This window comes from Collimonas sp. (assembly GCF_035566375.1).
Classification (GTDB): Bacteria; Pseudomonadota; Gammaproteobacteria; order Burkholderiales; family Burkholderiaceae_D; genus Collimonas.
The window spans coordinates 1-57,671 of the sequence record NZ_DATMRK010000054.1; the positions used below are offsets into that span (position 1 = coordinate 1).

Genomic DNA, 57,671 nt, shown 5'->3' on the forward strand with positions numbered 1-57,671 from the left:
CTGCTGATCCAGCGTAATGCCTAATGTTTGTGCACCCTGCTGCAGGCTCGCTTCCAGCGACGCGGTCTGCGTTGAACTCATGCTGCCACTCCTTGATTATCCCGGCAATTACCTGGGCGGTCGTTGTTTTTCATGCAATGCAGCTTTTTATCAGGCCGCCTGGTCGTCGGCATTCAGGCGCTTCATGCCACCCTTTTTCAGGTGCACCAGCAGCAGCGACAATGCAGCCGGCGTGACGCCGGAAATGCGCGAAGCCTGGCCGAAGGTTTCCGGCCGGTGCTGGTTCAGCTTCTGGCGTACCTCGATCGACAGGGCTTGCACTTCCATGTAGTCCAGATCGGCCGGCAGCTTCAGGTTTTCATTATGCTCATGGCGCTCTACTTCCTTCGCCTGACGATCGATATATCCCGCATATTTGACCTGGATCTCGACTTGCTCCTTGACCGTGTCGTCCTGCACACCAGGACCACCCAAGTCCTGATCATCTAGCCCCTTGAGGGTCATCAATTGATCATAAGAAACATTTGGCCGGCGCAACAGATCGGCCAGGGAATATTCGCGTTCGATGGCTTTGCCAAGCAAACGCTCAGCCTCGGCTTCGGCCACGATGCGAGGATTAACCCAGGTCGAGCGCAGGCGCTCCATTTCGATCGCTACCGCTTCGCGCTTTTTCTCGAACTGCGCCCATTGGGCGTCGCCGACACAGCCTAGCTGGCGGCCGATCTCGGTCAGGCGCAAATCGGCATTGTCTTCGCGCAGGCTGAGGCGATATTCGGCACGGCTGGTAAACATGCGGTAAGGCTCTTGCACGCCTTGGGTAATCAGGTCGTCGACCAGTACGCCAAGGTAAGCTTCGTCACGGCGCGGAGTCCAGGCGTCGCGCTCCTGCGTTTGCAGGGCGGCGTTCAAGCCGGCCAGCATGCCTTGCGCAGCGGCCTCTTCGTAACCGGTGGTGCCATTTATCTGGCCGGCAAAGTACAAGCCCTGGATCAACTTGGTTTCGAGCGAAGCCTTCAAACCACGCGGGTCGAAGTAATCGTATTCGATGGCATAACCAGGGCGCAGGATGTGGGCGTTCTCCAGACCGCGCATCGAATGTACCAGGGCCAGCTGCACATCGAACGGCAAGCTTGTCGAAATACCATTGGGGTAAAACTCGTTGGTGGTCAGGCCTTCCGGCTCCAGGAATATCTGGTGCGAATCCTTACCTGCAAAGCGATGAATCTTGTCTTCGATCGATGGGCAGTAACGCGGCCCCACCCCTTCGATGACGCCGGTATACATCGGGCTGCGATCGAGCCCGGCACGGATGATGTCATGCGTTTGCAGATTGGTATGGGTAATCCAGCATGGCAGTTGCGCCGGATGCATCGCAGTATTGCCCATCACCGAAAATACCGGCACCGGATCGAGATCGCCCGGCTGCTCCTGCATCACCGAAAAATCGATGGTACGGCCGTCGATACGCGGTGGCGTGCCAGTCTTCAGGCGTCCTTGCGGCAGCTTCAGTTCTTTCAGGCGCGCCGACAGAGAGATCGCCGGTGGATCGCCGGCGCGGCCAGCGGAATAATTATTCAGGCCGACGTGGATCTTACCGTCCAGGAAGGTACCGGCCGTCAGCACCACTGCCCTGCTGCGGAACTGAATGCCAACTTGCGTCACCGCGCCAACCACCCGATCGCCCTCTACCAGCAGATCGTCCACGGCTTGCTGGAACAACCAAAGGTTTTCCTGGTTTTCCAGACGGGAGCGAATCGCTTGCTTGTACAAGATGCGGTCGGCTTGCGCGCGCGTTGCACGGACTGCCGGACCTTTTGATGAATTCAGGATACGAAACTGGATACCGGCTTCGTCGGTGGCAATTGCCATCGCGCCACCCATTGCATCGACCTCTTTTACCAGGTGGCCCTTGCCTATCCCACCAATTGAAGGATTACACGACATCTGGCCCAAGGTCTCGATATTGTGCGTCAACAATAAAGTCTTTTGGCCCATGCGGGCAGATGCCAGTGCAGCTTCGGTGCCGGCATGACCGCCGCCGACGACGATTACGTCAAAATGTGTAGGAAAAAGCATAGTGCGCCTCTTAGAGACGATGAAAAACGGTGGGCTGAGGCGTGATTATAAAGCATGCAGCTACCGCTTACACCCTTAGTGTTGTGCTTCGCAAATGATGAAACCACATAAGCACTGCTTCTTTGCGCCATGCGTCGTTGCAAATCCTCGCGATAGTCCCGCTATCACTCCGGTTTGCGCCTAGCCTGGCACAAAGAATCAGCACTTCTGCGGCTCCCCCATTCACGAAACACAACACTAGCTCACGGTATCGCGATTGTTCCACGTGAAACATTGCAAAATCGAATTTCCAAAACCTTGAAAACAACAGCGGCGATTGTTTCACGTGAAACAATCGCCGCTGTTAAGTCACTGCTGATTAAGTTTGAGTATCTATTTAAGGAAGGCGTCGTAACCAGTTTTCAAGATCAGTACGGATACCACCAGTAAAAACAGTTTTCGCACAAAACCACTGCCATGCTTGAGCGCCAAGCGGGTGCCGACCAACGAACCGGCCACATTACAGATAGCCATTATCAATCCCAGCTGCCAGATGATATGCCCGCTATATCCAAACCAAAGCAAGGCAGCCAGATTGGTCGCGACATTGATGACCTTGGATACAGCAGACGCCGCCAGGAAATCGAAGCCAAAAAATCTTACAAACAGGAAAATCAGGAAGCTACCTGTACCTGGGCCAAAAACACCGTCATAAAACCCAATGCCACCACCGATCAATATCGCGAATAGCTTCTCTTTCGAGCCGGTATGCAGAGGAGCATGGATACTGCCGAAATCCTTCTTCTTCACCGTATATATGGCGACTGCCAGCAAAATGAATGGCAGCGATTTGCGAATCGCATCGGTTGGAATGTGGGTTACGGTATATGCACCCAGGAAGGCAAACAGAAATGCCGCTCCTGCAGCGGGCAGCGCTGCACTCCATGCCAGCTTGACTCGCTTGGCAAAATTAACCGCAGCGGCGCTGGTGCCGAATATCCCTGCCAGTTTGTTAGTACCGAAGATGGTCGCTGGCGCGCTATTCGGCAACATCGCAAACAAGGCGGGAATCTGGATCAAGCCCCCTCCTCCGACTACCGCGTCAATCAAACCGGCAAGGAAACTGGCAATGGCCAAAATAGGAAAATCGGGGAATAACTCGGGCATGATATCGGGATTGAGGACAAACGAAGGTTGAAAGTAACCGGGGCTGGATATAGCCGGAAAGCATTGAAAACACGCAATTTTACGTGCCTAAGCCTGGGGCAGCATATTGAGTGGCTATGTTATTTAGTCATAGCCATCCAAGTAATTCCATTAGCTGAATAGAACGAATGCACTGCTTATTATTTAGGCAGATCAAATCAAAACCCGGCATCCAAACAAAAAGCCCGTACCAGCCAAGCTGGGTACGGGCTTTTATCCATCCGGCAGGACTACGTCAGCCAGTGCCGGAAGAGCGCTTAAGCAAAGCTGAGATCTCACCGACAATCCCGCGCCGGAACGCCAGCACGCAAACGATGAAGATAAAGCCCGTGACGATAGTTACCGATTCTCCCAAACCGTTAAACCAGTCGATATGAGTAACCGCTGCCAGCCAGTTGCCGATATCTCCCAACTTGTTTTCCAGCATGATGATGATCGCCGCACCGACAATCGGCCCGACAATGGTGCCCAAACCACCCACCAAGGTCATCAGCACCACCAGCCCGGACATGGTCCAGTGGACATCGGTCAGCGTTTCAAAACCCAGCACCAGCGTCTTGGTAGAGCCCGCCAGGCCCGACAACGCCGCCGACAGAACGAAGGCCAGCAGCTTGTAACGACTGACGTCATAGCCCAGTGAAATGGCGCGCGGCTCATTTTCCTTGATCGCTTTCAACACCTGGCCGAAAGGAGAATTCACGGTACGCACGATCAGTGCAAAGCCAGCCACCGCAATCGCCAGCACCACGTAGTACAAAGTCAGGTCGTTGCCGAGATCGATGAAGCCAAGCAAATGCCCGCGCGGTACGCCTTGCAAACCATCCTCGCCACCCGTGAAGTGCATCTGCAAGCAAACGAAATACAGCATCTGCGCCAGGGCCAAAGTGATCATGGTGAAATAAATCCCCTGCCGCCTGATTGCCAGACTGCCCATCACCAAGCCAATCAGCGCCCCTGCAGCAGTTCCCGCAATCAGCCCCAGTTCCGTTGGCAAGCCCAAGGTCTGCAAGGCATACCCAGCCACGTAACCCGCTCCGCCAAAAAACGCAGCATGTCCAAACGACAACAAACCGGTAAATCCGATCAGCAGATTGAAGGCGCAAGCAAACAGCGCGAAGCAGATGATCTTCATCAAGAACACCGGATAGATGCCGAACGGCGCCGCCAGCGCGGCGACTAACAGCAAGCCGTAACCAATTTTTTTATTCATGGTTTTATTCATAGACATATCGCTGCTCCGCTCATTTCTCTTTACCGAACAGGCCAGCTGGCCGGATCATCAGCACAATCGCCATCACGATAAACACCACCGTAGCCGACGCCTCCGGATAAAACACGCGGGTCAATCCTTCAATCACACCCAACGCCAGGCCGGTTACGATAGAACCCATGATGGAGCCCATGCCGCCGATCACCACAACCGCGAATACGACGATAATCAGGTTCGAACCCATCAGTGGCGAGACCTGGATCACCGGCGCCGCCAGCACCCCGGCAAAGGCCGCCAAAGCGACGCCGAAGCCGTAGGTCAGAGTCACCATCAGCGGCACATTGACGCCGAAGGCTTCGACCAGCTTTGGATTCTCGGTACCGGCGCGCAGATAAGCGCCCAGCTTGGTCTTTTCAATCACGAACCAGGTCGCAAAACACACCGCCAGCGACGCCAGCACCACCCAGGCCCGATAGTTCGGCAGCACCATGAAACCGAGATCGGTGGCGCCGCTCAACAGATCGGGAACGGAAAACGGCTGGCCGGAGACGCCGTAGAAAGAGCGGAAGATACCCTCCACCATCAAGGTGATGCCGAAGGTCAGCAGCAAGCCGTAGAGATGATCCAGCTTGTACAGCCAGCGCAGCATGGTCCTCTCGATGATGATGCCGAACAGGCCCACCAGCAATGGCGCCAGGATCAGCATCACCCAGTAATTCAGATTGAAATAAGTCAGCCCGATCCAGGCCAGGAAGGCACCCATCATGTACAGCGCGCCGTGGGCAAAATTGATCACGTTGAGCAGGCCGAAGATCACCGCCAGGCCGAGCGACAGCATGGCGTAAAACGAACCGTTGACCAGCCCCAGCAACAACTGGCTCATCAAGGCTTGGAAGGGAATGCCGAATATTTCCATGGCAATATCATCAAAAAATCACTCATGCGAGTGAACAACTATCAAACAGCGCAATGGCGCGCACATCCGCTACAGGATGTACACGCGCATGAGACGCCGGGCATATCTTCAGACCGCGTACTCAACGACGACTCAAGTACCGTTCGGTACGCTCAGAAATTCGGCAAATCAACGCACCGTTATTTCCACAATGCGCACTTGCTCTCGGCTTTGGTGGTGAAAGCTTGTTCGCCAGGGATGGTCTGGATCTTGTTCAGATAGTCCCAAGGATATTTCGATTCGGCCGGCGTCTTGACCTGGTACAGCGTCATGTCATGGACCACCCGGCCGTCTGCACGCAGATAACCGTTCTTGGCGTACATGTCGTTGAACTTGGCCTTGCGCAGCTGCGCCATCACCTTGTCGCCGTCATCTGTGCCGGCGGCCTTGACGGCAGTCAGGTATTGCAGCGCCGAAGAGTAATCTGCGGCTTGCAAACTGGATGGTTCTTTCTTCATTTTCTCGAAATAACGCTTCGCCCATTTGCGCGATTCGTCGTTCTGATCCCAATACCAGCTATCGGTCAGGTACATGCCTTGTGTTTGTTTCAGCGTCAGCGAATGAACATCGTTGATGAACACCAGCAGGCCGGCCAGCTTAGCGTTCTTGGTGACACCGAATTCGTTGGCAGCCTTGACCGAATTGATCAGGTCGCCACCGGCATTCGCCAGACCGATGATTTGCGCTTTGGACGATTGCGCCTGCAGCATGAAGGAAGAAAAATCGGAGGCGTTCAGCGGATGCTTGACCGCGCCCAATACGGTGCCGCCGGAAGCTTTCACCACCGCAGTCGTATCTTTTTCCAGCGAAGCGCCGAAGGCATAATCGGCAGTCAGGAAGTACCAGCTTTTGCCGCCCTGCTTGACCACCGCGGAACCGGTGCCATGCGCCAAAGCGTAGGTATCGTAAGCATAGTGCACGGTGTAAGGCGTGCATTCTTCATTGGTCAGGCGGGTGCTGCCGGCGCCGATTTCGATGAACGGCTTCTTCTTTTCAGCTGCTATCTTTGCCATCGCCAGCGCGGTGCCGGAGTTGGTGCCGCCGATCAGCACGTCCAGTCCTTGCTGGTCAAACCATTCCCGCGCCTTGCTCGATGCGATGTCAGCCTTGTTCTGATGGTCGGCCACCACCAGCTCGATTTTCTTGCCGTTGATGCTGCCGCCCATATCGGCAATCGCCATTTTGATTGCCTCAGCGCCGCCGGGGCCGTCGATATCAGAGTAGACGCTCGACATATCGGTGATGAATCCGATCTTGATGACGTCTCCGGAAATCTGCGCCGAAACCGGCGCAGCAAAACCGAAAGCGATAGTGCTGCTCACCGCCACTGCCAAAGTCTTTAACTTGATATTCATTGTCTTCTCCATTTATTAAACGACCCGTTATCTTGGAATTGCGGAACTGCCGAACTGTATTACGTATGCCCCTAGACCCGCCTGCCTCTTACCTATACGCCCAACAACGCATTCAACACCGGCATCTTCTGCTCCAGCTGCGACGACGCAAACGACTCGACAATCTGTCCGTGTTCCATCACGTAAAAACGATCTGCCAAGGGCGCAGCAAAACGGAAATTCTGTTCCACCATAACGATGGTGTAACCCTTGGCTTTCAAGGTAGTTATCATGCGCGCCAGCGTCTGCACGATCACCGGCGCCAAGCCTTCGGATATCTCATCGAGCAGCAGCAGCCGCGCGCCGGTGCGCAAGATGCGCGCAACCGCCAGCATCTGCTGTTCACCGCCGGACAAACGTGTACCCTGGCTGTTCCTGCGTTCTTTCAGGTTGGGGAACATGTCGTAGATTTCTTCGACTGACATGCCTTTTTCGGTAGTCGACAACGACGGCGGCAACAGCAGATTTTCTTCGGTCGACAAGGAAGAAAAAATACCGCGCTCTTCCGGGCAGTAACCAACGCCGTGATGCGCAATCTTGTGGGTCGGCAGAGCAATCGTCTCAACGCCGCCGATCTTGATCGACCCCTTGCGGGCGCCGGTCAAGCCCATGATGGCGCGCATGGTAGTGGTACGGCCAGCGCCGTTGCGGCCCAGCAGCGTCACCACTTCGCCCTTGTGCACGCTCAGATTGACGTTATGCAGAATATGCGATTCGCCATACCAGGCTTGCAGATTTTCGATATTCAGCGCCGCCGTGCCGCTATCGGCGGCGCCAGCACTTGTGGATGGGGATTGGACTGCAGACATCAATGCGCTCCTGCCAGTACCTCGGTAGTGGTGCCCATATAGGCTTCCATTACCAAAGGATTCTTCGAGACTTCTTCGTAGCGGCCTTCAGCCAGCATCGCACCGCGTTGCAGCACGCTGATCTTATCGCAAATGCCTGACACCACATTCATATTGTGTTCCACCATCAGAATGGTGCGGCCGGCTGACACCTTCTTGATCAGCGCCGTAACCCGATCGACATCTTCGTGTCCCATGCCCTGGGTAGGTTCATCGAGCAGCATCAGTTCCGGCTCCATGCCCAAGGTGGTGGCAATTTCCAAGGCGCGCTTGCGGCCGTAGGGCAAATCGACGGTCAGGGTATCGGCAAATTCGGTGAGATCGACTTCCGCCAGCAACTCCATCGCACGCTGGTTCAATTGCGCCAGCGACTTGCCGCTTTTCCAGAAATGGTAGGAAGTCCCCAATTTGCGCTGCAATCCTATGCGCACGTTCTCCATCACGCTCAAGTGCGGAAAGACGGCGGAAATCTGGAAGGAACGGATGATGCCCTGACGTGCAATCTGCGCCGGCGCTTCAGTGGTGATGTCACGGCCGTTGAACAGAATCTGGCCGGAAGTCGGCACCAGGAATTTAGTCAGTAGATTGAAGCAAGTCGTCTTGCCTGCCCCGTTGGGACCGATCAATGCGTGGATATGGCCACGCTCGACTTGCAGATTAACGCCATTGACGGCCGTAAACCCCCTGAACTCCTTGGTCAGGTTTTTTGTCTCCAAGATGATGTCGGTCATCTGGTCTCCTATTGATGTTGCTTTATCGGAACATCCCGGCTCATAGATGATATTGCAATCACCTTATCAGCCTTATATTTTTTTATGGATACTACTCGTTGCCGCTCCGATGGAGCAATACGTAGAAATACTATACAAAATCTTTGGGGAAACTTTGTGGAAAATTTACCATGTCCCACAAGATATATTGAACAATACTTAAGTTCACGCTTCCGATTCTGCTGATTTCTTCTTACTGTCCGCTTACTTTCTGCCTTCCTTGATGAATTTTGCAGCCATTTCCGCAATCATCAAGGTCGGCGAATTAGTATTGCCGGAGGTGATGGTCGGCATCACGGACGCGTCAACCACACGCAGCCCCGCAACACCTTTCACCCTGAGCTGGCTATCCACCACCGCCATCGGATCGTCGTCACGGCCCATCTTGCAAGTCCCTACCGGATGAAAAATCGTGGTGCCGATCTCGCCGGCGGCCTTGATCAATTCCTCCTCGGTCCGGTAGTGCAAACCAGGCTTGAATTCTGCGGGAGAATATTTTTGCAGCGCCGGTGCAGCGACGATCTTGCGGGTCAATAGCAGCGAAGCCGCCGCGACTTTGCGGTCTTCCTCGGTATCCAAATAATTCAAAGTGATTTTTGGCGCCCCCTCAGCGACGCCGGAGGCAATCCGCACATGGCCGCGCGAGCTTGGCCGCAGATTGCAGACGCTGGCGGTAAACGCTGGAAAAGCATGCAAAGGATCGCCGAATTTTTCCAGCGATAAGGGTTGCACATGGTATTCCAGATTGGCCGTGGCTTGGCTGGCGTCGGACTTGGCAAACGCCCCCAGCTGCGAAGGCGCCATCGACATCGGGCCACTTTGCCTCAGCAGATATTCCATGCCGATCCTGGCCTTGCCCAACCAGCTGTTGCTCATGGTGTTCAGGGTTTTGACGCCGCTGACCTTAAACGCCATCCTGATTTGCAAATGGTCTTGCAGATTCTCGCCGACGCCTGGCGTATCTTGCATCACCTGGATCTGATGCTGCTGCAACAGTGACGCCGGACCGATGCCGGACAATTGCAGAATCTGCGGCGAGCCGACAGCGCCGGCACTTAATAAGGTTTCTCGGCTAGCCTCGGCATTCCACTGTTTGCCGCCGCCAAAAAATTCAACGCCTTTACACACCAGGCCCTGCTCGCTGCGCTCCAGCACCAGGCGTTCTACCTGGCAACCGGTCATGATCGTCAGGTTGCCGCGACCGCTGGCCGAACGCAAGAATGCCTTGGCCGCATTCCAGCGAATGCCGCGTTTCTGGTTGACGTCAAAATAGCCGGAACCTTCATTGTCGCCACGATTAAAATCGTCAACCTTGGGGATTCCGACCTCGGCTGCAGCATCTCTGAATGCATCCAGAATTTTCCAGGACAACCGCTGCTTTTCAACCCGCCATTCACCGCCGGCGCCGTGAAATTCATTGGCGCCGTTATAGTGATCCTCGCTTTTTTTGAACAGCGGCAGCACCTGTTCCCAGCGCCATGCCGGATCGCCGGTCAATTGTGCCCACTGATCATAATCACGGGCCTGGCCGCGCATGTAAATCATGCCGTTGATCGATGAACTTCCGCCCAGCACCTTGCCGCGCGGATAAATCAAACTGCGCCCATTCAAACCGACGTCAGGCTCGGTCCGATACATCCAGTCGGTGCGAGGATTGTTGATGCAATACAGATAGCCGACAGGGATGTGGATCCAGATGTAATCGTCTTTTGCACCCGCTTCAATCAGTAATACTTTCACCGAACTATCCTGTGTCAGACGATTCGCCAACACGCAGCCGGCGGTTCCTGCGCCGATGATGATGTAGTCGTATTTACCTGCTGATTCCATGCGTCTCTTTCTGTTTTATTGGTCTTGTGAAGATCTGTTTTACAAGTTGGCTTACGAATATATTTTCGAGATATCGTTCTGTGCTGCTCAACAACACAAGCATCACAGAACGAGATCTCTATAGAACTTAAATATTATTTATACTATTTTTATAAATAATTATTTACACCATTTATTTCGCGACCGGCATGGTGAACTCCGCACCTTTTGAAATCGTCTGCGACCACCGTTGCATGATCGATTTATAACGCGTATAAAACCGCAATCCCTCTTCTCCATAAGCATGCGTATCGCCAAACAAAGAGCGCTTCCAGCCGCCAAAAGAATGCCATGCCATCGGTACCGGAATCGGCACATTGATACCAACCATGCCGACCTCGACCCGGCGTGAAAACTCGCGCGCCGTATTGCCGTCGGAGGTAAACAGCGATACGCCATTACCGAATTCATGGCCATTGATCAGATTTACGGCAGCAGCAAAATCGGGTACCCGGACGATGCAGAGAACCGGTCCGAATATCTCTTCCTTATAAATTTTCATCTCTGGCGTAACCTGATCAAACAGCGACCCGCCAAGGAAAAATCCTTGCTCAAGACCGGCAACTTTCAAGCCACGGCCATCGACCAGCAACCTGGCTCCGGCAGCAACTCCGCCTTCGATATAAGTTTCAATCTTATCCTTGTGCGCAGCACTGACGACCGGCCCCATTTCGGCATCGGCCTCCATGCCGTTTTTAATCTTCAGCGCCTTCACGCGCGGAATCAAAACTGCTATCAATTTGTCGGCAACATTACCAACCGCGACGGCCACCGATATCGCCATGCAGCGCTCTCCGGCTGAACCGTAAGCCGCGCCCATCAAGGCATCGACCGCCTGCTCAAGATCCGCATCCGGCATCACCACCAGATGATTTTTCGCACCGCCCAGCGCTTGCACCCTGAGTGGGTAAGCCCCTTTGCGCTTGGCGCCTTCCTGGTAAATATATTCTGCGATGGGGGTCGATCCGACGAACGAAACCGCTTTCACATCCGGATGCTGCAATAGTGTATCGACCGCCAGCTTATCGCCCTGCACCACATTAAATACGCCGTCCGGCAAACCTGCTTTGTGCAATAAATCCGCCATCATCAATGACGGCGAGGGATCGCGTTCAGAAGGCTTGAGGATAAAAGTATTGCCGGTCGCGATCGCCATCGGCGCCATCCACAACGGCACCATCACCGGAAAATTGAAAGGTGTGATGCCGGCGGTAACACCCAGCGGCTGACGCAGATTCCAGTTATCGATGCCGCCACCGATATTGTCGGTAAATTGCGTCTTCAACAGATGTGGAATGCCGCAAGCAAACTCGACGATTTCCAGGCCGCGTGTCACTTCTCCCTTGGCGTCCGAAAAGACCTTGCCATGCTCACGCGTAATTGCCACTGCCAGCGCATCGTGATGCTGCTCCATCAATTCCTTGAACCTGAACATTACCCGCGCCCGCTTCAGCGGCGCAGTGTCTGCCCATGCCGGCGCTGCTGCCGACGCCGCCGCGACAGCGGCGTTAACTTCATCAACACTCGCCAAGACAACCCTGGCAGAAACCGCACCGGTCGCCGGATTGAACACATCTTGCAGCCGGCCGCTGCTGGATTCGACCACTTTGCCGTTGATGTAATGTTGAATGAGCGGAGTTGAGCTTGATGCCGTAGTCATAAGGATTCCTTTTGTTGAAACCGAGTTGGGTTAGCGTTTTGCCAGAATATCGCTAGCTTTACCAACAATCCAATGAGTTATGATCAATATCAATATAAGCAATCCTAATAATCAAATCATTCTGGTTAAAAATTAAGCACATGGATATTACCCAACTTCGCGCCTTCGTCACGGTCGCCAGAGAAGGAAATCTGACCCGCGCCGCAGAATTACTGCATGTCACGCAACCGGCTGTCAGCCTGCAAATCAAATCCTTGCAGAGCAGTTTGAATCTGCAATTATTCACACGCATCCCCAGCGGAATGGCGTTGACCGACGATGGCGTCAAATTGCTGCCATTTGCTGAACGTACAATCGCCGCCGTCGCAGACTTACGCCAGCAAGCAGAAAGCCTGCATTCAAAAAGCGCAGAAATCGTGAGTGGAAAACTCGCAATCGGCACCATTCTCGATCCTGAATTCATTCGGCTAGGCGCCTTTCTCCAGCGTCTGGTAGAAAGTTATCCCCAACTTTCTACACAGTTGCAGCACAGCATGTCTGGTAATGTACTGCGGCAGATCAAATCAGGGCATCTCGATGTCGGTTACTACCTCGGTACGCCAGACAAAAATTTCCATCGGCTCACACTGACACAATTTACTTACTGTGTGCTTGCGCCGTCAGGCTGGAAAAGTCGGGTTTCTGGAAAGGACTGGCCAGCTTTGGCAAAACTGCCATGGATCTGGACCCCTCCCGAATCCGCCCACCATCGTTTACTCAGCAAAACTTTTGCTCAATACAAAGTTACGCCAAACAAAGTTGCTTTGGTTGATCAAGAACCATCGATGCTGGATCTGGTGAAATCCGGAGTCGGCCTGTCTTTGGTGCGTGAGTCAATTGCACTACGTGAAGCGCATGCTCACGGTTTGGTAATTTCCGATACGGTCAATTTATCCACCGAACTTTCGTTTATCACCCTGGATAAACGTAAAGACGAACCAGTTATCGCTGCAATTTTTGCAATATTGAAAACAATTTGGAGTAATTAGTGCTTTAAAAGCATTTTTTAGGGAGAAATCCCCGCTTTTTTGGAAAACTGGCTTCTTCAGCTTTGTATTTAAAGATTTATATATATAAATAGTAGTAGTAGTTAACCACCTGTTTTTCTGTGGATAACTCTAAATTTGACTATTCATTCAAGCACTTATAACTTGGATAAATGCTGAGTAAACCTTGTATCTGAAAAGAACATTTCTTGGATAAAAATTGAGGTGTGGTTTTTCAACTTATTTATTCACAATGGATTCCACTAGTTATCCACGGACTTATCCACAACCCCTTTTCCGCATTTCCTTCTTTTCTACTTTTTACGTAGATGTCTTTTTTCAACTTCCCTAAAAAGAGCTTTAAAAAAAACGCGATTTTTTTTGAAAAATTGTTTTTTTACTTCTTTTTCTTAATTATTTTTTCAAAGCAACTTCAAAAGAAAAAGCTTTTCGGTTTTGTATTTAAAGATTTATATATATAAATAGTAGTAGTAGTTAACGACCTGCTTTTCTGTGGATAACTAGAAATTTGACCATTCATTCAAGCACTTGCGGCTTGGATAAAGCTTGAGTAATCGGTGTATCGCGGAAGAATAATTCTTGGATAAAAACACGGCTGTGGAAAACCATCTTAGATATCCACAATGAAAAAACAGGATATCCACAGCTTTATCCACAAAATCGAAAATTCTGTCTGTTTACGGAGGTTTTTGAAGCTCCCAGGACGTTTTTTTGAAAATTTTTTCTTCTGCTTAAATAACGGGCAGTAGCAATGCAAAGAAAAATCTGGACAGGCGAAATCCAAAGCTTTAATGTACGCAAAGCGTATATAAAAGGGATGCAAAAGGATGCAAATGAGCGATCAACAGACTTTTCTACGCGACGCCATGCGTCGTTTGAACCTGACCAGAGATAATTTTTCCAGCCGCATCGGTGTTCGAAAGCGCGCCTTGGACACTTGGTTGCTACCGGAAACATCGGGCGAATTTCGTGTCATGCCAGACATCGTCAGCAAATTTGTCAGCGAGATTCTGGATGGAGAACTGGGCCAGACTGCCTTAACGCAGAGCGTATATATAAATAAGACGACTGGCCCGCTTCGTGAGCAGATTTCCTATAACGGCAAGCCTCAACTGTTATCGGTCGACCAGTTTTCACGCGATTCGCTGGAACAGCTGTTCCGTGTGACAGACATCATGCAGCCCATAGCGAGGCGCCAGAAGGTCTCGCGCATCCTTGAGGGTGCGGTACTAGCCAATTTGTTCTTTGAAGCCAGCACGCGCACGCGTATCAGCTTTGGCGCGGCTTTTTGCCGGCTGGGTGGGTCTGTTTGCGATACCACCGGCTTTACCTTCTCCTCGATGACCAAAGGCGAGTCGATTTATGACACCAGCCGCGTCATCAGCGGTTATGTCGACGCACTGGTGGTCAGGCATCCGGAACAAGGGGCGGTCGATGAATTTGCCCGCGCCACGAATATTCCAGTGATTAACGGCGGCGACGGCCCGGGCGAACACCCGAGCCAGGCGATTCTCGACCTGTACACCATACAGCGCGAGTTTTCACGTTTGGGGAAGCTGATCGACGGCGCCCATATCGTCATGGTGGGCGACCTCAGGTACGGCCGCACCGTGCATTCGCTGATCAAGTTGCTGGCTTTGTATCGCGGCCTCAGGTTTACCCTGATCGCGCCGCCCACCTTGGAGATGCCCGCCCATATCCTGGAACGCATCGCCCGCGGCGGCCACGTGGTGGAGCAATCGACTTCGCTGGCGCAGGGATTGAAAGGAGCCGACATCGTGTACGCCACGCGGATCCAGAAAGAACGTTTTGCCGATGAAGCAATAGAAGGTTACACCCCGGATTTCCAGATCAACCAGGCGCTGATCGACGCCACCTGCGGCGCCGACACCGTCGTCATGCACCCGCTGCCGCGCGACGGCCGGCCCGGGGCTAACGATCTGAGCACGGATCTCAACCACGATCCGCGCCTGGCGATTTTCCGCCAGACCGATAACGGTATACCGGTAAGAATGGCGATCTTTGCCACTTTGCTGGGCGTGGAGAACCAGGTGCAGCATTCGATGCGCGATGTCAGCTGGCGCTCGCCACACCATGTCGGCCCGGATGATGCGGCGTTTGACGGCTTGGATTGAAATTTGCCGTCCGGACTACGGCGCACGCAGCCGCCACACTAAGCCGCCTGAAAGCGGCTTAGTGTGGCGGCTTAGTGCGCTTTCTTTTGCCGCAAGGTCCTGCCGGGCGGCGGCGCCACCGGTTTTTGTCTGGCATCTGCCAGCAAACCGGCGCAATCGCTTTGCTGCGCCGGACTGATGTTAATCAACGGCAGCACAGCCGCCACCGGCGCCAGCACGCCGAGCGCAATCGCGCCGCCAGCCTTTAACGCCAGCACACCCTTGTCGACCCCGACGTCGGGATTCTTGAAGCTGCCGGTGACGTACAGCGGCGATCTCAGCGAGAAAATCCGCAAGCCCTTGGTCCTAGGCCTAATAGTGAGCGCCAGCGCTTCCTGAGCCAGGTTGACTTGCCCTTGAACATTGATGATCGCATCGTCGGTATCCATCACGAAGCTGCGGGTATCCATGACGCCGTTGGTCACGGCAAAATCGCTGGCCAGGCAATTCAGCTTGACCTGTTTGTCGCCGAACAGCTTGGAAATCAACACATTGCCAAGATTCAAGCCGGCCGCCTCCAGCACGAATTTGCTGATGGAGCCCTGGTTGATCAGCATCTTAAGTTCACCGTTCGAGCTACCCAGCAAGCTGGCGACCGAATTGCCGACCGCGGATAACGAAGCATCGCCGTTCACCTCGCCCAGGCTGGCCTGGGCCGATTCCAGCGTCGGAAACAACTGCTTGATTTTCAGATGGCGCGCCGAAATTTTCATTTCAGCCTTGATCAGCTTGTTGCTGCCGTCGAGCTTGAGGTTGGAAATCAGATTGCCACCCGCCACCCCGAAGTTCAGCGGCGTCAATGACAGCACGCTGTCCTTCAGGTGCAGATCCGCGACCAGATCCTGGATAGGCAGATCTTTGTCACGGATGATTTTGCGGCCGGTGAATTTGACGTCGGCATCGATGCTGCCCCAGCGCGCAGTATCGAACTGCTCGATCGGCAATACCTTATTGCCGGGCTGGGCCACACCGTCGCCACGATTAGCCTTGCTAGCGTTCGAGTCGGCGCCGATCAATGGCGCCAGATCCTGCAGCTTGAGCTGGTTGGACAGCAGCGTGCCTTTCAACAACGGCCGCGGCTTCTGCGCTATATATTCCAGCGTGCCGGACAAATCGCTGGAACCGACACGGCCGCTGAATTTATCGTAAGTCCAGTCGCCGCCGGCACGGTTGATCTTGCCGATCAGCCGTCCTTCAGTAGCAAACGGCGGCGTCGCCGGCAGCACGATGCCGGTCAGTGGGTACAGGTTCGACATGCTGGCGCCGGACAATTTCAGGCGCAGGTCGAGCGCCGCCAGGTCGCTCGGCTTGGTCAGGGTTCCCTGTATCGCAATCGCGGTTTTGCCGATATGGACATTGGCTTGCAGAGGGTATGGCGTGCTCGAATTCTGCAGCGATAGCACCGCGCCGGCTTTGCCTTCGCCGCTGACGGCGGCCCGGTTAAACGCGCCGCTGACTTTCCAGCCGATGCCGTAACCTTCCACAGTCATGGCCGGCAAGCTATCGATATCTGCCTTGATATCGATCTTGTTGACAGGATCCAACAATCTCACCGTGCCTTTCGCCAGCACCAGTTTTTTCAGCTCCAGCTGCCAGGCGGATGGCCCACTGGATTTGAAAGTCCAGTTGTTGTCGCCATCCGGCTTGCGTTCCAAAGCAATGTTCGGCGCTTCCAGTTCCAGCGAGGGCAATACGATGTGCTTGGCCAACAGCGGCAGAGGACTAAGTGAAAACGTTAGCTGGCCGATTTCCGCCATGTGGGGCCCGGTTTTAGCCCACTCGGGATTGTCGAGCACGATATCCTTGGCGCTAAGACGCGGCCAAGGCACCCAACGGCGCCAGCTATCCTGGTCAGTTTGCGACTTCTGCCAGGTCAAGGTCAGATCGCCGCGAATCGCAAAGGGGCGTCCGGCCGCTTCGCTGACACGCTGATTGAGCCACGGTTTAGCGCGGTTCCAGTCAAATGTCAGCAGTAATGCCGTACACAAGGCAATCAAGCCAATCAGCGCCGCAACCGACCATAACAACAGCCGCGCCGGACGAAATGTAGATGTAGTCATAGTTTTTTTTGTGAGGGGGCCGCGCTTACGGCGAACTGTTCTGTTCCGGAAATAATATAGCTGGTAAGAAATAGTATGTCATCGATACCGGATGATGAGACGTTAATTGAAGACTACCTTGGCAAATCCGGCCCAGTCGTTCGTATTGTGTGAGACATGCAAGAGTTTGTAACCCATTGTTACGCAGACAATTCGCCCGTGCTAGCTTGTAGCTATAGTCATTCCACGTTGTCTGGAGCAAAAAATGCTAAACATAAAAACCCCGCTGACCCTGACGCTTAGCGCCTGCGTAGCACTGCTGCCGCTGGCTGGATGCGATAAAAAATTTGACGCCACGCAAGCAGTAGCCGCCCCCCAGGCGCCGCAAGCACAAGCAACTCCGGCTTATGTACCGCCAACGGCAGATCAACTGTATCAACTGGTCGGCCCGATCGCCCTGTTTCCCGACAAACTGGTGGCACAAGTACTGGCCGCATCCAGCTATCCTGACCAGGTGAGCGCCGCCGACAACTGGCTGGCGCAAAACAAGAATCTGAAAGGCAGCCAGTTGCAGGACGCAGCCAATCAGCAACCATGGGACGTCAGCGTCAAAGGCTTGACGCAGTTTCCTAGCGTGCTGGATCAGATGGCGCACAATATCCCCTGGACCGCAGCGCTGGGCGACGCCTATGTCAATGATCCTACCGACGTAATGAATGCGATCCAGGTGATGCGTCAGCGCGCCGCCAGCAGCGGTAATCTGAAAAATAACCGGCAGCTGCGCGTCGCCGTAAGGCCGCGGGTGCAGCAGGAGCCGCCTGCCTACTATGCGCCGCCGCCCGACGAACCGCTGGTCTACGCTGGGCCGGAAATGATTCCGCCGCCGCCGGAAACCATCGTGATCGAACCGGCCGAACCGGACGTGGTGTATGTACCGGCCTACGATCCCGGCGTGGTCTATGGCCAGCCGCTGCCGGTTTATCCCGGCTATTCCTACGAACCACCCCCTGTTTATTACCCACCTAGCGACATAGTGACCGCCGGCGTGATCACATTCGGCCTGGGTGTAGTGGTCGGCGAGGTATACAGTCATCATCACGACTGGGGCTGGAATTCCTGGGGTGTGCATTGGGGCGGCGATCGCGATGGCGACCGGCGTGGTGATGGCGATCGTGACCGTGATCACGGTTGGCACCGGCCTGCAGTTGTGTATAACAACAACACCTATGTGTCGAACTCCACGACGATCGTCAATCGCGTAACCAACAACACCAACAACGGCACGGTGATTAATAACAATAACAGCAACAATAACAACACCCGCAATAATTTTGGCGGTCCTGGCAGCAATCCCGCTCCGGCCAACGTTGGGGGCCCTGCCCAACCGGGCAGCCCCCCGGCCAATTTCAATGCACTCCGGCCGAATGTCGCTGCGCAGGCAAATCTTGCGCAGCAGCCCGCGAACCAGAATCCAACGCCGCCTGCCGGCAATCCGCGGCCGAACCATGCGCAGCCGGATTTCAACAATATGACCCGACCCAATTTCGGCAAGATCCCGCCGCAGGCAAACGGCGGCGTTGCGCCGAACCTCAATCAATTGGCGCGTCCGGGATTTATCCGGCCGGCTCCCAACCAGCCGCAAGCCGGCGAACCGGGACATCCCACTGTCGGCCAGCCAGGGCAGAATGCAAGGCCGATGCCGAATCAGTTACAGCAAAACGCACAGAATCGGCACCCCGCTCCGCCTAGGAATCTGGAAGCGGAAAAGCCTGCGAACCTGAATCAGCATCCTTTCTTCGGTGGCAATGCGCAAAGGCCCAACATAAACCATCCTGCTGCTCCGGAGATGGCAAGACCGCAGCCTGTACCGCAGCCGCAAAATGTTCAGAACCGGGCGCAAGAACAGTTCCAGAACAGGGCTAACGGCGGTCAGCAACCGCATCAGGAAATGAACCGGCCGGCGGTTAATCCTGCTCCTCAGGTTTTCAACCACCAGGAGCCACGGCCGCAGCCTCAGCCACAACCGCAAATGCAACCGCGACCACAGCCTCAACCACAGCCACAACCGCAAATGCAACCACGGCCACAGCCTCAACCTCAGCCACAACCGCAAATGCAGCCGCGACCACAGCCTCAACCTCAGCCTCAACCGCAAGTGCAGCCACGACCACAGCCTCAACCTCAGGTCCAGCAGCCGCGGCCGCCTCAGGAAAATCACGAGCAGGCACACGATAATCGCGGCAATATCCATCCCCCAAAGAAGGAAGAGGACCACAAATGAGTGGTTGAAAGAAAGTAGTCGAGGCGACCGGCGCGGCTGACAAAGAATCGTCGCCCAGCAAAAAGGCTGGCTGAACCCAAGTTCAGCCAGCCTTTTTATTTCCAGCAAACAGCTGCCTGTTTAAGCCTGCAAGGTCATCAGGCTGGCGTTGCCGCCGGCGGCGGTAGTATTGACGCAAACAGCGCGTTCGGCCAGCAGGCGCCACAACGGAATCGAAGCGTATTCCGAAGTTTCCAGCAAGGGCACCAGCGCTCCGCCTTGCTCTCCGAGCGCGGTCAGTGCAAGACGCAAGCGCGCAGTGCCTGCGTTGTCGACCAGAGCCAGTTGCAGACGCATGGCGTGGTCGTCGCTAGCTAGCTGGTCGACCACCCGGATCGCGGCCCGCACTTCACGTGGCAAACCTTCCGGAATCATTGCCGCCGACTCCGCTTCGACTACCGGTAGATTGCCGGTGGCAAAAACCGCCGCCAATTGATTCAGCATGGCGGCGACGCTATCGGCGCTGCAAAGAATTGCCCCGCGCGGTGCGAACGACAGGCTATTGCGCTCTCCGGTAGGACCCGGCAGCACCAGCGACGTACCAAGCCAGCTGGCGTGCATGTATTCCTCGCCCAGCGCAGCTATCTGTTGATGACCGTGGGTCCGAGCCCAGCTCAACAAGGCTTGCAGCACCGGCGTAGCTATCCTGGCGTCGGCATTCGGCGCGTGAATCGTGTGCGCGCCTAGCGAAATCGCCGGATTGCGTTGCAAACGTTTCAGATACAAAGGTCCGCCGGCTTTCGGTCCGGTGCCGGATTTTCCTTCGCCGCCGAACGGTTGCACGCCAACCACCGCACCGACGATATTACGATTGACGTAGATATTGCCGACATGCGCGTGAGCGACGATGAAATCGATGGTTTCGTCGATGCGCGAATGGATGCCCAGAGTCAGGCCATAACCGCTGCCGTTGATAGCATCGATCAATTGCGGCAGATCATTGCGCGCATAACGCAGCACATGCAATACCGGGCCGAACACTTCGCGCTTCAACTCCGACATGGAGCCGATTTCGATCAGCGTAGGCGCCACGAAAGTACCGTTGCTTTGTTCCGCCGGCAGCGGCAACTGGTAGACGTCTTTTGCCGTGCTGCGCATCTTTTCGATATGCGCCAGCAACTGCCCCTGCGCCTCGGCGTCAATCACCGGCCCGATATCGGTAGTGAGACGATCCGGATTGCCGATCCGCAGCTCCTGCATGGCGCCTTTCAGCATATGCAGGGTGCGATCGGCGATGTCATTTTGCAGACACAATACGCGCAGCGCGGAACAACGTTGGCCGGCGCTGTCGAAGGCGGAATTCAGCACGTCCTGCACCACCTGCTCCGGCAATGCGCTGGAGTCGACGATCAAGGCGTTCTGGCCGCCGGTTTCGGCGATCAGCGGCAAGTCGACCGACTCTGTCAGCGAGCGTTTGGCCAGGGTGCGATTGATGATTTGCGCGACCTCGGTCGAGCCGGTAAAAATCACGCCCTTGACGCGCGCATCGGCGGTCAGCGTGGCGCCGACGGTGTCGCCCTGGCCCGGCAGGAACTGCAGGGCTGCATGCGGCACGCCGGCCTCATGCATCAGTTGCACTGCACGGAATGCGATCAGCGGCGTCTGTTCGGCCGGTTTGGCCAATACCACATTGCCGGCTGCCAGCGCAGCGCTGACTTCGCCGACGAAAATCGCCAGCGGGAAATTCCACGGACTGATACATACCACCGGCCCCAGCGCCAGCGCATTTTGCGTATGCCGGACTTGTGCCGAGTAATAGCGCAAGAAGTCGACCGCCTCGCGCACTTCGGCGATGGCGTTGGGCAGCGATTTTCCTGCCTCGCGGATTGCCAGGGCAATCAATTCCAGTTGATGGAATTCGAATAATTCTGCGGTGCGATCCAATCTGTCGGCGCGTTCCGCCGGTGGCAAGGTTTGCCAATCCATGGCGTAGGCGCTGGCGGCATGCAAGGCTTTATCCACATCCGCAACACTGGCTTCGATCACGCTGCCGACCACGTCGCGCTGGTCAGCCGGGTTCAATACCGGGCGCGCCGCCTGGGGATACTCCTGCGATTCACCTAGCAATGGCGCAGCATGCCATTGCTGCTTGCCGAAAATACTGAAAGCGCTATCGATCTGACGCAATACTTCTTCGTTGCTCAGGTCCAGGCCGGCCGAATTCTTGCGCTCCGCGCCGAACATGGCAGGTGGCAAGGCAATCTGCGGATGCGGCTCGCCACCCAGTTGCTGTGCGGCTTGCAGCGGATCGGCAATCAAGGAATCGATAGTAACGCTCTCATCCACGATCTGATTCACGAAAGAAGAATTGGCGCCGTTTTCGAGCAGGCGCCGCACCAGGTAAGCCAGCAAGGTTTGATGCGAGCCGACCGGCGCATAAATCCGGCAGGGTTTGTCCAGATTTTCTTTGCCGACCACCTGGTCGTACAGGGTTTCGCCCATGCCGTGCAGGCATTGGAATTCGTAATCGGTGATGTTTTTTTCTTGCGCCCAGCTGTAGATGGTCGCCAAGGTATGGGCGTTGTGCGTGGCGAATTGCGGATAGATAACGTCGGTCGCCGCCAGCAATTTTTGCGCACAAGTCAGATACGAGACGTCGGTGTAAACCTTGCGGGTATATACCGGAAAGCCGGGCAAGCCATCGACTTGCGCGCGCTTGATTTCGGAATCCCAATAGGCGCCTTTCACCAGCCGCACCATGAACTTGCGGCCGCTGCGATGCGCCAGATCGACCAGATAATCGATCACGAAAGGACAGCGTTTCTGATAGCCCTGCACCACGAAACCGATGCCGTCGAAACCGGCCAGATCGGCGTCGAACGCCAGTGCTTCCATCAGATCCAGCGACAATTCCAGGCGATCGGCTTCTTCGGCGTCGATGTTGAGGCCGATGTCGTATTGCTTGGCCAGCAGCAGCAACTGCTTCAGGCGCGGCAGTAACTGTTCCATGGTGCGTTGCCGTTGCGCGCGCGAATAACGCGGATGCAGCGCCGACAATTTGACCGAGATCCCCGGACCCTGTTTGATGCCGCGCCCGGCCGACGCCTTGCCGATGGCGTGGATCGCATCTTCATAGGAGCGGTAATAGGACGCCGCATCTTCTTCCGTCAATGCCGCTTCGCCCAACATATCGTAGGAATAACGGTAGCCGCGCTTTTCATTGTCGCGGCTGTTGCTGAGCGCTTCGGCGATGGTTTGGCCGGTCACGAATTGATTGCCCAGCATGCGCATGGCAACGTCGACGCCCTTGCGGATCAGCGGCTCGCCGCCGCGGCCGATCAGCTTGGTCAGCGCCGAGCCCAGCCCGCGTTCGCTGCTGGTGCTGACCAGCTTGCCGGTAATCAGCAAACCCCAGGTAGCGGCGTTGACGAACAGCGACGGCGATTCGCCCAGATGGCTGCGCCAGTCGCCCTTGCTGATCTTGTCTGCGATCAGGCGATCGGCAGTCTGGTGATCCGGAATCCGCAGTAGCGCTTCCGCCAGACACATCAGCGCCACGCCCTCTTCCGACGACAACGAGAATTCATGCATCAAGGCGTCGACGCCGGAGGCGCGCGTGCGTTTTTCACGTACCGCTTGCACCAGTTTGCGCGCCAACGCCTGGCTGGCCACATGCGAGCCGGCGCTGGTTTGCACCTGCGCCAGCAGCCATTGCACGGCCAGGGTTTCGTCGCGCCGGTAGGCAGCGGTGATGGCGGCGCGCAATGGCGTCGGGTCGGTCATGACTTCCTGATGGAAGACGGCAAATGGCGTGCTGAACATGGTGGCGGAAGGTGTGTTGCTGGATGGCTGGGATGACGGCGGTAGCGGCGGCATGGCGATTGTCTCGGTCTCGGTAAGGATATTTATAGTGTCAATTTGCTGCTGGTGGCTGCTCTACAAGCCCGCAAGCCGTACGCTAACCGCCGCCGGGCGGCAATGCTGATTCTGCCTGCAGTGGATATTGCAGGATTTACAACATCGCCGCCTGGCAGCGGTTTGCTTGCCGGCATTGTTGTACATGGTTCTTTGAATTTCGGTAGAAATCTAAGATGTTCGATTGTAGGCGGCATCGGCATGGATTAATTCTGGTAATAATGGCTGCTATCAAAATTTTGTTATTGGTGAGAAAATTTAACCGAATAAAATTTTTCAGAAAACAGCCCATGCTTGACAAGATTAGTAAGAAAATCCTGGCCGAATTGCAGAATGATGGTCGTATCAGCAATGTCGACCTCTCGGCCCGCGTCAACTTGTCGCCCGCCGCCTGCCTGGAGCGCGTGCGCAAATTGCAAGAGGCCGGCTATATCCTGCATTACACCGCGCAGCTCAATCCGCAGTTGCTGGATGTGGCGCTGCTGGTGTTTATTGAGGTGGTGCTGGACCGCACCACGCCGGAAGTGTTCGAGGCATTCAGCCAAAGCGTGCAAATCATTCCGGAAGTGTTGGAGTGCCACATGGTGGCGGGCGGCTTCGATTATCTGGTGAAGGCGCGGGTCAAGGACATGAACGCCTACCGTGAATTTCTCGGTAAATCGCTGCTGCAGCTAAAGGGCGTGCGCGAGACGCATACCTACGCTGTGATGGAAGAGGTCAAGCACACTACCAAATTGCCGATTCGTTGAGTCGCTGAATCGCTCAACTTCGCGTCCGTTTCGATAATCTGAACGGTATTTGAAAAAACTGCTCCCGGCGCAAGCGGGAGCAGTTTTGCATTAAGCGTTCAGGTTAGCCGACAAAGTTAGTAGCTGCCAGGAAGGCGCTGGGGTTTGCCCGCATTGAATGTGAAACGACTACGGCCGGGGAAAACGTGCCACTATAGTTGTGTTTTTAATATCAACACAATTAATCTGGAGGCTAGACATCATGCAATTACCGGGCATCCCACGTAAATTACTGCTTGGCTTGATCTGCGGCTTGGGCGCTCCCGCAGCGATCGCCGCTTCGACGCCGGCCGCCACCTTGTCAGGCGCAGCAGCGGCAAGAACCGAAATCGCCCAACAGGCTAAGGCGCTGGAACCGCTCTTGCTGGAAACGCGGCGCGATATCCACATGCATCCGGAACTGGGCAATGCCGAGAAACGCACCAGCGAACTGGTCGCGGCGCAATTACGTGCCATGGGGCTGGAAGTCCGAACTGGCGTAGCGCGTACCGGCGTGGTGGCGGTATTGAAGGGCGCATTGCCCGGCCCTACTGTTGCCTTGCGCGCAGATATGGACGCCTTGCCGGTGAAGGAAACGGCTGATCTGCCGTTCGCTTCGCGCAGCAAAGGCCTTTATCTGGGCAAGGAAGTCGATCTGATGCATGCCTGCGGTCACGATACCCACACCGCGATTTTACTAACGACCGCCAAAATCCTGAGCACTATGCGGGCGCGCTTGCCGGGCACCGTGGTGTTTTATTTCCAGCCGGCGGAAGAAGGCCCTAGCGATTTCGTGGCGGACGGTAAAAACACCTGGGGCGCAAAAATGATGGTGCAGGAAGGTGTGATGAAGGAACCCAAGCCGGATGCGATTTTCGGCCTGCATGTGATTGCTGGGATACCCGCCGGCCGGATCACCTATCGCGCCGGCCCGGCCATGGCCAGTTCGGACGATCTGCGCATCAAGATTCTTGGCAGGCAGACGCATGCCGGAATTCCCTGGGCTGGCGTCGACCCGATTACCGTCAGCGCCGCGGCAATCGTGGGCTTGCAAACGGTGGTCAGCCGCCGTACCGATATTTCATCGTTTCCATCGGTGGTCAGCATCGGCACGATTAACGGCGGCGTCCGCTACAACATCATTCCTGAGTCCGTCGACATGACCGGGACCATCCGTTCCTTTGATTACGGGATCCGCCAAAAGCTGCATGCCGACGTCCGGCAGACGGTGGAAAAAATTGCCGAGAGCGGCGGCGCCAAGGCAGAAGTGACGATCATCGAAAAATACGATCCGACCATCAACAATGCCGCCTTGACGGCAAAGATGGAGCCGACCCTGCGCTGGGCGGCGCAGGACGATGTGGCGCAGGGCTCGTTATCCAGCGGCTCTGAAGATTTCTCTTTCTTTGCCAAAGAAGTGCCGGGTCTGTTTGTGTTCCTTGGGGTTACGCCGCGCGATCAGGACATGACGAAGGCGGCGCCAAATCATAATCCGGGATTTTTCGTCGATGAGTCGGCGCTGGTGGTCGGCGTACGGGCCATGGCGTCGCTGACAACCGATTACCTGCACGCCGCTGCTGCAACGCCGCGCTAATCGGCGTTACAGCGTGCGTCCAGCTCGGGTGCTCTCGGGTGCTCTCAGGTGCTATTACGTATCGCCAGCTTGAAACCGAGATCGACGCTGGTTTTTTCCACCGCCTCGTGCCTGAGCATTTTGATCAGTAACTGGGCAGCGGTAAAACCGATGTCGTAACGCGGCGTCACTATCGTGGTGATGCCGGGATTGGCGTAGGCCGACCACGGCAAATCGTTGAAACCGGCAATCGCCATCTGGCCGGGGACCGACAGGCCGCGCCGCTGACATTCGAACAAGACGCCCAGCGCCAGATCGTCATTGCAGCAAAATACCGCATCGCAAGCAGGCGTTTGCTCCAGAATCTGGCCCAGCATCCTGGTGCCCAGCTCCACCGTCGACGGCGCCGGCGTCAGCACTTCGATGTCGGCGACCAAACCGGCTTCGGCCAGCGCCTTGCGGAAGCCATGCCGGCGTTTCATCATGCGCGGATCGAGCTGGGCGCCGAGAAAGCCCGGTTGGCGGTAGCCGCGTTCGATCAGATGGCGGGCGATGCTGTAGCCCGCCTCTTCGTGCGAAAAGCCGACCGCTACATCGCTACCGTCGGGATTCAGGTCGAACATGCGCACTGCCGGCACATTGTGCGCGGCCAGCTGGTCGCACAGCGTCTCTTGCTGTTCTATGCCGCTCAGCAAAAAGCCGTCCGGCGCATGCGCCAGATAAGTGCTGATCAGCTGGCTTTCCTTGTCCGCCGAATAACTGCTTTCGCCGATCAGGAATTTGTAGCCATGCTGGTTCAGGCTGTCGCGAATACCCGTTAGCGTATCCACGAATACCGAATTGCTGAGAGACGGCACGATGACGCCGATCACCTGCGATTTGGCCGACGCCAGCGTGCTGGCGGCCTGGTTTGGCACGTAGCCGAGTTGTTTGATCGCCGCCGCAATCCGTTCGCGCGCTTCCAGTTGCACCAGCGCTGGCGTTTTCAATGCGCGCGACACCGTCATCGGACTGACGCGGGCCAGCCGGGCGACGTCGACGATGGTGACTCTGCCGCTGGCGCGGCTATGGCGTTGTTGTTTGAATTCCGGGCTGTTCATGGTAGCGAAGGCATTCTGATGGTCTCTTTGTACTTTATATTTAGCCGGCGTTTAGCCAGTGACTGCCGACTTTATTCATTATTCCGCCAAACCTCAAACATTTGTGCCCGGTAATGAAATCTTGCTCATTTGGCTAACGCCGCCAATGTTACATGCAAGCCATGGCGCATTGATATGGTTTCCATCGAGTAATGATACTACCGGCTCGTGATACCCCATCCTGTTTTACCTGGAGCGCTGATGTTAGCGCTAACATCTGGTGTATTATTGCTGCCACTGTGCCGCCGCCGACAAGTACTACAATGAAGCGGCTAAGGCCGACAATCGACTAAAAGGCGGCAAAAAGCCAGCCAAATGATCGGCTAAATTTGGGCTAACGGTCCAGTCGCCCATTCCATCTTTATCAAGAGGTAGTTCATGCATCACCAGCCAGAATACATGCTTGGCGTAGATATCGGCACCACCAGCACCAAGGCGGTGCTGTTTACCACCCAAGGACAGGTGGTGGCGCAGCACGCGGTGGAATATCCATTGTTGTGCACCACGCCCGGTATGGCTGAGCAAGATCCGCTGCAAATCTACGCGGCGGTTCTGAGCGCGATCCAGATTGCTGTCAGCAACAGCCAGGTCGCCGCCGAACAGATCGCTCTGGTGTCCTTCAGCGCCGCCATGCATAGCGTGATTGCGGTCGACCAGGATGGTGTGTTGCTGAGCAACAGCATCACCTGGGCCGACAACCGCGCCGGCGAGTGGGCCAAGCGGATTCGCGACGAACTGGATGGCCATGCCATCTATCTGCGCACCGGGACGCCGATCCATCCGATGTCGCCGCTCTGTAAAATCATGTGGTTGCGTCACGATCAGCCGCAGCTGTTCGCGCGCACCGCACGTTTTATCGGCATCAAGGAATATGTGCTGTATCGCCTGTTCGGCGAGTGGCTGGTCGATCACTCGATCGCCTCCGCCACCGGCCTGTTCAATTTGCAGCAGCTGGATTGGGACCAGGGCGCGCTGGCCTTGCTCGGCATCAGCCCGCAGCAGTTATCGCGATTGGTGCCGACCACCCATCATCTGACCGGCCTGGCGCCAACCATGGCGCAGCAACTGGGCTTGCTGCCGAGTACGCCGTTTGTCATCGGCGCCAACGATGGCGTGCTTTCCAATCTCGGCGTCAACGCCATCGGCCCGGGCCAGGTTGCAGTCACCATCGGCACTTCGGGGGCGATGCGGACCGTAATCGACCAGCCGCTGACCGATCCTTCCGGCCGCACATTTTGTTATGCGCTGACCGCCAAGCACTGGGTAGTCGGCGGCCCCACCAACAATGGCGGCAGCATTTTCCGCTGGGTGCGCGATGAACTGGCCACTGCGGAGTCCGCCGCCGCCCAGGCCGCCGGGCTTGATCCGTATGAAGCGTTGACCAAGATTGCCGAGGGCGTGACGGCCGGCGCCGAAGGATTGTTGTTCCATCCTTATCTGGCTGGCGAACGGGCGCCGCTATGGAATGCCGACGCCCGCGGTTCTTATTTCGGCCTGGCGATGCATCATGGCAAACCGCACATGATTCGCGCTGCGCTGGAAGGCGTGATTTTCAGCTTGTACAGTATTTTGCCGGCAGTCGAAGATTTGATCGGACCGACCAGCCGCATGATGGCGACCGGCGGCTTCGCCCGTTCGCCACTGTGGCGGCAAATGATGGCGGATATTTTCGAGCGCGAAGTGGTGGTGCCGGAAAGTGTCGAATCGTCCTGTCTTGGCGCTTGCGTGCTGGGTTTGTACGCACTCGGGAAAGTCGCATCGTTGGAGGTAATCGGCGATATGGTCGGTGCTACTCACCGGCATCTGCCGATTACCGAGAATGTTGCACTGTACCGGCGTTTGTGGCCGATCTATGCGGCTATTCCCAAGCAATTGGCGCAGCAGTATCGCGCGCTGTCCGAATTCCAGCGGCAGACCGGCGGCTGAGTTTTTATTCGTACAGGTTTCGGCGAACGATTCAGGGCTTGCTCTTTGACGCCAGATGACGGGCCGCATCGAAGTCGGGTTCTTCGCAGTGACGCCCAAAGTCGTCGGCCCATGGCACATACGCTCCTTGTTTCAGGTAACGCGCATACATTGCGTGTATGCGCTTCAGACGTTCGCCGCCGGATTCTCCCGGACCTTCCATCATCCAGCCGGTTGCTTCGCACAGCACCGAGGCAAAAGCCGGCGAATGCGGCGGCAGCAGGTCGGCGGCTGCCGCAGCGTGTTCGGCGGCCAGGTAGCGGTAGTGGAAACGCAAGTCCGGTTTGGCGACACTGGCGGCGAATCGTTTGCGCTCGGCCGCAGTGACAAAGGGCTGCTTCAGATCGTCAGGGCTGTGACCGCTATTCGGCGAATAGCCGCCGTCGACATCGGCAAAATCCGGGCCTTGCTGGTAGCCGAATAGTTCCATGCCGGAAGAGCGCATGATGAGCGCCGCCTGATACCGTGCTTCGGCCTTATCGATCTTGGTGCGAGCGGAAGATGTTTTGCGCAAGGCCTGGACATACTCGATCGCTTTGGCGCGCAGATCGGCAGGCTGGGATTTGCCGCTCTGGCTATCGACAACCGAAAAACGCGCATCGCCGCTCACTGGAAAATATGGCTGCGCATCGGCATAACGACCTGCGCGCATCAGGCGGCGTGCAAGCAGCCAGCGCAAGGTATCGGCATAGGGGCGCGCGTAACTGGCTTCCTTTTTCCCCGGCGGCGACGATGCCTGCGCGTGGGCATCGACAAAAGTCTTCAGCTCATTCACCGTCAGCACGCGCTCGGCGACATACGACGCGTCGCTTGCGTAATTGATGATGTTGCCGTAGTCGTAACCGTCGCTGTAACTGTTCCAATCATCCGCCGTATTATTCGCGGCCTCGTATAGATAGCGCATCGCCTCGACAAATTCGCCACGCGCCAGCGCCAGCGTACCTTGCTCGCCGCGCATTCTTTGCACACTGCCGGCGTCCACCGTCAGCGTGGCGTCACCGACCTTGGGGAATCCTCTTGCCGCCGCTGCATAGGCGGCCGTTGCCGCCGCGATATCCCCTGCGCGCAGGGCCAGCTTGGCCCGTATCCAATAGGCGTAGGGAGCGGAAGACTTGTTGGCTAAGGTCGAGGCGAGATCGAAGCGACCCATCTTGTAAGCGAGCGCCGCCAGCGATTCAGTTCCCGCCACCCGGTCTATGCCGCGCAACTCGATTGCTTGAACCAGCGCTAACAGCGATGGATCCGGTTTGGGCGCCGTATTTTTCGCTGCTTCGTGATTTGGCAGTTCGCCACTCATGCGCGCCACAGCATATGTCACCAGCAAACGCTGCGCGACAGGATCGTCGATCAATGCCTGGGTGCGCGCATTCTCTTGCAATGCCCAATAGGCAATGAAGCGCAGCGATAACACGGCGCTTTCGGAACCCTGCGCTGCGTCTTCCGCATACAGCGTAATGGCTTGTTTCAAATCATTCGGGGCAATCGCGTCCGCGCATGGCGTGGCGTTATAAAAACTACGCCAATCGCATGCGCTGCGTTGTTCTTGCGGGGGCGTGCCGTTCTTGAGGTTGGCAGCCGCCAGCAGCTTGCCATATACGGCGGCGTTGGGTTTCAACAATGCCAATGCCTGGGCGCCATAATCATCGTGGTTGCCATCCTTCGATGCGCTTGGTTTGACCAGGTGCGCAGCCTCGAAAGCGAAAGTGTTTAACGGCGGCGCTTTCAGGTTCGCCGCTCGCTGGTCGAGTAACTGCGGTGAAAATTCCGGGCCGCAAGCCCAGACGGTTGCCCCGATCAAACTCGCCGTCACGCCGATCGCCATCAATTTGTGTTTGTACATGGTTATTTACGGTAAAGGTTTTTGCAGCAGTCTTTTTATTTGGGGAGTCGGAAACTGCCGCTAGCGCCAACTCAAGGATCGATTTGCGGTGGCGTCGTCTCGTTATTGCAACGCGCCCAGCCAACTGCGCGCTGCTGATGCGCACGCAGCCAGCCGTCCTGGGTGCGCGTCAAGCGGTAGCGTCCGCTCTCTTCCGTCAAGGCGTAGCCGTTGATGCCGTCGGCTATGGTGCAGGCGGCCGGCAATACGATGCGGCGCGGCAAACTGACGTCGATCTCGCCATCGTTGCGTAGCATGACGTCCGATGCGCCCGCTGTGCCGCTCGGCAGCAGATGCACCGAAGATTGTGCCGACAGCGGTGCTCCGCGCATCACTTGATACCAGGTCGATAGACTCCAGGCGCGCTCGTCATTCGTTGTCGGCAGGCGAAACCACGCAATACCAACCAATCCCCTGGGACGATCCTTACGCAATGAAGCCAAGAGCTGTGCGACTTCTGCAGGCGCCGCAGCCAGCTCCTTCGCTTCCGAGGCCTCGCTCAGCATGGGCGACTCGCTTTGCACGGCGAACAACTCGCCTTTGCTGTCCCAGCTGACGCGTGAGCCATAGGTGGGAAGGGCTACCCGAAACGGTTTCCGAATGCGTGCCGCAAAACGATCGATCCACTTGCGCGCGAGCGGCGCCTCGAACAAACCGGCGTGCGGCGCTTGAACTGCATGGACTTGCAGCACCGCTTCATCGATCGGGGTCAACACGGATGTCAGATCGACGGACGAAATCCAGGCCGGCAAGGCAGTAATAGATAAGCGCGTCGTGCCGAGCGCTTGTTTCAGCCGGGTGAGAAAGTGTGCGTAGGCAGGTAAGCGCGCGGTCCCGCAATCGTGATCGATCTCGATACCCGCCAAGGTCGGCTGGATTTCTCCATGACGCTGCCAATCCGCGCGCAGTGCAAGGATTTTTCTTATCAGCATTTCCTCATCCCACTGCACCAACTGGCCGTCGATACGCACCACCAGCACGACCGGCCGGCCGCTGGCAGCGAGAACGGCGCGATCCGGCGCGAACAGTTGCAATTCGCCATGGGCATCGGTTTGAGCAGCCAACACGCGCCAGCCACGTATTTTGGCGGCGGATTGACCGATCGCGGCATCGAGCGCGGGCGTCCACCGGCGCTGCCAGATATACGCATCGTGTTCAAGCGGCGATGGTGCCGGTTGGCAGCCGGCCAAGGCCAGCAATGACCCCAGCAATAACGCCAGCGATCCAGCGCCGGATCTTAAAAATGTCGCGATTTTCATCGATTCTGTTGAGGGATGTGCGGTCGCTGCAACGGATAACGTTGCACAGATCCAGCCTGCCCTTGATATGCAAAGGCAGTTGCCTGCTTCAGTCTTCCTCTTCCGGATCGATCAGGCTGAATTTCTCGTGGGCGGTTTCACTTAAATGCCCACGCAGCCATTTATGTGCCGGATTGCGCGCATCGCGTTCGTGCCACAGCATGTCGACATGGACTGCCGGTGTCGGGAACGGCAGTTCGCGCGCTATCAGCACTTCGGTCATGCCGGTGGCGCCGATCAAATGGCGCGGCAAGACCGTCAGCAAATCGGAACTGGCGACCACTCGGCCGGCGGTGAAGAACTGGTTAACCGTCAACAGGATGCGCCGCTCACGCCCCATCGCCGCCAGGGTTTCATCGATCAAGCCATGCGCGCGGCCGGAAAAACTCACCAGCAAATGATGCGATGCGCAGTAATTGTCCAGAGTCAGTACCTGATTCGCCAGCGGATGATTCTTGTGCATCACGCAAACGTATTCACCGGTGTACAGCCGCTCGTGGTGAATTGGCGAGGCGCTGGTGGTCTGGCCGCCAGCCAGTTGAGCGGCGACGCCGGGGAAAAAACCGACCGCCAGATCAACATCGCCACGCAGCAGCATCTGGCGCGGATCGCGGGTGGTCAGCGGCACCATGCGCAGATTCAGTTGCGGCGCCTCGCGCTCGATGGTGCGCACCAGCGCCGGCAACCATAGCGCTGCGGTAGCGTCCGCCATCGCCATCTGGAAAGTGGTGTGGGCGCGCGAGACATCGAAAGTCTCCGGCGTGATCGCGGTTTCCAGATCGGTCAGCGCACGTCTTACCACCGGCCACAATTCTTCTGCGTGCTGGGTCGGCTTGACCCCGTGTGCAGTGCGAATCAGCAGCTCATCGTTGAGGGTGTCGCGCAGGCGTTTCAAGGCATTCGACACCGCCGGCTGGGTCATCGCCAGCCGGCTGGCCGCGCGTGTCAGGTTCTGTTCGGTCATGACGGCGTCGAACACACGCAGCAGATTCAAATCAAGCGTTAAAAAGCTCATGGTGGAATTTATCGTTAATTTCTATCGTTAATTATTTTTAGCCGGATAGGGTTACTGGGCTACTGCAAATCTGGCCTGTAAGCAATATTCACAGATTTTATAACTGTTATATGAAAGCGCAATGACAGATTTCAAGTACTGTGAAAATATTGCAGCACAGCATAAAACGCATATCAAGCTGGGTTATGTCTGATATATACGAATATTGCCGAGTTGAAATGAAGGCAACGCAACACAAGACAGCCCACGCCTGCCACGCTTAATCTTACACATATTGTCTTATCGGCACACGGAACGCATTCTTTAGCCGCAACCGAACATTATTCGTCGAACACATAACTGATATCCAAAATCAGAATTGGATAGCCCTTCAAGTAGTGAATATACTGCAATGCAACATCACCATCATTGAAGAGTAGTCGCATGTCTGTATTCGCTTTTGCCTTGCCAGCTGAAATCGCATTGTTCGACGCATCGGCGCTGCTTGCTGCCGCTGCCACCGCACTGCGGCCATTGCTGGGCCTGGGAGCGCTGGCGACTCTGATGGTGTATTTCAAACCGCTATGGATGGGGATCTTGCGCGCAGCATTGATGTTGATCAAGCCGCGCAAATCGCTGGAACAGCGGATTGCCCGCAGTAAGTTCAGAGGGCAGCAATTGATACGCCGCATGGCTAACGACCATGCCGTCAGCCAACCGAACCTGGCTGCCGAGTTGCGATTGCTGGCCGTTCGCGATTAACCATAAGGAGTTGCTATGCACCAATATATCTATTATGACGAAGACGGATTCCCGACTTTCGCAGTGCTGCAATGGCTGCGTGCGGCGGCGACGCGCGTGTTGGCCTGGATGGGTTTGAACGGTCTGTAACAGGCTGCAAACTGCATTCGTTATCGAATTTCTGACGTCTCCTCTTTCCTGCGATGGAAGGATTCACCCTGTTGCCTAACCGGCAGCAGGGATTTTTTTGCCAGTGAATTTTGCTTGTGAAATCGCATAAAAAAACGCCCGCGACATGTATATCGCGGGCGTTTTTGTTTGTCGTGTAAGCAGCCTTACTCAGCCAGGTTTTTTTCCAGCGCCAGCTTCACTTCGGCCAGCTCTTTCGGCAAATGGTATTTCAGCTTGTCGAACAATTCTGTATGCAGCGCCGTTTCCGCCTGCCACGCAGCTTTATCGATCGCGGTGATGCGCTCGAATTGCTCTTCGCTGAAATTCAAACCATCCCAGCTCAGGTCGGCATAGCGCGGCGTCACGCCAAACAGATGCTCAACTCCGCCGCTCTTGCCATCCAACCGCTCCAGCATCCATTTCAGCACGCGCATATTGTCGCCGAAACCAGGCCAGACAAATTTGCCGTCGGCGCCGGTACGGAACCAGTTGACGCAGAAAATCTTCGGCAGCTCAACCGAGTTTTGCTTGCCCTGCGCCGCCAGCTTCTCGCCCAGCGTCAGCCAGTGCTGGAAATAGTCGCTCATGTTGTAGCCGATGAATGGCAGCATGGCGAACGGGTCGCGGCGTACGATGCCTTGCTGGCCGACAGCCGCAGCAGTGGTTTCCGAACCCATTGTAGCTGCCATGTACACGCCTTCAACCCAGTTGCGGGCTTCAGTCACCAGCGGTACGGTGGTGGAGCGGCGGCCGCCGAAAATGAAGGCCGAGATCGGCACCCCGGCCGGATCGTCCCAGGCCGCATCGATTACCGGATTCTGTGTTGCCGCCACGGTGAAGCGTGCATTCGGATGGGCTGCCTTGGCGCCGGTTTCCTTGGCGATGGCCGGGGTCCAGTCCTTGCCCTGCCAGTCGATCAGATGGTCTGGCGCGGTGCTGCTCATGCCTTCCCACCAGACGTCGCCGTCGTCGGTCAGGGCGACGTTGGTGAAGATGGTGTTTTCACGCAGCGACGCCATGCAGTTGTGGTTGGTCTTGTCATTGGTGCCGGGGGCCACGCCGAAATAACCGGCTTCCGGATTGATGGCGTACAGGCGGCCGTCGGCGCCCGGTTTGATCCAGGCGATATCGTCGCCGATGGTAGTGACTTTCCAGCCTTCAAAACCCACTGGCGGAATCAGCATGGCGAAATTGGTTTTGCCGCAGGCCGAAGGGAAAGCCGCCGCTACATAATGTTTTTTACCGGCGGGCGATTCGACGCCAAGAATCAGCATGTGTTCTGCCAGCCAGCCTTGATCGCGGCCCATGGTCGAGGCGATGCGCAAGGCGAAGCATTTTTTGCCGAGCAATGCATTGCCGCCGTAGCCCGAACCGTAAGACCAGATTTCGCGGGTTTCCGGATAGTGGACGATGTACTTGGTCGGATTGCATGGCCACGCCACATCCTTTTGACCGGCAGCCAGCGGCGCGCCGACACTGTGGACGCAAGGCACGAACTCGCCATCGCTGCCGAGCACGTCATACACGGCTTTGCCCATGCGCGTCATGATCCGCATGTTGACCGCGACGTAAGGTGAATCCGAGAGTTCGACGCCAATGTGCGCAATCGGCGAACCCAGCGGGCCCATCGAAAATGGCACGACATACATGGTGCGGCCCTGCATGCAACCGTCGAACAAGCCGTGCAGCGTATTGCGCATTTCGGCCGGATCGGTCCAGTTGTTGGTCGGGCCGGCGTCTTCTTCCTTGGCCGAGCAAATGAAAGTACGGTCTTCGACGCGCGCCACGTCCGACGGATCGGAGCATGCCAGGTAGCTGTTAGGACGTTTTTCCTGGTTCAGCTTTTTCATGGTGCCGGCGGCCACCATTTCGCTGCACAGGCGATCATATTCGGCCTGCGAACCGTCGCACCAATAGATCCGCTCAGGTTTGGTCAGGGCCGCCACTTCGGCCACCCAGTTGATCAGCTTTTGCTGTTTGACATATGCCGGAGCATTGATTGTGGCGATGCCGCCCATACGGGGTTGATTCATGAAAAACTACCTCCAATACCAATAAAGAAATCTTTTTCTTGCCAGTTGCTTATGTCGTGCTGGCTTGCCATGTCGGCTGGCTGAATTCTGGTGCGCTTTTCTGGTGCGCTTTGCTAGTGCCCCTGCTGCGGGCTATCCGTCGCATGACCGCGGGCAGCAAAAAATGAAATAATGGGCCGGACTTCATTACAAAATCGATCAGCAAACATCGCGTGGGTTTTACTGCAGGTCTTACTGTGAAGCACGCCCGCACACCATTGACGATGTTGTCTGTTTTGTCCGGTAAATAGTATTTTTCCTGGAAAAAGTGGGCCGATTGTACACCCGATTTGTAGTGAAAATGCCCAACTATTGTAGTAAGGTATTTCCCGTTTTCCGGATGCTGTTGCTTTATTACGTGGCAGCCGTTTTCCCCTATTTTTTTGACATATATAAAGCCAGAGACTCCTATGAAAATTGCCGTACTGGATGATTATCAAGACAGCGTCCGCCATCTCGACAGCTTCAAATTGTTGGATGGCCACGAGGTCAAAGTGTTCAACAATTCTGCGCGCGGTATTGGTCAACTGGCAATTCGCCTGGCCAATTTTGAAGCTCTGGTACTGATACGCGAACGCAGCAGTTTTTCCAAAGCCCTGCTGCAGAAATTGCCCAAGCTGAAATTGATTTCCCAGACCGGAAAAGTCAGCGGCCATATCGACGTCGATGCCGCCACCGCTTGTGGCGTCACCATCGTCGAAGGCGTTGGCGATCCAACAGCACCGGCCGAACTGACCTGGGCTTTGATCATGGCCGCCAGCCGCCGTATTCCGCGTTACGTCAGCAATCTGCAAGAGGGACAATGGCAATCGGTATCGGCGATCCCGCAAAACAATGTACTGGGCACTGTGCTCAAAGGCCGCACCCTGGCGATCTGGGGTTATGGAAAAATCGGCCGCATGATTGCCGCATATGGCAAGGCGTTCGGCATGCGCGTGATGATCTGGGGCCGTGAAGCCAGCCGCGCCGCCGCGCTAAAAGACGGTTATCTGGCGGCAGACACCAAACAACAGTTCTTTGCTGAAGCGGACGTCCTGTCGCTGCATCTGCGTCTGAATGAGGCCACGCGCGGCATCGTCGAGGCGGCCGATCTGGCCTTGATGAAGTCCAGCGCCATCTTCGTCAACACCAGCCGCGCTGAACTGGTTGCGAAAGGCGCTCTGCTGCCGGCCTTGCAACAAGGCCGGCCTGGCTATGCTGCACTGGATGTCTATGAAACCGAGCCTCTGTCACCCGATTCGCCGCTGCTGCGGATGGAGAATGTACTGGCCTCTCCGCATCTGGGGTACGTTGAAAAAGATAGTTACGAGCTGTACTTCCGCGCCGCATTTCAGAATGTGCTGGAGTTTGCCAACGGCACGCCGACGAATGTCTTGAATCCGGAAGCGTTGTTGCAGAAGTAGTTTGCCAGGCGCGGTTGCCGGCAATGAAATGAGTTCTAGTCTTGGTCGGCGCCGCTGGGCAAAATCAATTTGTTCAGCCTGGCTGCGGGCGCGGCCAACGTGGTATCGCGCCACATGCCGTTCCAGCCAGGCGGCCACGGCAAAGGCGGCCCGCTATACTCGGGTACGTTCTTGCGTACCGGGATTACCGGCAAGCTGTCCGGCATGACGCCCTCGCCCCAGCCCAGGCTGAAAGCGTAATCAGGCAGCAAGGCGTCGCATACCTTGGCAAACCATGCGCTATGGTCATCATCGCGCCCCAAGGCCTGCGCTAGGCCGTGCGGATCGAACTGTGCCAGCGCGCTAGCCAATTCCGGTATCGAGGCCCCCGGCTGATCGCCCCAGCCCAGGATCGGGTTGAAATTGTAATCGGCGCCGGAACCGTACCAGCCTTCGCGCCAAGCCCTCTCCATCCAGCTGCGGTGGCCGCAGAACAGGTGCCAACGCCAGTGCAGGCCGGACGGTTTGGGCCAGCTGTACAGATACAGGCGTTGATAACCGGCGCGGTGCATGTCGCGCACCAGCGCCATCAGGCGCGCATGCGGCATGCGGTCCGGCGGTGCATGACGAAACAGGATCGGCACGCCGTCCGCATGCTGCACTTCGTCCGAAGACAGATTCAAATCCAGCGTCCGCTTCTCGCTGCCGAAGCGCGCAGCTATCCAGCCGGTCAGCAGGTTGACCGACGTGATCACGCCGTAGCCGCGATAGCGGTGAAAAATAACGGTGCCGGGAGCGATGGGTTTCATGAGCCGGAAATCTTACAAAAAGTGTGCGCGTTGAAATCAAATGTTACCAGTGTAGCCGCTGCGCCGGGTTTTGATAGGGTTATGAATCGGCTTGTGAAATCGGCTTGTGAAATCAGCTTGTGAAATCAGCTTGTGAATCAGTAAGTGAGTCGGCGCAGCAGCCATCTGCCTGGCTTAGTATAATCAGCCAACCCTCAAGGCAGAAAGGACTAGCCACATGAAGCAACGTCCACCAGTTGTAGACGAGCGATCAAGCGACCAATCCATCCCCGCAGCCACCGGCAACGGCGTATTTTCAGCCAGCAGGCGCAAGCTCATGCTACTGGCCGGCGTCAGTTTCGCGGTGATGAGCACACCACGCTGGTTGCAGCAAGCCTCAGCCCAGACTATCAGCTCCACCCCTGTCATTCCCCCACCTAGCGCCGGCAACCAGCAGCAAACCAATTTCATGGCTTTGTCGGCCTTGCTGACCGCTGCTCCAAAACTCAATCCGCGCATAGGCGCGAGACTGTATAGCGCACTCAGCGCACAAGCGATCGAGTTTGAAAAGCAAGCCGCAGCGCTGTGGCAATACAGCCTCGATCATCAGATCAAGGACGTCGACAACCTGGCAGCCGCGGTCGGCAACGATAGCGCGCTATCGCTGGTTCTGCACGGGATCATCAGCGCATGGTATCTGGGCGTGGTCGGCGACGGCGGCGTCACTGACGGCGCCAAGGTGATCGCATTCGAGCAGGCACTGATGTTCGATCAGGTGCGCGATGCAGTTGTGGTGCCGACCTATTGTCGCGCCGCCCCCGGTTATTGGGTTACCCAACCGGCAGTCTTGAAAGCGAGGATTTGACTATGGCTGGTAACTCAGTTGGAACATTAGCTGCGGATGTGGTCATTGTCGGCTCCGGCGTCGCCGGCGCTTTGGTGGCGCATCAACTGGCTTTGTCCGGCGCTTCGGTGCTGGTGCTGGAAGCGGGGCCGCGGCTGGAACGCTGGCGCATCGTTGAAAATTATCGGAACACGCCGAGCAAAGACGATTTCATGGCGCCCTATCCGTCCACCAAATATGCGCCGCATCCCGAATACACGCCGGAAAATAATTATCTGATCCTCAAGGGCACGCATAAATACAATTCGCAATACATCCGCGCGGTAGGCGGTACTACCTGGCACTGGGCCGCTGCCGCCTGGCGCTTCCTGCCTAACGATTTCAAGATGAAAACGCTGTATGGCGTCGGCCGCGACTGGCCCATCAGTTACGACGAGCTGGAGCCCTATTACTATCGGGCTGAAGTCGAGCTGGGCGTGTCCGGCCCCAACGACGGCACCGATCTCGGTTCGCCGCGCAAGCAACCCTATCCGATGGATCACCTGCCGCTATCCTGGAACGACCAGCGCTTCAGCGCCGTGGTGAATGGCGCCGGCCACATAGTGGTGTCGGAACCGGTGGCGCGCAACAGCCGTGCCTACGATCAGCGTCCCAATTGCTGCGGCAACAATAACTGCATGCCGATCTGTCCGATCGCCGCCATGTATAGCGGCATCATCCACGTCGAGAAAGCCGAAAAGGCCGGCGCCAGGGTATTGGCTGACGCCGTGGTTTACCGGATCGAGGTGGATGCCAAGGAGCGCATCAGCGCCGTGCATTACAAAGATCCGGAAGGCGTCACGCATCGGGTCACCGGCAAGTATTTTGTGCTGGCGGCGAACGGCATCGAGATCCCGAAACTGATGTTGATATCTACCGACGACCGCCACAAAAACGGTATCGGCAACAGCTCAGACCAGGTCGGCCGCAACCTGATGGACCATCCAGGCACCGGCGTCACCTTCCTCGCTAATGAAGACTTGTGGCCGGGGCGCGGTCCGATAGAAATGACTTCTATAGTCGACATGCGCGACGGCGCTTTCCGCGCTGAATACGCCGCCAAAAAGCTGCATCTGAATAATATGGCGCAAACCAATCATGCCGCGCAGACGGCTTTGAAAGACGGTCTGGTCGGTGTCAAATTGAATCAGGAAATCCGGCGCCGTGCAGCACGCACCGTGAATATCAACAGCTTCCACGATATTCTGCCGGATCCGGAAAACCGCATACGGCCGAGCAGCGAAAAGCGCGATGCGCTTGGCATTCCGCAGCCGGAGATCACTTATTCGATCAACGATTACGTCAAGAAAAGCGCAGTGCTGACACATCAGGCCTATGCCAGCATCGCCGCCATGTTCGGCGGCACGGAAATCAAATTCGACGACGATTTCGCGCCGAACAACCACATCATGGGCGCCACCATCATGGGTGGCGATCCCCGCGATTCGGTGGTCGACGCCCATTGCCGATCGCACGATCACGAAAACCTGTTCATCGCCAGCGGCTCGGTCATGCCGGTGGCCGGCACCGTGAATTGCACCTTGACGATTGCAGCGCTGTCCCTACGCATCGCCGATACTTTGAGGACAGTGCTATGACGGCCCGCTTCCGACTCACTTGCCAACTCACTGGCCACCTTTCGCGCTGGGCCGGCGGCTTGGCACTGGCTACCGGTCTGGCGCATGGCGCCGCAGTTGCAGCCCCTGCTGTCGATGCCGTGGTTGCTGCTCCCGCCCCCGCCGTAGCCCCCAATGCCGACCAGATCACGCGTGGCGCCTACCTTGCCAAAGCGGCGGACTGCATCGCCTGCCATACAGTCGACCAAGCCAAGCCATTTGCAGGCGGTTATCCACTGGCGACACCGTTCGGCACCATCTACGGCCCCAACATCACGCCGGACAAAGAGACCGGCATCGGCAACTGGAGCGACGAAGATTTCATTCGCGCCCTGCATAACGGTATCGGCAAAAACGGCGAGCACTTGTACCCGGCCTTCCCTTACGCCTCATTCACCAAGCTGTCGCGCGACGATGTGCTGGCGATCAAGGCTTATCTGTTCAGCCTGCCGCCGATCCAGCAAAAGACGCCGGAAAACCAGCTGCCCTTCCCGCTCAATCAGCGCTGGATATTAGCCGGCTGGAATCTGTTCAACTTCAAGCCCGGCGAATGGCAGGCCGATCCGGCCAAGAGCGCCGAATGGAATCGCGGCATGTATCTGGTGGAAGGCCTGGCCCACTGCCAGGAATGCCATACGCCGCGTAACCTGACCATGGGCGTCAACAGCAAGCGCGCTTTCGGCGGCGCGCAACTGGGCGGCTGGACCGCATTCAACATCACGCCCGATCCGGTCAGCGGCGTCGGCGGCTGGAAGGATGGGGAGCTGACTCAGTATCTGAAAACCGGCCTGGTGCCGGGCAAGGCTTCCGCGGCGGGCGGCATGGCGGAAGCCATCGAGCATAGCCTGCAATATCTGAGCGACGCCGACTTGAAAGCGATTGTCACTTATGTGCGCAGCGTGCCGGCCATCAACGATATGGCCGACAAGAAGCCGCGTTACGCCTGGGGCCAAGCCGCAGACGACGACGCCGAATTGCGCGGCGTGGCGGCAGTGTCGGTCAGCAGCAACGCCGCCAGCGGCGCTGAATTATTCAGCGGCAATTGCGCCAGCTGCCACTCGGCCAGCGGCAGCGGCGTCATCGGCGGTTATTACCCCTCGCTGTTCAGCAACAGCGTGGCGGGCGCGCGCGATCCCGGCAATCTGCTGATGGTGATCCTCGACGGCGTGCAGCGCCGCGGCAAGGATGACCAAGCCTTCATGCCCGGCTTCGCGGATCATTTGAACGATGCCCAGATTGCAACGCTGGCGAACTACATCCTGAAGCAATATGGCGATGCCGACGTGCCGGCCGTCACCGCTGAAGCGGTCAAGACCCAGCGTCAGGGGGGACCAGTCTCGCCCCTGATAACTTTATTGCCCCTGGGACTGGCGGCGGCAGCGTTGATCGTGGTATTTATACTGTTTTCATTGCTCACACGTCGCCGACGCAAGCAGCCGAAGTGAGCGCGAGACGAGCGCAACCCGCCACAATTATTGAAAAGGAAACAGATTCCCATGGCTTTACGTATCATCGCCACCGGCGGCACCTTCGATAAACACTACGACGAGATCGCCGGCAAACTGACTTTTGCCACCAGCCATCTGCCCCAAGTGATCCAGCGCGCGCGCATCACCACCGAGATCGCGCTGGAAGAGCTGCCGCTGCTGGATTCGCTCGACATGCAGGATATCGACCGGCGGCGCGTGCTGGCCTCTTGCACTCATGCCACGGAACAGGCGATAGTGATCATCCACGGCACCGACACCATGCGCGAGACTGCCGCCGTGCTGGGCGCGGCAGCGCTGGAAAAGACGATCGTGGTGACCGGTGCGATGATCCCCTACGCCATCGCTAATTCCGACGCGCTGTTCAATTTCGGTTTTGCCTGCGGTGTTGCGCAAGTCTTGCCGCACGGTGTGTATGTGGCGATGAACGGCAAGATTTTTGCGTGGGATAAAGTTGAAAAGAATCGGGCGGCTGGGGTGTTTGAACCGTTGTAATGTTTTTCCCAAGGCAAAAAAAAACGGGGCAGATTTCTGCCCCGTTTTCACGTTCAAACCAAAGGAGGGATGAAGCCATCCCGGTCACGCGTGCTTCAGGCTATTTGACAGCACCGCTCAGCCCCCGCGCCTCCAGCAGCGGGCCGACATCCGGCCCGCGTCCATAGAAATCCTTGAACACAGCGCTCGGGTCGTTGCTGAAGCCGCGCGACAGCACCTTGGCCCGCAACAGATCGCCGTTGGCGCGCAATAAGCCACCGTTGGTATTCACCCAATGTTCGCTATCCTTGGCCAGCACGTCGCTCCAGATGTAAGCGTAATAGCCGGCTGAATAACCGTTGGCGAAGACGTGCTGGAAATAGGCGGTGTGATAGCGCGGTGGCACCACGTAACCGTCGCCGCTTGCCGCCGTGCGCAGCGCTCGCGCTTCAAACGCCATCACATCCTTAGCCGCAGGAGTCTGATCCGCCGGTAGCTGGTGCCAGGCCTGGTCCAGCATGGCCGCCGCCAGATATTCGGAAGTCTCGAAGCCGGCGTTGAACTTGCGCGCCGCCAAAACCTTGTTGACCAGCGCTCGCGGCATCGGCTTGCCAGTTTGATAGTGTTTGGCATAGTGCGCCAGGACTTGCGGATTGTGCGCCCACATTTCGTTGAACTGCGACGGGTATTCGACGAAATCGGGCGGTACATTGGTGCCGGAAAACATCGGATATTGAACGTCGGAGAACAGGCCGTGCAAGGCATGGCCGAACTCGTGGAACATGGTGTTGACTTCGTCGAAACTGAGCAGGACCGGTTTGCCTGCAGGCGGTTTGACGATGTTGATATTGTTGGAGACCACCGGTTTCGTAGCAAACAGCCGCGATTGCGAGACGTAGGAATTCATCCAGGCGCCGCCCTGCTTGTTGTCGCGCGCGAAAGGATCGAACAGGAACAAGCCCAGGGGCGAACCGTCCTCGTTAAACACCTCGAAGGTCCGCACATCTTTCTGGTACACCGGAAGGTCGCTGCGCTCCTTGAAACTCAAGCCGTACAGCCGGTGAGCAGCGTAGAACACGCCGTCCTGCAGCACCTGGTTCAATTCGAAATAAGGTTTGATCTGGGCCTCGTCGAAGTTGTAGCGCGCCTTGCGCACTTGCTCGGCATAAAACGCCCAGTCCCACGGCTGCAATTTAAATGATTTTGCATGGCTCGCCTTGGCTTGGCGGTCGATCAGCTGCTGCATCGCGGCCGCTTCCTTGCGGGCGTTGGCAGCCGCTGCCGGCGCCAGTTGCGCCAGCATGCGGTTGACGGCGTCGGGCGTGCCGGCGGTTTCATCTTCCAGCACATAGGCGGCGTGGCTGGGGTAGCCCAGCAGCGCCGCACGTTGTGCGCGCAATTTGACGATCTGGGCGACGCCGGCGACATTATCGTCGCTGCCGCCGTCGCCACGCGTGATCGCGGCGGTATAGATGCGTTGGCGCAGCTGGCGATTCTTGAGTTGCGCCAGTATCGGCTGGTCGGTGGTATTTTGCAGCGTGATCAGCCACTTGCCATCGAGCTTGCGATTGCTTGCCGCCTGCGCTGCAGCGGCGACGCCTTCCGCCGACAAACCATCCAGCTCGGCCAGGCGATCGATCACCACTGCGCCGTCGTTGTTGGCTTTCAACACGGTTTGCTGGAATTGCGTGGTGAGCGTTGAAATCTGCTGATTCAGCTGGCGCAACTGGTCTTTATCGGCCGCCGACAAACGCGCGCCGGCCCTGACGAACTGGATGTAACTGCGCTCCAGCAACCGTAGCGATTCGGGATCGAGGCCAAGCGTTGCGCGTTGCCGATACAACTGCTCAACGCGGGCGAACAATTGCGGATCGAGAAAGATTGCATCTTCTTGCGCCGCCAGCTTGGGCGCCATCTCCTGCTGGATCTGGTCCAGTTCGGGGCTGGTGTTGGCGCTGACGAGATTGAAGAAGACGTCCTTGACGCGCGTCAGCATGCGGCCGGCACGCTCCTGCGCAACGATGGTGTTATCGAAAGTCGGTGCGGCTGGATTGGTTGCAATCGCGCTGATTTCCTGGCGCTCCTGCGCCATGCCGGCTTCGAATGCCGGTTTATAGTCCGCATCCTTGATCCGGTCGAACGGCGGCAGGTTGTATGGCAAGGAACTGACTTGAGCGAAGGGAGAATTGGCCGCGGCAGCGATTGCTGCTGCGGCGGCGGCTTGCGATGTCTTGGCTGGCGTGTTGCAGCCCATCAGCCCTGCGGCTGCGGTCAGCATCAATCCGCATAGCGCGATGCGGCGTGCAATCGGGTGTGTAATACGACGGCGTGTAGGAATGTGCATCGATTCTCCTAGTGTTGATACTGGATATTGTTTTTCTGACGAAACATTTTACGCCAGCAATCAGAACCAGGTGAATCACGCGATACTTTAAAAAACGATGTGCTAAAAGCACGGAAGACATGAAAAAGTACTCATGTCTTCCGTCTCAAAAGCAGTACCGTGCCGTAGCAGGTTTTAGAAGCGGTGCTGAATCCCGCCGATAACACCGGTCTGGCTACTGCCGTAGGCGACATCGTCACGCGACAAACCGACCAGCTGCTGGTTCTTCGCCTTGGCGTAAGCTGCGCTCAGATACAGGTCCGTGCGTTTCGACAGCGCATATTTGCCGCGTACCGAATACATGATCGGATCGGCGTCCTTGCCGCTGGCGACGTTCTTGATGTTCTGGTAGTAGATGGCGCCGATCAGCGTCACTACTGGCGTCACCTTGTAAGTAGCGCCGCCCCAGAAGAAATCGCTGCGCAGATCGGGCGCATTCGAGGCTAGTGTCTTCTTGTAATTGCGATAGCCCAGGTCCAGGCCGAGGTTACTGCTCACTTGATAGTCGCCAGCCAGGTGGATGCTGGTCGCTTTGTCATAAGCGCCGTTGGCGACTGCCGCAGTGCCGTTAACCCGGTCGAATGCCGCGGCAATACGGAAAGGGCCGCTTTCATAGCCAACGCCCAACGCGTATTTCGCGCTATCGCTGTTGTTGCCGGCGGTTTCACCAAAACCATAGGTCGCACCCAGCTTGAAGCCGCCGAATTTCCCCTGGTACTTGACCATGTTCGGCAGATTGGTCAGCATGCCGTCCTTGCGGCCGCCGGTAGCGCCGGCCGAGGTCACCCATGAATACTGGCCGGAATAACCCATAGGGTCGAACGGTAGGATGAAATCATAGGTGGTGGAATACGAGCGGCCGGCAACGATGCGGCCGAAACTGCCTTCCAGGCCGACATTGGCCTGACGGCCGAACAGCAGGCCAGCGCTATCGAATTCGCCAGTATCGGTCTTGAAGCCGTTTTCCAGTTGAAATACCGCCTTCAAACCGCCGCCCAAGTCCTCAGTGCCGCGAAAGCCGATGCGCGAGGTATTCATGGCGCCCGAACTCAAACGGACCAGGCTATCCTTGCTGGCATTGGCGTGATTCACATATTCGACCCCGGTGTCGACGAGACCGTAGATGCTGACGCTGGTCTGGGCGTGAGCGCCGATGCTCAGCAATGTAGCGAGGCCGGCGACGATGGCCGTCGCCAGGTGTGTCTTCTTCATGTTACTTCCTCCGATGTATAGTTTTTTTGTTGGTTGTGCGGTTACGACTGAGCTGCATAAAGGCTGTTGCTTGATACGGATGGTGAACTCCCCCCTTTCTGTGATGCCGGAATCTCTAGCGGAAACGCCCACAGCGCGTGTTGCGGCAATTGCAGCCAGTACTCGCCCGGCGCCAGCCGCTGCCGCGCATAGGCGCGTAAAACAGTGCTGTCGGCGCCGCCGCCGTCGGTATTGCGGAACACGCATTCCCAGCGGTCGCCCAGATACATGCAGGTCGACAGCGGCAGCTTGATACTGTTTTCCGTCGGCGTATCGGAGATGTTGACCTGCTCGACGCGGATAATCGCCACCGCGTCCCTGCCATCGCGCCCTGTGGCTGGTCCGCGCAGCGTCGCCTTGACATTGCCGCCTTCCATCTGCAGCAAGGCGAGCTCGCCGTCACGCTGCAACACCTTGGCCCGCAGGCGGTTGTTGCTGCCCATGAACTCCGCCGTGAACAGCGTGTTGGGCGTTTCATACATGCTTTGCGGCGTGCCCTGCTGTTCGATCTTGCCGTTGTTGAGCAACAGGATGCGATCGGAAATCGCCATTGCCTCGGCCTGGTCATGCGTCACCATCAACGCTGACAAACCAAGGCGCACGATCAGTTCACGCAAGAAGGCGCGCGCTTCCTCGCGCAGCTTGGCGTCCAGGTTGGAGAGCGGTTCATCCAGCAGGATTACCGGCGGGTTGTACACCAGCGCGCGGGCGATGGCGACCCGCTGCTGCTGGCCGCCTGACAATTGATGCGGAAACCGATCGCCCAGATGGCCGAGGCCGAGCTGGTTCAACACCGTTTTGACACGCTCCGCAATGTCGCTGCCATTCATTTTGCGCAACTTCAAACCATAGGCGACATTGTCGAACACGGTCTTGTGCGGCCACAGTGCGTAGGACTGGAACACCAATCCCAGGTTGCGTTCTTCCGCCGGGATTTCCAGTTTGCGATGGCCGTCGAACATGACCCGCTCGCCAATCTGTATGCTGCCCGATTTCGGCGATTCGAGGCCAGCTACGGCGCGCAGCAAAGTGGTCTTGCCGCTACCCGAAGGCCCCAGCAACGCAACCACTTCGCCGCGCTGCAAATCCATCGACACCCCTTTGAGAATCGGATTGGCGTTGGCGCCGCTGCCGTAGTCGAGATGCAAGTTATTGACGCTTAATTCGCTCATGATGATTTCCTGATTGTGGTGCAATTTAGTTGTGCAACTTAGTCGTGAAGCTTGACCCCAAAGCGCAGTGCAATGCCGAGGCCGATGGCCACCAGCGTGATGTTGATAAAGGAGAGAGTGGCAACCAGATCGACCGAACCCGAGGCCCACAGCGAGACGATCAGGGCGCCGATGACTTCGGTGCCGGGCGACAGCAGATAAACCCCGGTCGAATATTCGCGTTCGAAAATCAGGAACACCATCAGCCATGCGCCGAGCACGCCGTAACGCACCAGCGGCAGCGTCACATCGCGCGTCACCTGCGAACGGCGAGCGCCAACCGCACGCGCCGCTTCTTCCAGTTCCGGGCCGACCTGCAACAGCGCCGTGGTAATCAGGCGCAAGCCGTACGCCAGCCACACCACCGAATACGCCAGCCACACCGAGAAGATGGTGGAACGCAGTTCACGCAATTGCGGAATCACATGTTCCACCAGCCACAGCGCAATCACGTTGTCATAACCTTTCAGCAGATTGTCGAGGAACGACGGTACGAACAAGAACACCCACAGGAATGACAAACCAGCCAGCAAGCCGGGCACGGCGCGCGGGATCAGCACGCTGTAATCGAGGAAACGGGTGATGCCATCCGTTTTGCGATGCATGGCGAGCGCGATACAGCAATAACAAGCGACCGCAATCGCACCGCCGATGACGCCGATCAGGACGGTGTTGACGATGCCGCGCATCAGCGCTGGCTGTTCCCAGATATCGCGGAAGTGCTGAAGAGTGAAAGTGTCGATCAGCGAGACGCCGTAACCCCAATGCGAAACAAAGGCGCGCAAGGCAATGCCGGACAAAGGAATCACGATCGTGAAAATCAGCCAGGCCGCGATCAGGCTGAAAGCCAGCCATTTCCATTTGCCCAGCGGCAGCGCTTTCTGGCGCGCGCCCTTGCCCTTGATCGAGACATATTTATTGGCCGAACGCAGCAGCCAGCGCTGGATCATCACCAGCGGCAAGGTTACCGCCACCAGGCACACCGCCACCGCCGCCATCAAGTGATACGAGGGCGTGCCGAGTTTGTTGGTCAGCTTGTACAAATAGGTCGGCAGCACCAGATGGCCTTCCGGATCGCCCAGCACCAGCACCAGCCCGAACACTTCGAAACCGAGGAAAAACACCAGAACACCGGCATACGCCAGCGCCGGCATGATCATCGGCAGCGAGACATTCAGCGCCACTTGCAACGGCGAAGCGCCAGCCACGCGCGCTGCTTCTTCAACGTCAGCGCCCAGGCTCTTGAGCGCAGCTGAGGCGTACAGATAGACGTGCGGCACATGGGTCAGGCCGGCGATGATGATGATGCTCGGAAAGGCGTACACATTCCACGGCGTTGCTTCGATGCCGACCAGACGCAGCAGGTCTTGCATCCAGACCGTATAGAAGCCAACCGGCCCCATCGCCACCACATAACCGAAGGCGATCACCATCGGCGATACAAAAATCGGCACCAGCAGCATCGGCGCGATCCAGTTGCGGCCAGGCAGATCGGTGCGCACCATCAGGAAAGCCAGCATGCCGCCCAGCGGCACCGCAATCAGGGCCAGGCCGCTAGCCAGCAGCAAGCCGTTGATGAAAGCCTGGCGGAAATCCGGATCGTCGAAGATGAAACGATACGGCTCCAGGCTCAGGGTTTTGACCGGCGCGAAAAACGGCGCGGATAAAAAGCTTTGATAAAAAATCAGTACCAGCGGCAGGAAAATCGCTACTGCCGCCAGCGTAACCACCAGCCCGCGCGGCCAGTTAAGGCGCGCCAGCCGAGAGCGGCTGGCCAGCGGATGGGGAGGAGAAATGGATGTCATTTTGTACCTTGCAGAAAACCTGGGTCTTGAAAATCCGCCATCCCCGCATGCGCTGAGGATGGCGTTGTTGAGTTACTTTTTCCCTGCAGCAGCCTTCCATTGCTTCAGGAACGCCAGGCGCTTGGTCTGGTCCAGGTATTGCAACAAGGCCGGAGTGATCGGGATCGGCTTGAGCGCACTGCCGAGTTGCGTGGTCAGGCTGGCGAGCGTGGCGTGGCCGCTGACATCCGAACGCAATGCATACAGCTGCGACTCGTTCGAGATGATGGTTTGGCCGCGCTTGGATAGCAGATAGTCGATCCACAATTTGGCCGCGTTCATGTTCTTCGCCGCTTTGTTGATGAACACCACGCGCGACAGCACCAGGTTGTAATCCTTGGTGAAAGCGACGCCGATCGACGGGTCTTTCGCCGCGCGGGCCTGGGCGTAAGAGCCGATCACGTTATAGCCGATCAGGTTCTCGCCGGAGGAGATTCTTTCCAGCATGGTGCCGGTCGACGACTGCACGCGGATACCGACATCGCCGAAGGTTTTTGCCAATTCCCAGAACTGCGGATTGATTTGCGCATCTTCGGTAATGAAGGAAAAACCGACGCCGGATTTTTCGATATCGTAGGTGGTCACCTTGTTGCGGAACTTGTCGGCCTTGGCAGCCAGCAGCTTGACCAGGTCGGCGTGGGTTGCGGGCACTTCGTCGGCGCTCACCAGCCGCTTGTTATAGACGATCGCCAGCGGTTCGAAAGTTGTGCCGTAAGCGCTGTCCTTGTAGTTGGCCCAGGCTGGAATCGCGGCGCTTTCCGGCGATTTGTAGACCGCGCCATAGCCTTCGCTGACCAGCTTGAATTGCAGATCCATCGCGGACGACCACAAGACGTCGGCAGTGGCGCCGCCGGCAGCGGCTTCGGAGATGAAGCGGTTGTATACCTCGGTCGAATTCATGTCGTTGAATTCAACTTTGATGCCTGGATAGAGCGTGCTGAAATCCTTGATCAAGGGTTCTGCCGCTTTGGAATCGGTGGCGCTGTAAAGCACCAGCTTGCCTTCTTTTTTTGCGCCGTCGACAATCCTGGCGTAGTCGGCCGGATAGTTAGCCGGCGTTTGCGCCGAGGCATTCAGCGTCAAGCTCAAAGCCAGAATAGCGAGTGCGCTTGCCAGAGGTTTTTTAATCAGCATGGGTGTCATCTCCTGATGGTTACGGGTACTGCGAACGGGTTGAGTCATTCAAAAAGGCGCAGGCGAGCCGAAGCCAGCCACGTTATGGCTGCATTTAGTGTTGCTTGCGGGATTTGCCGGGCCTTGCAGCCGCGGCCGGATTTATCTAATCAAACCAAGCTGGTCCGATTGCTTGCGGTAGTCTTCAACGGTCTTTTTAACGTAGGCGCTTAACTTGTCGCCGCTCAACGCGAATGGATACAGTCCGTGGCGGGCGCGCAGGCGCTCGAATTCTGGGGTCGCCAGCATTTTGTCGAAAGTGCTTACCCAGCGCTGATAGTCGGCATCGCTGACTTGCGGACCCATATACACGCCGCGGACGATCGGCCAGCTGACGGCCATGCCCTGTTCGCGGGCGGTCGGCACATCGGCCAGCGTACCGGGCAGGCGCTGCTCGGATAACACCGCCAGCACACGGATCTCGCCATCCAGCGAATGCAGGGTCGCCTCCGAGGCGTCACCGGAAACCACTTGCACGTGGCCGGCGCGCAAAGCGGTAAATGCCTCGCCGCCGCCTTCCAGCGCGACGAAGCGCAGATGCTTGGGATTAATCTGATGCTGCTTGGCCAGCATGGAAATTTTCAGCCAATCCTGGCTGCCCACGGTACCGGCGGCGCCGATGGTGAGCTTGGACGGATCTTTCTTGAGCGCGTCCAGCAGGTCGCGCAAGGTCTTGTACGGCGAATCGCTGCGCACCGCGATCATGCCGTAATCGACCCCGATCGCAGCTACCCAACGTACATTGCCGGCATCGGCGTCGCCGTATTTTCCTTGCGCCAGGTTCATCAGGGAACCGCCGGAAAACGCCACTAGCGTATCGGCTTCGGCCCGTCTTTGCGTGACGATGGAATTCCAGGCGACAGCACCGATGCCGCCCGGCAGATAACTGATCTTGACCGGGTTGTCCTGGGCTGCGCCTGCAGCCGGCAGTTGCAAGCCTTTCTGGACCAGCTTGCAAGTCACGGCCATGCCGCCGCCGGGTTTGGCCGGGGCGATACATAATGCAGATGAATGCGCGGCCGATTGGAGCGGCGAGTGCAGCGGCGCTGCGTGAGCGCAAAGCGTGATACATGCACTGAGTGCGGCAATCCAGGCGATAGTGGAAGTCATTGTCTCCTACCCATTCTGTTGTTGTTTCACCGCAATTAACGGCTGCTGCGAAACCAGGGCTTTATACGTTTTTTTGCATCATAACGGCCGCAGTCTTTCATTTTCCTTTCACTCAGATTTTGCCAAGCGCAGTTTTCTGTGTGAGTATTGGCGGCCGTTTTCAAATTTTATTGAGAGTTTCATAGTTCATGATATCGCCACGGCCAGAGTCATCTGGGGTCAGAGTCAACTTTCGCAGCGCCTCATCGCGAAACTTGACTCTGACCCCACATGACGGATTCGGAGAAAGAAAAATAGCACCATGCGGTTTTATTCTTTTTTAACGATGAGGCAGGTACTCCGTGGCCCGCTAAGTGGGGTCAGAGTGAAGTTTCTGCAAAAAGCGCGCAGAAAGTTCACTCTGACCCCACTTAGCTGCGTCTGTTAAGCGCAACCGGGCAAGGGCATTGTCATGTTTCATGAACCTATCAATAGTCACTAGCGTTATTCAAAGCCATGCGGATTTTACTGATTGAAGACCATGTTGAGTTATCGCGCTGGCTGACCAAGGCGCTGCAGGATGCACATTGGTCGGTCGAATGCGCCATGAACGGCGCCGATGCCGACAGCTTGCTGCACACCCAGCAATATGCGCTGGTGATACTGGATCTGAGCTTGCCGAAAATGGACGGGCTGGAAGTCTTGAAACGCTTGCGCGCGCGTGGCAGTAAAACCCCGGTGCTGATCCTGACTGCGCGCGGCGGTTTGCAAGACCGGGTGCAGGGCTTGAACCTGGGCGCTGACGATTATCTGGCCAAGCCGTTTGAGCTGGTCGAACTGGAGGCGCGCGTCAAAGCCTTGCTGCGCCGTGCGCAAGGTGGTGAAGCGCCGATCTACAGTTGTGGCGCTCTGCAGTTCGATACCGTCTCGCGCATGTTCAGCTATGGCAATGCAGCACTGGCGCTGACGCCGCGCGAACACGCGGTGCTGGAAGTGCTGATCAGCCGCACCGGCCGCGTGGTATCCAAGGAAAAATTGTTCGATGAGGTATTTTCATTGGTCGACGACGCCAATCCCGACGCGATTGAAATCTACATTCATCGCTTGCGCAAGAAATTGCAACGCAACGCTGCCGAAGCAGTCGCCATCACCACTTTGCGCGGCCTGGGTTACCTGCTGGAAGTCGCCGCAGAAAAATGACGGCGCCGCCAGCCCATAGCACTGAGATCAATTCCAAGCTCAAACCAGCCAAATCCTTGGGCAGTTTGCGCAGCCAGTTATTGCGCTGGCTTCTGATTCCCTTGCTGCTGCTGGTGGCGCTGGACGCATTTTCAGTCTATCGCAACGCACTCGATGTGGCCGACCTGGCGTATGACCGCGCCCTGCTCGCCTCGACCCGGGCGCTGGCGGAACGGGTGTCGGTGGTCGATGGCAAGGTGGTGGCCGATGTGCCATACGTAGCGCTGGACAGTTTTGAAACCGATACGCTGGGACGCATTTACTACAAAGTGACCGGTACCCGCGGAGAATTTGTTTCCGGCTACGAAGATCTGCCGGCATTGCCGCCGGATGTGCCGCGCTCCGAAATTTATCCGGCGCTGGTGCGCTTTTATCACGCCAGTTATCACAACCAGGCGGTACGCATCGCCGCCCTATATCAACCGGTGTATGACGATTCGATGCGCGGCATCGCACTGATCCAGGTCGGCGAAACCATGGATGCGCGCAGCGACCTGACCCGGAAAATCCTGTTCAGCACCATGTGGCGGCAAGGTTTGCTGGTGTGCGTGGCAGCCTTGCTGGTGTGGTTTGCCGTGCGTTTTGTGTTGCGTCCGCTGATGCAGTTGAAGGCTGCGGTGGAAGCGCGCGCCACTACCGATCTGGCGGATTTCGAAGTCAACCAGGTGCACCGGGAGGTGCGGCCGCTGGTGGTTGCCATGAATGGTTATATGGGGCGCTTGCAGGCGCTGATCACCGGCCAGCGCCGTTTCATCGCCGACGCCTCGCATCAGCTGCGCACACCGCTCACCGTGCTCAAGACGCAAGCGGAACTGGCTCTGCGTGAATTCGATCGCAATCCCAACGATGCGCGGGCCTGGCAAAACCTGCGTGAAATCGTCGCCAGCATTGCCGGCACTACCGATGCTACCGTCCATCTGGCCAATCGGCTGCTGACGCTGGCGCGTGCCGAGCACGGCGCAGCCGAGAGCGGCAGTGCGCCGGTTTCACTTACAGACATCACTCGTCAGGTCGGTCTGGAGCAGGCGCGCGCCGCAGTGAAAAAACAGATCGATCTGTCGTTTGATGCGGTCGACCAGCTGATCATCAATGGCAACGCACTGCTGTTGCACGAATTGATCAGCAATCTGCTGGACAATGCGATTCATTACACGCCGGCCGGCGGCAAGATTGTCTTGCGCCTGCGGCGCGACGACATCGCACAGCGTGCCATATTGGAAGTGGAAGACAGCGGCATGGGTATCGCCGATGAAGACCGGGAGCGTGTGTTTTCCGCTTTTTACCGCGCTCCGTCTGCACAGCAGCAAAACCCCAGCGGCGCCGGCCTCGGATTATCGATCGTGCGCGATATCGCTTCCTCGCATGGGGCGCAGATTACGCTTTCTGCGGTGAATGACGGCAATGATCAAGCGCCTGGCCTTAAGGTTACACTCAACTTCCCCTTACCTTTATCTTTGCTTTCCTGATAGTGTAAGAAGTACGGCAAGATCTATACTCATATTTTTCTTCGGCTTGGCAGGTTGCTGGGCATAGCGTTTCAACGTTAGGGAGACAGGCTTTGAGCGATACGCCCCTCAATGTAATACATGGCACGGCGCTGACGGATGAGCAAAAAAAAGATTTATTGCACCGTCTGGCGCGCGTCGAAGGCCAGATCCGCGGCGTGCAGAAACTGATCGCCAATGCTGCAGTTCCTGCCGATTGCGAGAGCGTCGCCCAGCAGCTGGCGGCCGCCCGCAAGGCGCTGGACAGAGCGTTCATCACCCTGCTGACAGACGCCATCATTACTCACACCGCTGCTGCCGCCAACCCTGAACAAGCGCAGCAAAGCGCCAGGAACCTGGCGGCCCTGCTGGATAAGTTTGCCTGACGTTTTCCTGGGGGCTTTCTAACCACGGCTCGCAACAAACTTTAAGTCGATAAGCTATTTCATCGCTGGCTAGTCATTCCTATAATTCTTTTCAGAAGATGTTGGATTGAAAAGAGGAGGAGCATGATCTTAGCCGGCAATCACACTGCCACGCAGTCCGGGACAGGCATGATAGAAGTGCTGGTGGCGCTCGTCATCATGGCCTTCGCCATGTTTGCCCTGATCGGCATACAGACGGTTGCCTTGCGCTATCAAAAAACGGCGCACCTGCGCGCCGTGGCCAGTGAGTTCAGCGCCGATCTGGCAGATCGTGTACGCGCCAATATCCGCGGCGCGCATAGCGGCGCTTACAATCTGCCGCAGCAGGTTTATCCGACACTCGGTGAGTCCGCCTCATCTTGCTTTAATCCCGCCAATTGCGCGCCGCAGGAAGTCGCGGTAAAAGATCTCCATGAATGGCGCGCCGGTCTCCGCAATGCAATGGCTGGTGGTTGGGGCGAGATAGCCGGTTCGGTGACGGACGGTTTTACGATCAAGGTATATTTCCTGGATACGCCTACCGCCAGCGACAAACTTAATCCGGTTGCCAATATTTGCAGGCCCGGCGCAGCCGACCCGGTTCTGCATAAAGATGTGCATTGCTTCGCCAGCGCGTTTTTGCCATGAAAATTTGTCAGCACCGTTGTCGCCAGACTTCCGTAGCATCCACCTTGCTACAGGATCATCCGCGCTGTCACCGCCAGCTTGGTTTGATTTTGCCGATGCTGCTGATTTTCCTGCTAGTGATGATGCTTCTCGGTTTCGGCGCCTTGCGTGCAGCACTGCTGGAAGAAAAAATGGCGGCCAACGCCGGCAATCAGCAAATGGCGTTTCAGGCTGCAGAACATGCTTTGCGCTTTTGCGAAAATCAATTGCGGCTGTCGCCGATTACTATCCCGTTGCTCAAGCAAGGGCCGGCTTCAGACGGCAATGTAAACAGCAAACCGTATTGGGAAATCGCAGATAGCTGGAGCAACAATGAGATCTCGGTATCCGTGCCTCGGATGAACAACAAAGGCGCGCTGGCTGCCGCGCCGCCGCGTTGTCTGGTTGAACGCTTGCAGTTCGATGCAGATCTGCAGTATCAGCGGCAAGCTGTGCAACCCCGGCCCGCGTTCAGGATTACGGCAAGAGGGATAGGCGCCAGTACTGCAGCAGTAGTGCTATTGCAAAGCTATTTGCTCTTATAACGCGCCTCTGCGAGGAGCAAGCATCCACTATGAACATGGTCTGTCCCTGCATCTGTACATTCACGCTGGTGTCTGCTTTGGCCCAGGCCGCAAGTACGCCGGATGCGCCCCCGTTCATCTACACAACCAGCTATGAAGCAGCAACGTGGCAAGGTCATGTCAAGGCTTACCCGATCGGTAACAACGGCGTAGCCGAAACAGCGCAATGGGACGCCGCCGATTTGATTCCGCCGTGGCAGGCGCGGCATATCCTGACGGCAACCGCTGACGCCGTCGTTACGCCGTTCGAATGGCAGCAAATGAACGATATGCAAAAATCCGCTTTGTCCTCTGAAGATGTCTTGCAATACCTGCGAGGCAACGATGCACTGGAAATTCGACATGGCGTTGGCCAGTTCCGGAATCGCAAAGGCAGACTTGGCGACATCGTCAATTCTGCGCCACTGTATGTGGGTGTCTCCGATTCTGCTTATCAGCTGCTGCCGGCAACAGACGGCGGCGATAGTTATCAGCATTTCGTCAATAGCAAGAAGCAGCGGCGCGCCATGCTTTACGTCGGCGCCAACGACGGCATGTTGCATGGTTTCGATGCGCTCAGCGGCGTAGAAAAAACCGCATTCATTCCACACGCGATTTTTGACTATTTGCCCTTACTACGCGAAGTTGCATACGTGCATCGTTTGTATGTTGACGGTTTGCTGACCGCCGGTGACGCTTATCTCGGCAACCTCGTCAATAGCGGCAGCGCAGAATGGAAGACTATCTTGCTGGGTTCAACCGGCGCGGCTGCCAAGAGTCTGTTCGCATTGGATATCAGCATTCCCGATGCGCCGCTAGGCAATCCCTTGCTGTGGGAAAAAAGCGCGGAAGACGATGGCTCAGGAGCAGCTGATGACGACATGGGCCATTTGCTGGGCGAGGCTTTTGCGATTCGCTTGCGCAATGGCGAATGGGCGGCAATCTACGGCAACGGCTATCGAAGCGAGAAGCAACGCGCCGCCATGTATCTGGTCGAACTGGCCAGCGGCAGCTTGATAAGAAAACTGATTGCCGGTACTGGTGATTCCGCGATCCCGAACGGTTTGGCGACGCCAGCCCTGGTCTTTGACAAGCAACGTCAAGTGAACACAGCCTACGCCGGCGATTTGCACGGCAGTCTCTGGAAGTTTGATTTGAGCGCAAGCAAGGCGGAGCGCTGGCAACTCGCCTTCGACGGCCGTCCCCTGTTTGTCGCCGCCGATAGCGACGGAAAAATGCAGTCTCTCACGCAGCAGCCCTTGCTTGCGCATCATCCAAGAGGCGGCGCCGTCATCATGTTTGGTGCTGGCAGAGCAGCGGACGGCGCAGGCAAGAGCACGCCGCAAACCGCAAGTTTGTATGGCATTTGGGAAGGGACGAATACCGGTCCTGTTTCAGATAGAGCTCAATTGCAACAACAGATGCTGGCAAAAGATGCAGCAGGAAAATGGCAATTGAGTAGCAACGCCATCAATTGGGGCAAGCAGCGCGGCTGGTACATCGACCTGCCCGAAAAAATCGGCAAGGTAGTCGGAAAATTGCAGATCGTTGACGGCGTATTATGGGCGCTGACCTATTCTGCCGATGAAGAAAAATCGTATCTGATCGCGATCGATTACACCGTAGGCGGCGCCACGGCCGAAGCTGCACTTGCACTCGCAGATTTTCCGCAAAATATTTCAATGATAGAAGTGGCAGCTTCAACCGTTACGCCCACCGCCATCAGATTGCCGG

At 56.9% G+C, this 57,671-nt stretch carries 40 protein-coding genes and 1 pseudogene (1 of these 41 running past the window's edge); 18 read left to right on the forward strand and 23 right to left on the reverse strand.

The annotated features are described in order from the left end of the window. Positions 1-150: 150 nt before the first annotated feature. The 9 genes from mnmG to VNZ60_RS17910 all read right to left on the reverse strand — a co-directional run bounded on the left by mnmG (position 151) and on the right by VNZ60_RS17910 (position 11,967). Positions 151-2,076, reverse strand: coding sequence for a tRNA uridine-5-carboxymethylaminomethyl(34) synthesis enzyme MnmG (gene mnmG, locus VNZ60_RS17870; protein ID WP_325661484.1), 1,926 nt, complete (start codon positions 2,074-2,076; stop codon positions 151-153). Between the two features lie 372 nt (positions 2,077-2,448). Beyond that, positions 2,449-3,222 (reverse strand): sulfite exporter TauE/SafE family protein, encoded by a 774-nt coding sequence (locus VNZ60_RS17875; RefSeq protein ID WP_325661486.1) that lies wholly within the window; start codon positions 3,220-3,222, stop codon positions 2,449-2,451. Between the two features lie 274 nt (positions 3,223-3,496). Then, positions 3,497-4,471 (reverse strand): branched-chain amino acid ABC transporter permease, encoded by a 975-nt coding sequence (locus VNZ60_RS17880; protein ID WP_325661488.1) that lies wholly within the window; start codon positions 4,469-4,471, stop codon positions 3,497-3,499. 31 nt (positions 4,472-4,502) lie between these two features. Further along, positions 4,503-5,387: a branched-chain amino acid ABC transporter permease gene (locus VNZ60_RS17885; RefSeq protein WP_325661490.1), complete on the reverse strand. Its 885-nt coding sequence runs from the start codon at positions 5,385-5,387 to the stop codon at positions 4,503-4,505. Between the two features lie 179 nt (positions 5,388-5,566). Continuing rightward, positions 5,567-6,775 carry an ABC transporter substrate-binding protein gene (locus tag VNZ60_RS17890; protein WP_325661596.1) on the reverse strand — a complete coding sequence of 403 codons (1,209 nt, stop codon included), beginning with the start codon at positions 6,773-6,775 and terminating at the stop codon, positions 5,567-5,569. A gap of 98 nt (positions 6,776-6,873) precedes the next feature. Continuing rightward, on the reverse strand, positions 6,874-7,629 hold the full coding sequence (locus VNZ60_RS17895) for an ABC transporter ATP-binding protein (protein WP_325661492.1): 756 nt from the start codon (positions 7,627-7,629) through the stop codon (positions 6,874-6,876). After that, positions 7,629-8,399, reverse strand: a complete 771-nt coding sequence (locus VNZ60_RS17900) for an ABC transporter ATP-binding protein (protein WP_325661494.1) — start codon at positions 8,397-8,399, stop codon at positions 7,629-7,631. Before VNZ60_RS17900 ends, VNZ60_RS17895 begins: the two co-directional genes overlap by 1 nt. 243 nt (positions 8,400-8,642) lie before the next feature. Next, on the reverse strand, positions 8,643-10,268 hold the full coding sequence (locus tag VNZ60_RS17905; RefSeq protein WP_325661496.1) for a GMC family oxidoreductase: 1,626 nt from the start codon (positions 10,266-10,268) through the stop codon (positions 8,643-8,645). A 172-nt stretch (positions 10,269-10,440) separates the two neighbouring features. Then, positions 10,441-11,967: a CoA-acylating methylmalonate-semialdehyde dehydrogenase gene (locus VNZ60_RS17910; protein ID WP_325661498.1), complete on the reverse strand. Its 1,527-nt coding sequence runs from the start codon at positions 11,965-11,967 to the stop codon at positions 10,441-10,443. A 140-nt stretch (positions 11,968-12,107) separates the two neighbouring features. On the opposite strand from VNZ60_RS17910, the gene VNZ60_RS17915 reads away from it, so the two are divergent. Together VNZ60_RS17915 and VNZ60_RS17920 are read left to right on the forward strand one after the other, a co-directional pair. Further along, positions 12,108-12,995 (forward strand): LysR family transcriptional regulator, encoded by an 888-nt coding sequence (locus tag VNZ60_RS17915; RefSeq protein WP_325661500.1) that lies wholly within the window; start codon positions 12,108-12,110, stop codon positions 12,993-12,995. Between the two features lie 851 nt (positions 12,996-13,846). After that, positions 13,847-15,148, forward strand: a pseudogene (locus VNZ60_RS17920) (aspartate carbamoyltransferase); the annotation flags it as partial. A 71-nt stretch (positions 15,149-15,219) separates the two neighbouring features. On the opposite strand, the gene VNZ60_RS17925 reads toward VNZ60_RS17920, so the two are convergent. Then, positions 15,220-17,247: an AsmA family protein gene (locus VNZ60_RS17925; protein ID WP_325661504.1), complete on the reverse strand. Its 2,028-nt coding sequence runs from the start codon at positions 17,245-17,247 to the stop codon at positions 15,220-15,222. Between the two features lie 244 nt (positions 17,248-17,491). Here VNZ60_RS17925 and VNZ60_RS17930 point away from each other — a divergent pair, with 244 nt between their 5' ends. Beyond that, positions 17,492-19,507: a DUF3300 domain-containing protein gene (locus VNZ60_RS17930; protein ID WP_325661506.1), complete on the forward strand. Its 2,016-nt coding sequence runs from the start codon at positions 17,492-17,494 to the stop codon at positions 19,505-19,507. 120 nt (positions 19,508-19,627) lie between these two features. Here VNZ60_RS17930 and putA read toward each other — a convergent pair whose 3' ends face one another. Further along, entirely contained in the window at positions 19,628-23,308 is a 3,681-nt protein-coding gene (putA, locus tag VNZ60_RS17935; protein WP_414648893.1) for a trifunctional transcriptional regulator/proline dehydrogenase/L-glutamate gamma-semialdehyde dehydrogenase, read from the reverse strand. Positions 23,309-23,691: 383 nt separating this feature from the next. On the opposite strand from putA, the gene VNZ60_RS17940 reads away from it, so the two are divergent. Together VNZ60_RS17940 and VNZ60_RS17945 are read left to right on the forward strand one after the other, a co-directional pair. After that, positions 23,692-24,150 carry an Lrp/AsnC ligand binding domain-containing protein gene (locus VNZ60_RS17940; RefSeq protein ID WP_014008389.1) on the forward strand — a complete coding sequence of 153 codons (459 nt, stop codon included), beginning with the start codon at positions 23,692-23,694 and terminating at the stop codon, positions 24,148-24,150. 241 nt (positions 24,151-24,391) lie between these two features. Beyond that, the gene (locus tag VNZ60_RS17945) at positions 24,392-25,762 is read left to right on the forward strand and encodes an amidohydrolase (protein WP_325661511.1); all 1,371 of its coding nucleotides are present in this window, start codon (positions 24,392-24,394) and stop codon (positions 25,760-25,762) included. A 44-nt stretch (positions 25,763-25,806) separates the two neighbouring features. Here VNZ60_RS17945 and gntR read toward each other — a convergent pair whose 3' ends face one another. Next, the gene (gntR, locus tag VNZ60_RS17950; protein WP_325661513.1) at positions 25,807-26,841 is read right to left on the reverse strand and encodes an HTH-type transcriptional regulator GntR; all 1,035 of its coding nucleotides are present in this window, start codon (positions 26,839-26,841) and stop codon (positions 25,807-25,809) included. 417 nt (positions 26,842-27,258) lie between these two features. Between gntR and gntK the strand changes: the two genes are divergently transcribed. Next, positions 27,259-28,806 (forward strand): gluconokinase, encoded by a 1,548-nt coding sequence (gntK, locus tag VNZ60_RS17955; protein WP_325661515.1) that lies wholly within the window; start codon positions 27,259-27,261, stop codon positions 28,804-28,806. Positions 28,807-28,837: 31 nt separating this feature from the next. On the opposite strand, the gene VNZ60_RS17960 is transcribed toward gntK, so the two are convergent. The 3 genes from VNZ60_RS17960 to VNZ60_RS17970 all read right to left on the reverse strand — a co-directional run bounded on the left by VNZ60_RS17960 (position 28,838) and on the right by VNZ60_RS17970 (position 33,037). Next, positions 28,838-30,685 carry a hypothetical protein gene (locus VNZ60_RS17960; protein ID WP_325661517.1) on the reverse strand — a complete coding sequence of 616 codons (1,848 nt, stop codon included), beginning with the start codon at positions 30,683-30,685 and terminating at the stop codon, positions 28,838-28,840. A gap of 71 nt (positions 30,686-30,756) precedes the next feature. Further along, positions 30,757-31,983, reverse strand: coding sequence for a DUF3142 domain-containing protein (locus tag VNZ60_RS17965; RefSeq protein WP_325661519.1), 1,227 nt, complete (start codon positions 31,981-31,983; stop codon positions 30,757-30,759). Between the two features lie 88 nt (positions 31,984-32,071). Beyond that, positions 32,072-33,037, reverse strand: a complete 966-nt coding sequence (locus tag VNZ60_RS17970; RefSeq protein ID WP_325661521.1) for a LysR family transcriptional regulator — start codon at positions 33,035-33,037, stop codon at positions 32,072-32,074. A 423-nt stretch (positions 33,038-33,460) separates the two neighbouring features. On the opposite strand from VNZ60_RS17970, the gene VNZ60_RS17975 reads away from it, so the two are divergent. Further along, positions 33,461-33,778 (forward strand): hypothetical protein, encoded by a 318-nt coding sequence (locus VNZ60_RS17975; RefSeq protein WP_325661523.1) that lies wholly within the window; start codon positions 33,461-33,463, stop codon positions 33,776-33,778. A gap of 314 nt (positions 33,779-34,092) precedes the next feature. Here the strand turns inward: VNZ60_RS17975 and VNZ60_RS17980 are convergent, their stop codons facing one another. After that, positions 34,093-35,961 (reverse strand): phosphoenolpyruvate carboxykinase (GTP), encoded by a 1,869-nt coding sequence (locus VNZ60_RS17980; protein WP_325661525.1) that lies wholly within the window; start codon positions 35,959-35,961, stop codon positions 34,093-34,095. 449 nt (positions 35,962-36,410) lie between these two features. Between VNZ60_RS17980 and VNZ60_RS17985 the strand changes: the two genes are divergently transcribed. Beyond that, positions 36,411-37,403: a D-2-hydroxyacid dehydrogenase family protein gene (locus tag VNZ60_RS17985; protein WP_325661526.1), complete on the forward strand. Its 993-nt coding sequence runs from the start codon at positions 36,411-36,413 to the stop codon at positions 37,401-37,403. A gap of 35 nt (positions 37,404-37,438) precedes the next feature. Here the strand turns inward: VNZ60_RS17985 and VNZ60_RS17990 are convergent, their stop codons facing one another. Next, positions 37,439-38,191, reverse strand: coding sequence for an L-asparaginase (locus VNZ60_RS17990; RefSeq protein ID WP_325661528.1), 753 nt, complete (start codon positions 38,189-38,191; stop codon positions 37,439-37,441). 217 nt (positions 38,192-38,408) lie between these two features. Between VNZ60_RS17990 and VNZ60_RS17995 the strand changes: the two genes are divergently transcribed. From VNZ60_RS17995 to VNZ60_RS18010, 4 genes are read left to right on the forward strand one after another with little or no spacing between them, the layout of a single operon-like run. Next, positions 38,409-39,035 (forward strand): sorbitol dehydrogenase family protein, encoded by a 627-nt coding sequence (locus VNZ60_RS17995; RefSeq protein WP_325661530.1) that lies wholly within the window; start codon positions 38,409-38,411, stop codon positions 39,033-39,035. 2 nt (positions 39,036-39,037) lie between these two features. After that, positions 39,038-40,651 carry a GMC family oxidoreductase gene (locus VNZ60_RS18000; protein WP_325661532.1) on the forward strand — a complete coding sequence of 538 codons (1,614 nt, stop codon included), beginning with the start codon at positions 39,038-39,040 and terminating at the stop codon, positions 40,649-40,651. Further along, positions 40,648-42,114 (forward strand): c-type cytochrome, encoded by a 1,467-nt coding sequence (locus VNZ60_RS18005; RefSeq protein ID WP_325661534.1) that lies wholly within the window; start codon positions 40,648-40,650, stop codon positions 42,112-42,114. Before VNZ60_RS18000 ends, VNZ60_RS18005 begins: the two co-directional genes overlap by 4 nt. Before the next feature lie 51 nt (positions 42,115-42,165). After that, entirely contained in the window at positions 42,166-42,651 is a 486-nt protein-coding gene (locus VNZ60_RS18010) for an asparaginase domain-containing protein (protein WP_325661536.1), read from the forward strand. 100 nt (positions 42,652-42,751) lie between these two features. Here the strand turns inward: VNZ60_RS18010 and VNZ60_RS18015 are convergent, their stop codons facing one another. The 6 genes from VNZ60_RS18015 to VNZ60_RS18040 all read right to left on the reverse strand — a co-directional run bounded on the left by VNZ60_RS18015 (position 42,752) and on the right by VNZ60_RS18040 (position 51,602). Continuing rightward, a complete protein-coding gene (locus VNZ60_RS18015) occupies positions 42,752-44,974 on the reverse strand; it encodes a M3 family metallopeptidase (protein WP_325661538.1) in 2,223 nt (740 codons plus the stop codon). 174 nt (positions 44,975-45,148) lie between these two features. Then, positions 45,149-46,225 (reverse strand): porin, encoded by a 1,077-nt coding sequence (locus tag VNZ60_RS18020; RefSeq protein ID WP_325661540.1) that lies wholly within the window; start codon positions 46,223-46,225, stop codon positions 45,149-45,151. Between the two features lie 41 nt (positions 46,226-46,266). After that, positions 46,267-47,436: an ABC transporter ATP-binding protein gene (locus VNZ60_RS18025; RefSeq protein WP_325661542.1), complete on the reverse strand. Its 1,170-nt coding sequence runs from the start codon at positions 47,434-47,436 to the stop codon at positions 46,267-46,269. 38 nt (positions 47,437-47,474) lie between these two features. Next, positions 47,475-49,280 (reverse strand): ABC transporter permease, encoded by a 1,806-nt coding sequence (locus VNZ60_RS18030; protein ID WP_325661544.1) that lies wholly within the window; start codon positions 49,278-49,280, stop codon positions 47,475-47,477. A gap of 72 nt (positions 49,281-49,352) precedes the next feature. Next, the gene (locus tag VNZ60_RS18035) at positions 49,353-50,453 is read right to left on the reverse strand and encodes an ABC transporter substrate-binding protein (protein ID WP_325661546.1); all 1,101 of its coding nucleotides are present in this window, start codon (positions 50,451-50,453) and stop codon (positions 49,353-49,355) included. 141 nt (positions 50,454-50,594) lie between these two features. Beyond that, positions 50,595-51,602 carry a Bug family tripartite tricarboxylate transporter substrate binding protein gene (locus VNZ60_RS18040; protein ID WP_325661548.1) on the reverse strand — a complete coding sequence of 336 codons (1,008 nt, stop codon included), beginning with the start codon at positions 51,600-51,602 and terminating at the stop codon, positions 50,595-50,597. Positions 51,603-52,097: 495 nt separating this feature from the next. Between VNZ60_RS18040 and VNZ60_RS18045 the strand changes: the two genes are divergently transcribed. The 6 genes from VNZ60_RS18045 to VNZ60_RS18070 all read left to right on the forward strand — a co-directional run. After that, positions 52,098-52,781 (forward strand): response regulator, encoded by a 684-nt coding sequence (locus tag VNZ60_RS18045; RefSeq protein ID WP_325661550.1) that lies wholly within the window; start codon positions 52,098-52,100, stop codon positions 52,779-52,781. Further along, complete coding sequence (locus tag VNZ60_RS18050) at positions 52,778-54,286, forward strand: sensor histidine kinase (protein WP_325661552.1); 1,509 nt, start codon at positions 52,778-52,780, stop codon at positions 54,284-54,286. The genes VNZ60_RS18045 and VNZ60_RS18050 overlap by 4 nt, the downstream gene beginning before the upstream one ends. A 92-nt stretch (positions 54,287-54,378) precedes the next feature. Beyond that, positions 54,379-54,690, forward strand: a complete 312-nt coding sequence (locus tag VNZ60_RS18055) for a metal-sensitive transcriptional regulator (protein ID WP_325661554.1) — start codon at positions 54,379-54,381, stop codon at positions 54,688-54,690. 123 nt (positions 54,691-54,813) lie between these two features. Continuing rightward, on the forward strand, positions 54,814-55,356 hold the full coding sequence (gene pilV / locus VNZ60_RS18060; protein WP_325661556.1) for a type IV pilus modification protein PilV: 543 nt from the start codon (positions 54,814-54,816) through the stop codon (positions 55,354-55,356). Continuing rightward, positions 55,353-55,919 (forward strand): pilus assembly PilX family protein, encoded by a 567-nt coding sequence (locus VNZ60_RS18065; RefSeq protein ID WP_325661557.1) that lies wholly within the window; start codon positions 55,353-55,355, stop codon positions 55,917-55,919. Before pilV ends, VNZ60_RS18065 begins: the two co-directional genes overlap by 4 nt. A 29-nt stretch (positions 55,920-55,948) precedes the next feature. After that, positions 55,949-57,671 carry the 5' portion of a pilus assembly protein gene (locus VNZ60_RS18070; RefSeq protein ID WP_325661559.1) on the forward strand. It continues 134 nt past the right edge of the window, so the window shows 1,723 of its 1,857 coding nt (coding positions 1-1,723); it begins with the start codon at positions 55,949-55,951; the stop codon falls past the right edge of the window.

Bases quoted from the DNA above. Each gene is read 5' to 3' on its own strand.
- mnmG (WP_325661484.1), bottom strand. From the start codon at position 2,076: ATGCTTTTTCCTACACATTTTGACGTAATCGTCGTCGGCGGCGGTCAT.
- VNZ60_RS17875 (WP_325661486.1), bottom strand. From the start codon at position 3,222: ATGCCCGAGTTATTCCCCGATTTTCCTATTTTGGCCATTGCCAGTTTC.
- VNZ60_RS17880 (WP_325661488.1), bottom strand. From the start codon at position 4,471: ATGAATAAAAAAATTGGTTACGGCTTGCTGTTAGTCGCCGCGCTGGCG.
- VNZ60_RS17885 (WP_325661490.1), bottom strand. From the start codon at position 5,387: ATGGAAATATTCGGCATTCCCTTCCAAGCCTTGATGAGCCAGTTGTTG.
- VNZ60_RS17895 (WP_325661492.1), bottom strand. From the start codon at position 7,629: ATGTCTGCAGTCCAATCCCCATCCACAAGTGCTGGCGCCGCCGATAGC.
- VNZ60_RS17900 (WP_325661494.1), bottom strand. From the start codon at position 8,399: ATGACCGACATCATCTTGGAGACAAAAAACCTGACCAAGGAGTTCAGG.
- VNZ60_RS17905 (WP_325661496.1), bottom strand. From the start codon at position 10,268: ATGGAATCAGCAGGTAAATACGACTACATCATCATCGGCGCAGGAACC.
- VNZ60_RS17910 (WP_325661498.1), bottom strand. From the start codon at position 11,967: ATGACTACGGCATCAAGCTCAACTCCGCTCATTCAACATTACATCAAC.
- VNZ60_RS17915 (WP_325661500.1), top strand. From the start codon at position 12,108: ATGGATATTACCCAACTTCGCGCCTTCGTCACGGTCGCCAGAGAAGGA.
- VNZ60_RS17925 (WP_325661504.1), bottom strand. From the start codon at position 17,247: ATGACTACATCTACATTTCGTCCGGCGCGGCTGTTGTTATGGTCGGTT.
- VNZ60_RS17930 (WP_325661506.1), top strand. From the start codon at position 17,492: ATGCTAAACATAAAAACCCCGCTGACCCTGACGCTTAGCGCCTGCGTA.
- putA (WP_414648893.1), bottom strand. From the start codon at position 23,308: ATGTTCAGCACGCCATTTGCCGTCTTCCATCAGGAAGTCATGACCGAC.
- VNZ60_RS17940 (WP_014008389.1), top strand. From the start codon at position 23,692: ATGCTTGACAAGATTAGTAAGAAAATCCTGGCCGAATTGCAGAATGAT.
- VNZ60_RS17945 (WP_325661511.1), top strand. From the start codon at position 24,392: ATGCAATTACCGGGCATCCCACGTAAATTACTGCTTGGCTTGATCTGC.
- gntR (WP_325661513.1), bottom strand. From the start codon at position 26,841: ATGAACAGCCCGGAATTCAAACAACAACGCCATAGCCGCGCCAGCGGC.
- gntK (WP_325661515.1), top strand. From the start codon at position 27,259: ATGCATCACCAGCCAGAATACATGCTTGGCGTAGATATCGGCACCACC.
- VNZ60_RS17960 (WP_325661517.1), bottom strand. From the start codon at position 30,685: ATGTACAAACACAAATTGATGGCGATCGGCGTGACGGCGAGTTTGATC.
- VNZ60_RS17965 (WP_325661519.1), bottom strand. From the start codon at position 31,983: ATGAAAATCGCGACATTTTTAAGATCCGGCGCTGGATCGCTGGCGTTA.
- VNZ60_RS17970 (WP_325661521.1), bottom strand. From the start codon at position 33,037: ATGAGCTTTTTAACGCTTGATTTGAATCTGCTGCGTGTGTTCGACGCC.
- VNZ60_RS17975 (WP_325661523.1), top strand. From the start codon at position 33,461: ATGTCTGTATTCGCTTTTGCCTTGCCAGCTGAAATCGCATTGTTCGAC.
- VNZ60_RS17980 (WP_325661525.1), bottom strand. From the start codon at position 35,961: ATGAATCAACCCCGTATGGGCGGCATCGCCACAATCAATGCTCCGGCA.
- VNZ60_RS17985 (WP_325661526.1), top strand. From the start codon at position 36,411: ATGAAAATTGCCGTACTGGATGATTATCAAGACAGCGTCCGCCATCTC.
- VNZ60_RS17990 (WP_325661528.1), bottom strand. From the start codon at position 38,191: ATGAAACCCATCGCTCCCGGCACCGTTATTTTTCACCGCTATCGCGGC.
- VNZ60_RS17995 (WP_325661530.1), top strand. From the start codon at position 38,409: ATGAAGCAACGTCCACCAGTTGTAGACGAGCGATCAAGCGACCAATCC.
- VNZ60_RS18000 (WP_325661532.1), top strand. From the start codon at position 39,038: ATGGCTGGTAACTCAGTTGGAACATTAGCTGCGGATGTGGTCATTGTC.
- VNZ60_RS18005 (WP_325661534.1), top strand. From the start codon at position 40,648: ATGACGGCCCGCTTCCGACTCACTTGCCAACTCACTGGCCACCTTTCG.
- VNZ60_RS18010 (WP_325661536.1), top strand. From the start codon at position 42,166: ATGGCTTTACGTATCATCGCCACCGGCGGCACCTTCGATAAACACTAC.
- VNZ60_RS18015 (WP_325661538.1), bottom strand. From the start codon at position 44,974: ATGCACATTCCTACACGCCGTCGTATTACACACCCGATTGCACGCCGC.
- VNZ60_RS18020 (WP_325661540.1), bottom strand. From the start codon at position 46,225: ATGAAGAAGACACACCTGGCGACGGCCATCGTCGCCGGCCTCGCTACA.
- VNZ60_RS18025 (WP_325661542.1), bottom strand. From the start codon at position 47,436: ATGAGCGAATTAAGCGTCAATAACTTGCATCTCGACTACGGCAGCGGC.
- VNZ60_RS18030 (WP_325661544.1), bottom strand. From the start codon at position 49,280: ATGACATCCATTTCTCCTCCCCATCCGCTGGCCAGCCGCTCTCGGCTG.
- VNZ60_RS18035 (WP_325661546.1), bottom strand. From the start codon at position 50,453: ATGCTGATTAAAAAACCTCTGGCAAGCGCACTCGCTATTCTGGCTTTG.
- VNZ60_RS18040 (WP_325661548.1), bottom strand. From the start codon at position 51,602: ATGACTTCCACTATCGCCTGGATTGCCGCACTCAGTGCATGTATCACG.
- VNZ60_RS18045 (WP_325661550.1), top strand. From the start codon at position 52,098: ATGCGGATTTTACTGATTGAAGACCATGTTGAGTTATCGCGCTGGCTG.
- VNZ60_RS18050 (WP_325661552.1), top strand. From the start codon at position 52,778: ATGACGGCGCCGCCAGCCCATAGCACTGAGATCAATTCCAAGCTCAAA.
- pilV (WP_325661556.1), top strand. From the start codon at position 54,814: ATGATCTTAGCCGGCAATCACACTGCCACGCAGTCCGGGACAGGCATG.
- VNZ60_RS18065 (WP_325661557.1), top strand. From the start codon at position 55,353: ATGAAAATTTGTCAGCACCGTTGTCGCCAGACTTCCGTAGCATCCACC.